Source organism: Streptomyces sp. NPDC059874 (assembly GCF_042731135.1).
In the GTDB taxonomy this organism is placed as follows: domain Bacteria; phylum Actinomycetota; class Actinomycetes; order Streptomycetales; family Streptomycetaceae; genus Streptomyces.
Window position 1 is genome coordinate 1 of sequence record NZ_JBHWJY010000012.1, and the last position, 56,283, is coordinate 56,283.

Annotated in this window: 51 protein-coding genes and 4 pseudogenes; 34 read left to right on the forward strand and 21 right to left on the reverse strand. The window is 70.2% G+C overall.

Annotated elements, in window-relative coordinates; translation table 11 throughout:
• Positions 1–203 precede the first annotated feature (203 nt).
• Both ACFV9H_RS09525 and ACFV9H_RS09530 read right to left on the reverse strand, forming a co-directional pair.
• On the reverse strand, positions 204–1,469 hold the full coding sequence (locus tag ACFV9H_RS09525) for an MFS transporter (RefSeq protein WP_385395952.1): 1,266 nt from the start codon (positions 1,467–1,469) through the stop codon (positions 204–206).
• Between the two features lie 17 nt (positions 1,470–1,486).
• Positions 1,487–2,026 carry an ArsR/SmtB family transcription factor gene (locus ACFV9H_RS09530; RefSeq protein WP_385395654.1) on the reverse strand — a complete coding sequence of 180 codons (540 nt, stop codon included), beginning with the start codon at positions 2,024–2,026 and terminating at the stop codon, positions 1,487–1,489.
• A 251-nt stretch (positions 2,027–2,277) separates the two neighbouring features.
• Between ACFV9H_RS09530 and ACFV9H_RS09535 the strand changes: the two genes are divergently transcribed.
• Positions 2,278–2,736, forward strand: coding sequence for a nuclear transport factor 2 family protein (locus ACFV9H_RS09535; protein WP_385395656.1), 459 nt, complete (start codon positions 2,278–2,280; stop codon positions 2,734–2,736).
• Positions 2,737–2,830: 94 nt separating this feature from the next.
• Here the strand turns inward: ACFV9H_RS09535 and ACFV9H_RS09540 are convergent, their stop codons facing one another.
• On the reverse strand, positions 2,831–3,661 hold the full coding sequence (locus ACFV9H_RS09540; protein ID WP_385395659.1) for an oxidoreductase: 831 nt from the start codon (positions 3,659–3,661) through the stop codon (positions 2,831–2,833).
• A gap of 109 nt (positions 3,662–3,770) precedes the next feature.
• On the opposite strand from ACFV9H_RS09540, the gene ACFV9H_RS09545 reads away from it, so the two are divergent.
• Both ACFV9H_RS09545 and ACFV9H_RS09550 read left to right on the forward strand, forming a co-directional pair.
• The gene (locus ACFV9H_RS09545) at positions 3,771–4,223 is read left to right on the forward strand and encodes a MerR family transcriptional regulator (RefSeq protein WP_385395662.1); all 453 of its coding nucleotides are present in this window, start codon (positions 3,771–3,773) and stop codon (positions 4,221–4,223) included.
• Positions 4,224–4,721: 498 nt separating this feature from the next.
• Positions 4,722–5,096, forward strand: a complete 375-nt coding sequence (locus ACFV9H_RS09550; protein WP_385395665.1) for a hypothetical protein — start codon at positions 4,722–4,724, stop codon at positions 5,094–5,096.
• Between the two features lie 190 nt (positions 5,097–5,286).
• Here ACFV9H_RS09550 and ACFV9H_RS09555 read toward each other — a convergent pair whose 3' ends face one another.
• From ACFV9H_RS09555 to ACFV9H_RS09570, 4 genes are all read right to left on the reverse strand, one after another.
• The gene (locus ACFV9H_RS09555) at positions 5,287–6,567 is read right to left on the reverse strand and encodes a serine hydrolase domain-containing protein (RefSeq protein ID WP_385395668.1); all 1,281 of its coding nucleotides are present in this window, start codon (positions 6,565–6,567) and stop codon (positions 5,287–5,289) included.
• Between the two features lie 335 nt (positions 6,568–6,902).
• The gene (locus ACFV9H_RS09560) at positions 6,903–8,075 is read right to left on the reverse strand and encodes a glycosyltransferase (RefSeq protein ID WP_385395671.1); all 1,173 of its coding nucleotides are present in this window, start codon (positions 8,073–8,075) and stop codon (positions 6,903–6,905) included.
• 150 nt (positions 8,076–8,225) lie between these two features.
• Positions 8,226–8,489 (reverse strand): hypothetical protein, encoded by a 264-nt coding sequence (locus ACFV9H_RS09565; RefSeq protein ID WP_385395673.1) that lies wholly within the window; start codon positions 8,487–8,489, stop codon positions 8,226–8,228.
• A complete protein-coding gene (locus ACFV9H_RS09570) occupies positions 8,486–8,791 on the reverse strand; it encodes a DUF6247 family protein (protein WP_385395675.1) in 306 nt (101 codons plus the stop codon). Before ACFV9H_RS09570 ends, ACFV9H_RS09565 begins: the two co-directional genes overlap by 4 nt.
• A 397-nt stretch (positions 8,792–9,188) precedes the next feature.
• Here ACFV9H_RS09570 and ACFV9H_RS09575 point away from each other — a divergent pair, with 397 nt between their 5' ends.
• Positions 9,189–9,806 carry a hypothetical protein gene (locus tag ACFV9H_RS09575; protein ID WP_385395677.1) on the forward strand — a complete coding sequence of 206 codons (618 nt, stop codon included), beginning with the start codon at positions 9,189–9,191 and terminating at the stop codon, positions 9,804–9,806.
• A gap of 168 nt (positions 9,807–9,974) precedes the next feature.
• On the opposite strand, the gene ACFV9H_RS09580 is transcribed toward ACFV9H_RS09575, so the two are convergent.
• Positions 9,975–10,136 (reverse strand): hypothetical protein, encoded by a 162-nt coding sequence (locus ACFV9H_RS09580; RefSeq protein ID WP_385395679.1) that lies wholly within the window; start codon positions 10,134–10,136, stop codon positions 9,975–9,977.
• Positions 10,137–10,547: 411 nt separating this feature from the next.
• Between ACFV9H_RS09580 and ACFV9H_RS09585 the strand changes: the two are divergent.
• A pseudogene (locus tag ACFV9H_RS09585) lies at positions 10,548–10,724 on the forward strand (PQQ-dependent sugar dehydrogenase); the annotation flags it as partial.
• An 81-nt stretch (positions 10,725–10,805) separates the two neighbouring features.
• Here the strand turns inward: ACFV9H_RS09585 and ACFV9H_RS09590 are convergent.
• A pseudogene (locus ACFV9H_RS09590) lies at positions 10,806–11,066 on the reverse strand (methyltransferase domain-containing protein); the annotation flags it as partial.
• Positions 11,067–11,194: 128 nt separating this feature from the next.
• On the opposite strand from ACFV9H_RS09590, the gene ACFV9H_RS09595 reads away from it, so the two are divergent.
• Positions 11,195–12,028, forward strand: coding sequence for an NAD(P)H-binding protein (locus ACFV9H_RS09595; RefSeq protein WP_385395682.1), 834 nt, complete (start codon positions 11,195–11,197; stop codon positions 12,026–12,028).
• 101 nt (positions 12,029–12,129) lie between these two features.
• Here ACFV9H_RS09595 and ACFV9H_RS09600 read toward each other — a convergent pair whose 3' ends face one another.
• The gene (locus tag ACFV9H_RS09600; RefSeq protein ID WP_385395685.1) at positions 12,130–12,501 is read right to left on the reverse strand and encodes a hypothetical protein; all 372 of its coding nucleotides are present in this window, start codon (positions 12,499–12,501) and stop codon (positions 12,130–12,132) included.
• 262 nt (positions 12,502–12,763) lie between these two features.
• On the opposite strand from ACFV9H_RS09600, the gene ACFV9H_RS09605 reads away from it, so the two are divergent.
• The 17 genes and pseudogenes from ACFV9H_RS09605 (at position 12,764) to ACFV9H_RS09685 (ending at position 28,857) form a co-directional block, all read left to right on the forward strand.
• Complete coding sequence (locus ACFV9H_RS09605; RefSeq protein WP_385395687.1) at positions 12,764–13,864, forward strand: LLM class flavin-dependent oxidoreductase; 1,101 nt, start codon at positions 12,764–12,766, stop codon at positions 13,862–13,864.
• Entirely contained in the window at positions 13,861–14,502 is a 642-nt protein-coding gene (locus ACFV9H_RS09610; RefSeq protein WP_385395689.1) for a CE1759 family FMN reductase, read from the forward strand. The genes ACFV9H_RS09605 and ACFV9H_RS09610 overlap by 4 nt, the downstream gene beginning before the upstream one ends.
• 26 nt (positions 14,503–14,528) lie before the next feature.
• A complete protein-coding gene (locus tag ACFV9H_RS09615; RefSeq protein WP_385395692.1) occupies positions 14,529–14,768 on the forward strand; it encodes a hypothetical protein in 240 nt (79 codons plus the stop codon).
• Positions 14,769–14,956: 188 nt separating this feature from the next.
• Entirely contained in the window at positions 14,957–15,169 is a 213-nt protein-coding gene (locus tag ACFV9H_RS09620) for a hypothetical protein (RefSeq protein ID WP_385395694.1), read from the forward strand.
• Positions 15,166–15,507 (forward strand): hypothetical protein, encoded by a 342-nt coding sequence (locus tag ACFV9H_RS09625; RefSeq protein WP_385395696.1) that lies wholly within the window; start codon positions 15,166–15,168, stop codon positions 15,505–15,507. The genes ACFV9H_RS09620 and ACFV9H_RS09625 overlap by 4 nt, the downstream gene beginning before the upstream one ends.
• A 916-nt stretch (positions 15,508–16,423) precedes the next feature.
• Complete coding sequence (locus ACFV9H_RS09630) at positions 16,424–16,570, forward strand: DUF6461 domain-containing protein (protein WP_385395698.1); 147 nt, start codon at positions 16,424–16,426, stop codon at positions 16,568–16,570.
• A 429-nt stretch (positions 16,571–16,999) separates the two neighbouring features.
• Positions 17,000–17,455, forward strand: a complete 456-nt coding sequence (locus ACFV9H_RS09635) for a transglycosylase SLT domain-containing protein (protein WP_385395700.1) — start codon at positions 17,000–17,002, stop codon at positions 17,453–17,455.
• A gap of 162 nt (positions 17,456–17,617) precedes the next feature.
• Positions 17,618–18,370 carry a DUF72 domain-containing protein gene (locus ACFV9H_RS09640; protein ID WP_385395702.1) on the forward strand — a complete coding sequence of 251 codons (753 nt, stop codon included), beginning with the start codon at positions 17,618–17,620 and terminating at the stop codon, positions 18,368–18,370.
• Positions 18,371–18,379: 9 nt separating this feature from the next.
• A pseudogene (locus ACFV9H_RS09645) lies at positions 18,380–18,608 on the forward strand (alpha/beta hydrolase); the annotation flags it as partial.
• A gap of 445 nt (positions 18,609–19,053) precedes the next feature.
• Positions 19,054–19,293, forward strand: a complete 240-nt coding sequence (locus tag ACFV9H_RS09650) for a hypothetical protein (protein WP_385395705.1) — start codon at positions 19,054–19,056, stop codon at positions 19,291–19,293.
• Positions 19,294–19,408: 115 nt separating this feature from the next.
• Complete coding sequence (locus ACFV9H_RS09655; protein ID WP_385395707.1) at positions 19,409–20,215, forward strand: HlyD family efflux transporter periplasmic adaptor subunit; 807 nt, start codon at positions 19,409–19,411, stop codon at positions 20,213–20,215.
• Positions 20,212–22,491: an NHLP family bacteriocin export ABC transporter peptidase/permease/ATPase subunit gene (locus ACFV9H_RS09660; protein ID WP_385395709.1), complete on the forward strand. Its 2,280-nt coding sequence runs from the start codon at positions 20,212–20,214 to the stop codon at positions 22,489–22,491. Before ACFV9H_RS09655 ends, ACFV9H_RS09660 begins: the two co-directional genes overlap by 4 nt.
• Before the next feature lies 1 nt (position 22,492).
• Positions 22,493–25,381, forward strand: a complete 2,889-nt coding sequence (locus ACFV9H_RS09665; protein WP_385395711.1) for an NHLP bacteriocin export ABC transporter permease/ATPase subunit — start codon at positions 22,493–22,495, stop codon at positions 25,379–25,381.
• Positions 25,382–25,454: 73 nt separating this feature from the next.
• Positions 25,455–26,729 carry a globin domain-containing protein gene (locus ACFV9H_RS09670; RefSeq protein ID WP_385395714.1) on the forward strand — a complete coding sequence of 425 codons (1,275 nt, stop codon included), beginning with the start codon at positions 25,455–25,457 and terminating at the stop codon, positions 26,727–26,729.
• 38 nt (positions 26,730–26,767) lie between these two features.
• Entirely contained in the window at positions 26,768–27,406 is a 639-nt protein-coding gene (locus ACFV9H_RS09675; RefSeq protein ID WP_385395716.1) for a pyridoxamine 5'-phosphate oxidase family protein, read from the forward strand.
• Positions 27,407–27,752: 346 nt separating this feature from the next.
• Positions 27,753–27,968 (forward strand): annotated as a pseudogene (locus ACFV9H_RS09680) (HEAT repeat domain-containing protein); the annotation flags it as partial.
• Between the two features lie 40 nt (positions 27,969–28,008).
• The gene (locus ACFV9H_RS09685) at positions 28,009–28,857 is read left to right on the forward strand and encodes a hypothetical protein (protein WP_385395961.1); all 849 of its coding nucleotides are present in this window, start codon (positions 28,009–28,011) and stop codon (positions 28,855–28,857) included.
• 27 nt (positions 28,858–28,884) lie between these two features.
• Here ACFV9H_RS09685 and ACFV9H_RS09690 read toward each other — a convergent pair whose 3' ends face one another.
• Entirely contained in the window at positions 28,885–29,925 is a 1,041-nt protein-coding gene (locus ACFV9H_RS09690) for a hypothetical protein (protein ID WP_385395718.1), read from the reverse strand.
• 224 nt (positions 29,926–30,149) lie between these two features.
• On the opposite strand from ACFV9H_RS09690, the gene ACFV9H_RS09695 reads away from it, so the two are divergent.
• Together ACFV9H_RS09695 and ACFV9H_RS09700 are read left to right on the forward strand one after the other, a co-directional pair.
• Entirely contained in the window at positions 30,150–36,434 is a 6,285-nt protein-coding gene (locus tag ACFV9H_RS09695) for a DNRLRE domain-containing protein (RefSeq protein WP_385395720.1), read from the forward strand.
• Complete coding sequence (locus tag ACFV9H_RS09700; RefSeq protein WP_385395723.1) at positions 36,425–36,766, forward strand: hypothetical protein; 342 nt, start codon at positions 36,425–36,427, stop codon at positions 36,764–36,766. The genes ACFV9H_RS09695 and ACFV9H_RS09700 overlap by 10 nt, the downstream gene beginning before the upstream one ends.
• 143 nt (positions 36,767–36,909) lie before the next feature.
• Here ACFV9H_RS09700 and ACFV9H_RS09705 read toward each other — a convergent pair whose 3' ends face one another.
• The 3 genes from ACFV9H_RS09705 to ACFV9H_RS09715 form a co-directional block, all read right to left on the reverse strand.
• Positions 36,910–37,395 (reverse strand): hypothetical protein, encoded by a 486-nt coding sequence (locus tag ACFV9H_RS09705; RefSeq protein ID WP_385395726.1) that lies wholly within the window; start codon positions 37,393–37,395, stop codon positions 36,910–36,912.
• Positions 37,396–37,430: 35 nt separating this feature from the next.
• Entirely contained in the window at positions 37,431–37,799 is a 369-nt protein-coding gene (locus tag ACFV9H_RS09710) for a hypothetical protein (RefSeq protein WP_385395728.1), read from the reverse strand.
• Between the two features lie 318 nt (positions 37,800–38,117).
• A complete protein-coding gene (locus tag ACFV9H_RS09715) occupies positions 38,118–38,702 on the reverse strand; it encodes a nucleotidyltransferase domain-containing protein (RefSeq protein ID WP_385395730.1) in 585 nt (194 codons plus the stop codon).
• A 342-nt stretch (positions 38,703–39,044) separates the two neighbouring features.
• Here ACFV9H_RS09715 and ACFV9H_RS09720 point away from each other — a divergent pair, with 342 nt between their 5' ends.
• Entirely contained in the window at positions 39,045–39,371 is a 327-nt protein-coding gene (locus tag ACFV9H_RS09720) for a GYD domain-containing protein (protein WP_385395732.1), read from the forward strand.
• A 265-nt stretch (positions 39,372–39,636) separates the two neighbouring features.
• Positions 39,637–39,978: a HopJ type III effector protein gene (locus tag ACFV9H_RS09725; RefSeq protein ID WP_385395734.1), complete on the forward strand. Its 342-nt coding sequence runs from the start codon at positions 39,637–39,639 to the stop codon at positions 39,976–39,978.
• Positions 39,979–40,500: 522 nt separating this feature from the next.
• Here ACFV9H_RS09725 and ACFV9H_RS09730 read toward each other — a convergent pair.
• Positions 40,501–41,730, reverse strand: coding sequence for an MFS transporter (locus ACFV9H_RS09730; RefSeq protein ID WP_385395736.1), 1,230 nt, complete (start codon positions 41,728–41,730; stop codon positions 40,501–40,503).
• A 337-nt stretch (positions 41,731–42,067) separates the two neighbouring features.
• Between ACFV9H_RS09730 and ACFV9H_RS09735 the strand changes: the two genes are divergently transcribed.
• The gene (locus ACFV9H_RS09735; protein ID WP_385395739.1) at positions 42,068–42,973 is read left to right on the forward strand and encodes a phytanoyl-CoA dioxygenase family protein; all 906 of its coding nucleotides are present in this window, start codon (positions 42,068–42,070) and stop codon (positions 42,971–42,973) included.
• 115 nt (positions 42,974–43,088) lie between these two features.
• The gene (locus ACFV9H_RS09740; RefSeq protein ID WP_385395741.1) at positions 43,089–44,060 is read left to right on the forward strand and encodes an acetylxylan esterase; all 972 of its coding nucleotides are present in this window, start codon (positions 43,089–43,091) and stop codon (positions 44,058–44,060) included.
• Between the two features lie 275 nt (positions 44,061–44,335).
• On the opposite strand, the gene ACFV9H_RS09745 is transcribed toward ACFV9H_RS09740, so the two are convergent.
• A complete protein-coding gene (locus tag ACFV9H_RS09745; RefSeq protein ID WP_385395744.1) occupies positions 44,336–44,941 on the reverse strand; it encodes a hypothetical protein in 606 nt (201 codons plus the stop codon).
• 352 nt (positions 44,942–45,293) lie between these two features.
• Here ACFV9H_RS09745 and ACFV9H_RS09750 point away from each other — a divergent pair, with 352 nt between their 5' ends.
• Positions 45,294–45,668, forward strand: a complete 375-nt coding sequence (locus ACFV9H_RS09750) for a hypothetical protein (RefSeq protein ID WP_385395747.1) — start codon at positions 45,294–45,296, stop codon at positions 45,666–45,668.
• Positions 45,669–45,744: 76 nt separating this feature from the next.
• Here the strand turns inward: ACFV9H_RS09750 and gap are convergent, their stop codons facing one another.
• Together gap and ACFV9H_RS09760 are read right to left on the reverse strand one after the other, a co-directional pair.
• The gene (gene gap / locus ACFV9H_RS09755; RefSeq protein WP_385395749.1) at positions 45,745–46,743 is read right to left on the reverse strand and encodes a type I glyceraldehyde-3-phosphate dehydrogenase; all 999 of its coding nucleotides are present in this window, start codon (positions 46,741–46,743) and stop codon (positions 45,745–45,747) included.
• A 117-nt stretch (positions 46,744–46,860) separates the two neighbouring features.
• Positions 46,861–47,817, reverse strand: coding sequence for a GlxA family transcriptional regulator (locus ACFV9H_RS09760; RefSeq protein ID WP_385395752.1), 957 nt, complete (start codon positions 47,815–47,817; stop codon positions 46,861–46,863).
• 988 nt (positions 47,818–48,805) lie between these two features.
• Between ACFV9H_RS09760 and ACFV9H_RS09765 the strand changes: the two genes are divergently transcribed.
• A complete protein-coding gene (locus ACFV9H_RS09765) occupies positions 48,806–49,072 on the forward strand; it encodes a protealysin inhibitor emfourin (RefSeq protein ID WP_385395755.1) in 267 nt (88 codons plus the stop codon).
• Between the two features lie 946 nt (positions 49,073–50,018).
• Here ACFV9H_RS09765 and ACFV9H_RS09770 read toward each other — a convergent pair.
• Positions 50,019–50,522, reverse strand: a complete 504-nt coding sequence (locus ACFV9H_RS09770; protein ID WP_385395954.1) for a MarR family winged helix-turn-helix transcriptional regulator — start codon at positions 50,520–50,522, stop codon at positions 50,019–50,021.
• Between the two features lie 232 nt (positions 50,523–50,754).
• On the opposite strand from ACFV9H_RS09770, the gene ACFV9H_RS09775 reads away from it, so the two are divergent.
• Positions 50,755–51,885: an NADH:flavin oxidoreductase gene (locus ACFV9H_RS09775; RefSeq protein WP_385395757.1), complete on the forward strand. Its 1,131-nt coding sequence runs from the start codon at positions 50,755–50,757 to the stop codon at positions 51,883–51,885.
• 331 nt (positions 51,886–52,216) lie between these two features.
• Positions 52,217–52,696 (forward strand): DedA family protein, encoded by a 480-nt coding sequence (locus ACFV9H_RS09780; RefSeq protein ID WP_385395760.1) that lies wholly within the window; start codon positions 52,217–52,219, stop codon positions 52,694–52,696.
• Positions 52,697–53,462: 766 nt separating this feature from the next.
• Here ACFV9H_RS09780 and ACFV9H_RS09785 read toward each other — a convergent pair.
• Complete coding sequence (locus tag ACFV9H_RS09785) at positions 53,463–53,729, reverse strand: hypothetical protein (protein ID WP_385395763.1); 267 nt, start codon at positions 53,727–53,729, stop codon at positions 53,463–53,465.
• A 752-nt stretch (positions 53,730–54,481) separates the two neighbouring features.
• Between ACFV9H_RS09785 and ACFV9H_RS09790 the strand changes: the two genes are divergently transcribed.
• The gene (locus ACFV9H_RS09790) at positions 54,482–54,952 is read left to right on the forward strand and encodes a DIP1984 family protein (protein WP_385395765.1); all 471 of its coding nucleotides are present in this window, start codon (positions 54,482–54,484) and stop codon (positions 54,950–54,952) included.
• Between the two features lie 772 nt (positions 54,953–55,724).
• Here the strand turns inward: ACFV9H_RS09790 and ACFV9H_RS09795 are convergent.
• Complete coding sequence (locus ACFV9H_RS09795) at positions 55,725–56,135, reverse strand: hypothetical protein (RefSeq protein ID WP_385395768.1); 411 nt, start codon at positions 56,133–56,135, stop codon at positions 55,725–55,727.
• Positions 56,136–56,283 lie beyond the last annotated feature (148 nt).

Genomic DNA, 56,283 nt, shown 5'->3' on the forward strand with positions numbered 1-56,283 from the left:
CCACCCCCCAGGCCATGCGTTCGACAGGGGGAGAAAGTCATGCCAACTCCGGAGGCCGGACGCCCCATTGCGGGGCCACCAAGAAGGTAATGGGGGGGGCGGCACCCGGCCGCCGATGAGCGGGCCGAAGCCCGCCGCGACGCCGCCGACGAGGGTCAGCGCGATGCTGCCCTGGGTGATGAGCGAGGCGGTGGCGCGGAGCCTTAAATGGCACCTTCCCGAACGGGATCCGAGGATTTCGGGTGATCTGGATCATCGGCCTGACCGGCGGCTCGCAGCGCCGCCTCAACCCGGCGGTTGCTGGTCATGGTCGACGTGACGGCGGTCATGGTGAGGAGGAGGCCGGCGGCGGTGTAGAGCGGGGTGCGCACGTCGTAGGTGGTGGCCAGCCAGCCGCCGAGGAGGGCGCCGAACGGGGCGGCGCACATGCCGAGCATGCGGGAGGTGGAGGCGACCCGGCCCATCAGATGGGCGGGGACGATCGTCTGCCGGAGGGAGGGGGCGAGCACCATCGTGGCACCCACGCCCGCTCCGCAGACGGCGAGGGCGAGGCCGGCGACGTACGGGTTCGGAGCGGCGGCAAGGCCCAGGATGGCGAGGCCCTCGACTGCGGCCGTGCAGGTGAGCGCGGCGCCGGTGCCGAGTCGTCGGCCGAGGAAGGAGGCGATGCCCGCGCCGAGCAGACCGCCGGTGGCCTCCGCCGTGAGGAGCAGCCCGAAGCCGAAGGTGTCGATGCCGAGCCGGTCGTGGGCGAAGAGGGCGAGGACGGTCTCCATGGCGACGAAGGCGATGTTCCCGACCGCCGGACGCAGCGCGAGTCCGAGCAGCAACCGATCCCGGAATACGTACGAGGCGCCGGCCCGCGCCTGCCGCAGCAGCGACTCACGGGCCTGCGGTACGGGCCGGGGTACGGCAGGCAGCGACCGTACGAGCAGTGCGGAGAGCGCGAACGAGACCGCGTCGGCGAGCAGCGGAACCGCCCGCCCGAGCGCGAGCAGGGCACTGCCGGCGGGGGGTCCGGCGAAGCCGGAGGCGGCGGTCTGGGTGCCGCGCAGGCGGGAGTTGGCGCGCTCCAGGAGCGCGGGGTCGCGGCCGAGCAGATCCGGCAGATAGGCCGTGGCGGCCGTGTCGAAGAAGAGTCCGCCGAGGCTGAGCAGGAACGCGACGGCCGCGAGCAGGGGAATGCTCAGCACGTCGAGCGCGGCCGCTGCCGCCGGTATCGCGAGCAGCACCGCGCGGGCCGCGTCCGTGACCCACATCGTGCGCCGACGGTCCCAGCGGTCCACCAGCGCACCGCCGAGCACCCCGAAGAGCAGCCACGGCAGCGTTCCGGCGGCCGTGACGACGGCGAGCGCCATCGGATCCCGCGTCAACGTCAGCGCGAGCAGCGGCAACGCGGCATGCATGACCCCGTCACCGAGCGAGGACACCGTCTGCGCGGTCCACAGCCGTCCGAATCCGGACGGCAACTTCCCAATGTCTGTGGTCACTTGGCGCTCCCTTCGGCCTGCACGCGCCGCGCCGGGTGGAACAGTGCGAAGACGAGTGACGCGTCCGGCAGCGACGGGTCGGACAGTTCCCGGTACTCGTCGGCCAGTGCCTGCAGCCGCGCCCCCAGCTCCGCGAACTGCTCATCGGTGAGCCGCAGATGCGCCATCCGCACGTGCCGCTCGCCATCCGCCGGCGCTGCCTCCAGATCCGCCACCGCGTGCCGCATCAGCACATCCGGGCCTCCCTCGCCCGGATCCGGCAGCACGATCGCCCGCGCGGCCATCGCGTAGTACCGCTCGGTGACCCCGCGGACCTTCCGCGTTCGTACCACCTTCACCAGGCCGGCCCGTTCGAGGAGGCGTACGTGGTAGCTGGAACTCCCCTTCGCGAGGCCCACTCGCTCGGCGATCTGCGTGATCGTCGCGGGCTCGAAGCGGAGCACGGCCATGATCCGGTGACGCGTGAGATTGGAAACGGCGCGTAGCTGCTCGTCAGTGGTGACGTGGAACGTCTCGGGAAGATCATCGGTAGGCATGCCCCCAATGGTCAACACTTCTTGACCATTGGGCAAGGGGTTTTTGGTTCGGGCTTCCGGAATCGGCCGTTCACGAGCCCTTGAGTCGTCGGCACAGGACACGACGCATCGATGGCGGAGACGTCTCGCGGAGCGATCGAGCGCCTGCTCATTACCCCCGGGGTAATCGACCGCTCTCTCTTCCACCGGCAGGATCGAACGCATCGTCCGGCACCCGCCGGGATCACGACCGCAGCCGCGAGGAGAGCGCCATGTCCGCCGAGTCACCCGCCACCACGGCGAGTTCAGTCCCCACCGCGAGTTCCGTCGCCGAGGCCACCCGTGCCGTCGTGCACGAGTTCCTCGCCGCCCGGATGGCCGGGGACACCGGGCGGCTCGTCGGGCTCTTCGCCGACGAGGTCGACTGGCTGCTTGCCGAGAACCCCACCGTCCCGTGGATCCGCCCGCGGTCCACCGCCGCCGAATGCGCAGCCCAGTTCGCGGAGCTGATGGAGCACACCGTCCCCGAGGACGCGCACGCCTCCGTCGACACCTTCCTCGTCGACGGCACCGACGCCGTCCTGATGGGGCACCTGTCGGGGACCGTACGCGCGACGGGAAGGTCGTTCGAGGGCCCGTTCGCTGTGCACCTCACCGTCGAGGGCGGTCGGATCACCCGACACCACCTCTACGAGAACAGCCTGTCGATCGCCGAGGCCTGCGCCCCGTGAGGGCGCAGGCGGCCCTCCCCGCGTGGCGAACTCACGGGGGAGTGCGTGCGGGATCCGCGCGTTCGAACCGACGGTCCAACAGGCAGACGGCTTCTCAGGTTCCGGTGGAGAGTGCCACGTGGCGCCATTGGTCAAGTTCACGGCGCACCAGATCCAGCTTCGCCTCGACGCGCTCGATCGCGTCCGCGCCCAGCTGCAGGCGCAGCGGCGGCTCGGCGACCTCCGTGATGTCGGCGATGGCTTTCGCCGCCTTCACCGGATCGCCCGGCTGGCGGCCGTCGTTGCCGGCCAGTGCCTCGCGCACCGGCCCCGCGCCGGCGGCGTAGTCAGTGATGGAGGCCGGCTCGACCCGCATGCTCAGTTTGCTGAGGAAGTCAGTTCGAAACCCGCCCGGCTCCACGATCGTGACGCGGACACCGAGCGGGGCCAGCTCGCCGTGCAGCGCCTCGGAGATCCCCTCGACCGCGAACTTCGACGCGCCGTACAAACCCACCGCCGGCGCCGTGGCGAAGCCCCCCACGGAGCCGATGTTCAGGACGTGCCCGGAGCGCTGGGCGCGCAACGTCGGCAGAGTCGCCCGCAACGTGTTGAGCACGCCGAAGACGTTGACGTCGAACAGGTCCCGGACCGCTTTGTCGGAGGTCTCCTCGATCGCGCCCACGAGGCCGTAACCGGCGTTGTTGGCCACGATGTCGATCCGCCCGAATCTTGCCAGGCCGGCCTCCACCGCGGCTATCAACTGCTCTGGTTCGGTCACGTCCGCGTCCACCGCCAGCAGTCTTCCGTCCGGCTCTTGCGGGTACGCCCGGAGCACCGCTGACGCATCCCTCGCTGTGGCGATCACGCTGTGACCTCGGTCCAGCGCCTCCCGGGTGATTTCCGCCCCGAGCCCACGCGATGCCCCGGTGACAAACCAAACGCTCATGTTCTCCCCTGTTCCGATGGCCCGATGGCCCGATGGCCCGATGGGCCGACACCGCAACGCTAGAACCTAGAGTCGGGTCTAGATCAACAACTGTGTGGGAGGGACGCTCATGGACCTGAGCATCGGTGAGGTGGCACAACGCAGTGGGCTGAGCGTGCACGCGCTGCGCTTCTACGAGCGGGAGGGCCTGTTCGCCAACCCGGTGCGCCGCCTGTCCAACGGCCGCCGGATCTACCACGAAGAGGACCTGGAGTGGCTGGCCATCTGTACGAAGCTACGCTCCTCCGGCATGTCCCTGGCGATGATCCGGCAGTACATCGAGCTGGTCCGTCAGGGCCCGGGCAACGAGCACGAACGACTTGACCTGCTGCGCCGACACGAAAACCACGTGGAGACGCAGATCCGCGAGCTTCAGGACGCCCTGGACGTGATGCGGCACAAGGTGCGCATCTACGAGGACCATGTCGCCCGCGGTGAAGCCGACCGGCTGTGGAACCCGTCCCACCCGGATGCCGAACGGGCCGGCACTCACCAGGAGTGCCGTCCGCCGGAGGGCACGTGATCGTCCGATCGCGACCTGTGTGGCGTCGGCCGTTCGGCCAGGGCCACAGCCCACACGCGCAGCCTGTCCGAACAACACACACCTACGCCTTCTGTTGGGTCTCCCGGAAGATCAGAGCTGCACCGAGGGCTGCTTCGGCCGGAACGAAGATCTCCCCTCGGGCCGTCTCGCGCACGGGAAGTCCGTTCTTTGCAAGCAGCGCGCGCACCAGAGGGATGTCGGGGACGGCAACTGTGCAGGCGACGAGCGCCGGGAGTGTGGGCGGATCCTCACCCGGCAGCAAATCCGAGAGGTCGGCCTTGGTCAGGAGCGTGACCGGCCCCTCTGCGGAGATCGGCCGGCCCAGATACCGCTCGTAGCGCTCGCGAACCAGGGGGAGTTGGACACGAAGCCCGGTGACCTTGATGTTCCCGAGTCCGTGGGGAACATCGCAGATGGCAGCTGGTTTGATTGCCTTCGGTCAAGTCTGTCGTTTGTCAGTCGGAGGGGGACGCGGCGATGGCTGTGGTGGGGGCATGGGCGTTCGGGCTGGTCAACTGCATCCTGTATCAAGCGATGTACCGGGAGGGCGGCGCGGCGCTCGACGAGGAGCTGGTGCGCCGGTACGCGACGGCCATGCAGGTCGAACCGTTCTACGACCGGCCGATTGCCGAGCAGGTGGCGGCGCTGCGGGCGGTGCTGGCCACGGACACACCGTTGGCGAGCACGTTCGACCCGTACGACGGTCAAGAGCCATTCGGCGAAGCCGAGTTCCGCGCCTTCCTGTCCCGGCTGGCCGACGAGCTTGAATCCCACAGCCCCTGGCCGCTCGCCGCGAAGCGCCGCGGCGGCCGGCTGCGCCGATTCCTCCCCCGACGCCAAGCCCCGTCCTAGACGTCAACGTCGTCGTCGCCGTCCACGGCCTCGGCCCCTGCGACGCCGCGTCGCCGAGCGCGCAGACCGGGGGGCCCGCAGCGGCAAGGACCCCGCGGAGTCCGTGGCCCGCGCCGCCAGGTCCCCGGCGACGTGGGCAAGCGCACGGCGGCGGCCGCGGCCGCGGTGCCCGCGGGCCGCCGCCGGTGGATCAGCGCGCGTTGTGCTCCGGCAGGTCGGCCTCGGCCGGGGTCGCGACCGCGGAGGACGGGGCGTTCAGGACGGACGAGAAGCCGCGCGCGGTCGCCACAGCGGGCTTCTTGCCGCAGAACGCCGCTTCGAGGGTCCCGCCCAGGGCCGTGTTCGCCTGCCCCCGATTCGACGTGTTGGCCATGGCGGTCAGGCTGCGCTTGCCGTCGCGGGTGGTGAACGCGTAGGTGTAGAAGCCCTGCACGGTGCCCGTGTGCCCGTACACGGACGTGCCGCAGGAGAGGTCGTAGCGGCGCAGGCCCAGACCGTAGAAGCGGGTGTTGGTCGTGTCCGTCGGGGTCATCGTCAGCATCGCGTCCAACTGAGCGGTCGGCAGCAGCCGACCGCTCAGCAGCGCGGACATGAAGGTACTGAGGTCGGCCGGGTTCGAAATCATCGCGCCGGCGGACTGAGCCCAGGAAACCGTCTGCTCGGTGGAGTCGACCAGGGGTGCGCCGGCCTCGTCCGGGGTGAGGTAGCCGTGGACGTGCAGCCCCTTGATCTCCCTCCCGGGGTGTACGTACGAGGTGTTGCGCAGTCCGAGGCGCTTGATGATGCGGCGGTCGTACTCCTTGGCGATCGGGTGCCCGGTCACCTTCTCGATGAGCATGCCGACGACGACGAAATTGGCGTTCGAGTACTTGTATGACACGCCGGGCTCCGTCGTGCGCGGCTCGCCGAGCGAGAGCTTGACCAGCTCCTCGTAGCCGAACACCTTGTTGCGCACCGCCTCGAAGCCGGGCACGGTGTCGGCGAACATGGCGTCTGTGTAATCCGCCAGCCCGCTGCGGTGGGTGAGCAGGTGGCGCACGGTGATCCGGTCGTCGGGCAGCAGCCCGGGCAGGTAGTGGTTGACCGAGGTGTCCAGCTCGATCTTCTTCTCGGCGACGAGTTGCAGCAGCACGACGGTCGAGAACGTCTTGGTGACGCTGCCGATCCGGAAACGGGCCTTGGTGTCCATGGCGGCGCCGGTGGTCTTGTCGCGCACGCCCACCGTCTTGCCCTGCACGCCGTCCGGGCCGGTGAAACGGGCCATCGCGCCGGGGGCCCCGGCCGCGGTCGTGTTCGTCAACGCCTGGACCAGGGCCTCGAGGTCGGGCGCCGGCAGGGCCGGCGCCGAGGTCCGTGCGACACCCGGGGGGCCGCCGGCGCGCAGGCCGGGCGAGGCGTGGGCGGTGGTGGCCGGCCCCACCCCGGCGATCACGGCAAGCAGGGCGGCGCTGACGGCCATACGTCGGTTCATGGGCAGGAGCACGTGTCTTCCTCGACTCACTCGGTCCCGGACAACAAGGGTCCGCAGCCGCCGAGTCATCGGGGAAGATGGCTGGTTGGCAGCCGGAACGATCAAGAGCTTAGACCGTGTCCCCCGTGATGAGGCGGTAGTTGGGCCGGTCATGGGGAGGAGGAACACGCCCCCGTGAGTCTGCCCATCCAAGACAAGTGGGCAGGAGCGCCCGCGCCCCCGGGACGCACGCGACCCGCTCGGCAAGAACCCGCAGGCCTACACCGAGGTCGTCGAACCCGGTCGAGCGTGCGTGCTGCCGTCGCGCTCCTCAGGTACCCCCTGCGGGGGACGGGTCAGCCGGACGCGGCGGACAGGAGCACGTCCACGAGCCGGTCCGCGGCGTCCGGCCTCCCGTACGCACGAGCCCGCTCCGCCATCGCCGTCCGCCGGGCAGGATCGGTCAGGAGCGGGCCGATGGCGTTCTGCAGGGTCTGCGGGGTGACCTCGCCGAGCAGCGCGACTGCCGCCCCGGCGTCGGACAGGTGCTGGGCGTTGTGCGCCTGCTCGTTCCCGGCCGAGGTGGCGAGCGGTACGAACACGGCGGGCTTGCCCAGCGCGGTCAACTCGGCCAGGGTGCCGGCCCCACTGCGGGACAACACGACATCGGCCAGCGCCAGGACGTCGGGCAGCTCCGCCCCGACGAATCCGGTCAGGTGGTACCGGCCGGCGAGGGCCGGGCCCAGACCGGCGGCGGCGACACGCAGCTCGTCCACGTTCGCCGGGCCGCACTGGTGAATCACGTTCGCGTGGCCCAGGAGCCACGGGAGGACGTCCCGGACGACGCCGTTGATCTGCTGGGCACCCTGCGCCCCGCCGGTGACGTAGACCGTGGGCAGGCGCCGGTCGAACCCGGTGAGGTCCAGCGCGTGCACGGCCTTGTCGCCGTGACCGGTCAGGACCTCCGGGCGGACCGGGTTGCCCGTGACGACCGCGCGCTCCCGCACCTCGGCCGGCAGCAGCGCCAGCGAGGACTCCGAGGACACCGCGATCCGCGTGGCCGAACTCGCCAGCTTCCGGTTGGCGAGCCCCAACCGAACGGTCTGCTCGTGCAGGACGAGCGGCCGCCGGCACAGCCGCGCCGCAAGACCGGCGGGGACCGCGACGTACCCGCCCGTCGCGAGCACGACGTCCGGCTGGAACTCGGACACGATCGCCCGCGCCTGGGCCACACCGAGCGGCACCCGCGCCATGTCCTTCACGTTCGCTGCGGACAGCATCTTGAGCGGGTTCGCCGAGCGGCGGATCTTCCCCGTGGCGACCGTCTTGAACGCGATGCCCTCCGCCGGAGCGACACGCGCTTCCAGCCCATCGGCCGTCCCGATCCACAGGACGTCCAACGTTCTGCCCGAGGCCGCGAGACGGCCCTGCAGGGTACGGACCGCCGTCAGGGCCGGGTAGGTGTGACCGCCGGTCCCTCCGCCCGTCACGAGCAGTCGGAAGGAACGCGGGAGCGAGGAAACGTCCATGCGGGCAACCGTACTGCCTGCGGGAACCACGAGCCGTTCCGGGTCAGGCCCTGCCTGTCCGACGTCGACCGTGTCGTCAGCGGAGCTTGCCACCCCGACGGCATCACGGGTGGACAACACCCCCGTCGGCCAGGGCGCGGGCAGGGGTGGCTATCCGAGCCAGACGACGTCCAGGACGGACAGGTGGCGCAGGGGTCGGTTGATCCAGTAGATGACGGACAGCCGGCCGACGGAGGCGATGCGGACGTCCTCGCCCTCGGGGTCGCCGGTGTCCCATTGGCGGAAGCCCCACGGCCCGGCGGCCGCGGTGTCCAGGACGTCCCACACGGTCTCTTCGGCGTGATCGGGCAGGGCGGTCACGACCTTCGCGGCCTGCGGGGAGAGGCGGACCGCGTACGGCGGCTGTTCGGTCACCGGTGCCTTCTGCGGATCTGCTCCGGTTCCACGAACCCGGAGTCGTCGCGGCCGGAGGTGGCGAACGCGTCGACTGTCGGGGCGGAGACGAGGCGGGCCTGCCAGTCCTGGAGGACCTCGTACAGCGTGGCGAGGGAGTACGTCCGGCGGGACTCCTCCAGTGCGGCCGTCCACTCCTGTTCGAAGGCCGGCACCCATCGTGGGGCGCGGTGGTCGGCGTGCAGCTGCGCGAGCAGTTCGGCCGGGGCGCCGGGTGCGGGCGCGTACGTCGGGACGGGTGTGTGCTCGGGCTGGGCGCTCATGGGCTCCTCCTGCAGGCTCTCACCGCTACGGTAGCCGCCGCCACGGCGGCCGAGAGAGGACTTCGGCGTTCATACGTCTTCACCGGGCAGCGGGCAGTGTCTGGTTCGTGCCCTCTACGAACGACTGGACCGCCTCGCTGAGCTCGCGCGGCAAAGTCCGCCCGCAACGGCTGACCCCCGGCCCCGCCTGATCGTCGAGCGATCCAGGAGCCGTGCAGGAGCGCATCGAGGCGGCCGACCTACGGGTCCCCGGGATCACGAACGGTGCGTCGGCGGCCGGCCGCGGCAGACACTTCCTGATCTGCTCCAGACGCCGCCAGGCCTGGGCTCGGTCGCGGCTCAGGGCCTGGTGAGCAGGGGTTTGCGACTTGATGGTGGTGATGCCACAGTGGCGCACGTGCATGCACCCCGACGCGTCATACCGATGGTCTTCGCTCTGCTGACGGTCATGGCCGGTTGCTCGTCAGCTGGGCGCGGAGACCCGCAAGCGGTGTCCTCGGCCCCGACGCAGCCTTGCCAGTCGCCCTCGCCCCCGGCAGGCCCCGCCAAGAGCGACCCTCCCCAACTCAGCCTGCCCGTTGCCGAGCAGGTGACGACGCTCGGCAACGCGCTGACCATCAAGGGCCAGGCTCCCGGGGAGCAGGTGACCGTGGCGTTCCTGGAGGTCGTGGACCCCGCATGCGGGGTGGGAGGCGACTCTCGGCTCGACTCCGGGATGAAGTACGTGGGGCTGAAGCTCCGGCTGGTCAACTCCGGCCAGACGCAGTACGAGGACGCTCCGAGCAACTGTGTCTGGGGCTGGACGGATACCGGCCGGCAGGTGGGCTCGTACGTGTTCCCCACGATTTCCGCAGGGCCTGCCATCGCACCGAACGTCGAGCTCGAGCTCGCGCCAGGGCAGAGCGCCACGGGCTACGTGGTCATGGAGATTCCGGAGGATGCCCATCTCGCCCGGATCGAATTCACCCCGGACAGCAAGTTTTCAGGCGCGACCGGCGAGTGGAAGCTCGGCTGAGGCGGCGCTCACCTGCTCCGGGGAGTCTGTAACACGCCGACCGACCGCGGGTCGGTCGGCGGGAAGCGATCTCCAGTCGGCGTCTCGCACGCCCGGTCAGTCCCGCTCCGGCGGAAACCCGATGGTGGAGATCGGCCGCTTTACGGCCGGCTGGAGAACGCGCCGGGCTCAGCCGGCCGGTGCTGTCAGCGCCACCTCCGGCACCTTGTCCGCACCGTCGGGCTGCCCGCCGTTGCGGTCGGTGTTGGTCGTGGCCGGCCACAATGCGTTCTTACCGGGAACCTTCTCGACGGTGCGCAGCCGGCCGTACACGTCCTTGAAGTGCGCCACCGGGGTACCCAGCGTGGTCCCGCTGACGGGAACGCGCCACAGGCGCTTGCCGCGCAGCCCGCGCCGAACGCCTTCGGCCTCGAACTCGCCGGGGGCGGGGTCGCCGGTGATCGCGTAGGCCTGACACCGGCATCCGTCGAAGTCCTTCGCGCTGCGGACATCTGCGGCACGGTGCCTGCATCCAGTCGGTGCCGCGATACCGGTTGAAGCAGTCGGAGCGCTCCCAGATCCAGGCGAGCGTCCGGTCGCCGACATTCGGCGCGTTGAGCCCGGGCAGTGTCGCGGCCGCGGGTCGGCATGAAGGCCGCCCGGTTGCTCAGGGCCCAGCCGTAGAAGCACGCTACGAAGTCCGGCGTCGACGGGTCCCGCCGGCGGGGCGGCATCGAGACCTACCCCGCTGGTGACAGCTGTGTGTGCAGCCCCGCCGAGTCGGCGGCTTCGTTCGGCACCTACGTCTACTCCTACGGCCACCGCAATCCGCAGGGGCTGACCTGGGACGGGCAGGGCCACCTGTGGGCGTCCGAGACCGGTCCGACCGACGTGGATGAGCTCAACCTCATCGAACCTGGCAAGAACTACGGCCGGCCCACCTGCTCAGGTCCCTGCACCACCGAGGGCATGACGAACCCCCAGGCGTTCTGGCCGCGATCTTCCCGTTCCCGTGGGGCTCCGCCGGACGGCCTCACGGCCGGCGCGGGCGGCGGCGCGGGGGCTGAGGTCGGTCCCGGTGACATGGTGCCCGCGCAGCGCCAGGCCGATGGCCTGCGTGCCGATGCCGCAGGAGCAGTCGAGCACCGTCGCGCGATCCAGGCCGATCAGGGCATCCAAGGCCTCCCCCTGCCGGCGGATGCTCGCGTCCCAGTCCGAGTAGATCAGGTGGTAGTCGTCCGCGAGCTCATCGTAGAAGTGCGCCACAGGCATCTCAGGCATGGCCCGAGACTACTGACGCCCCGGAGGATCGCCAGCCTCCAACCGGCTTCCGCTTGACCTGAAGTGTGATTGAGCTTCTAGCGTGTTCTCCAGCCAGTTGATCACCTGACGGCGGGAGAAAAGCGCTCATGATCCTCGTAACCGGTGCCACCGGAAACATAGGCAGTGCACTGCTGAAGGAGCTGCACGCATGCGGTGCCGGGCCGCTGAGGGGGCTCACCCGTAATACCGCGCAGGCGACCTTCCCTGACGGGGTCGAGGCCATGGAGGGCGACTTCGCGGAGCCGGCGTCGTTGAAGCCCGCGCTGGAGGGGGTGCGTTCGCTCTTTCTTGTGTCGCGTTTGGGTTCGGACGCCGACATCCTCGAAGCCGCTCGGCAGGCGGGTGTGGAGCACGTGGTGCTGGTGTCGTCGATTACCGTCCAGACCCATCCGCACTTGGGCCCCGCCGGCGAGAACCTGGCGGTGGAGCGGCTGCTCAAGGAAAGCGGCATGGCCTGGACGATCCTGCGACCGACGCAGTTCGCCTCGAACGCCCTGATGTGGGCGGCTTCCATCCGCAAGCACGAGACCGTACGCGCGCCGTACGCGGACACCGCACTGCCGACCATCCACCCCGCGGACATCGCGTCGGTGGCACGGGTGGCGCTGACCGAGCCCGGCCATCAGGGGCGCACGTACGCCCTGACCGGCCCAGAGCCGGTGACCGCTCGGCAGCAGACCGAGACGATCGCGGCAGCGCTGGGTCGGGAGGTGCCCTTCGCCGAGATCAGCCGCCGGCAGGCCCGCGCACTGATGGCCGCGGTCTTCGGGGAGGAGGCCGCAGACGCGGTGCTCGACGTCACAGGGGGAGATGTCAACGACGAACTGCTGACGGTGCGTGACACGGTTTCACAGGTCACCGGAACCCCGGCCCGGCCGTTCCGGCAGTGGGCTTCAGAGAACGCCGCCGCCTTCCAGTGAATCGCCTGGGCCTCAGTGCGTTTTCGTCGGCTCTGTCGCGGGTGTGGACGGTCACGTGATTCCCCAGCTGCTCGTGGTGGGAACGCCTGGTGTGTCCCGGGTCAGTCGGCCGCACGCCGGCCGGCGCCGAGGAAGTGTGTGACGGAGGAGTCGAGGAGGTTGCCGAATTCTTCCGGGGTGGTGATCCGCGGGCATTCGGTGGTGACCTCGTTGTCGGTCAGTGCGTCGAGGTCTGCCCAGCCGCCCCGGTACAGGACGAGGCGCACTTCGGTCCAACCGTCGGCGCCCAGGATGCATAGGCCGATCGAATCCGGCACGGCGACCAGGACCCGGTCGGTCTCCAACCGCTGAGGCCAGAGAGCGGCCTCGTCCCGCCAGGTGATCGGGCGGGGGCTGAGTCCGGACGCGGTCCAGGCGGGAAGGCGCGCGGTGATCTCGGCGGCAGCTTGGTCGAGGTCGATGACGTGGTCCATGGAGCGATCTTCGCTTGGTGGAGCTCCACCGCGAAGTGCCGGCCGTGTCCTCGTGGCAGCCGTCACGGGTGAGGCACACGGTCAACGGCCACAAGATCTGTGCCAGAGCCCGTTCCGCTGTCGTCCATGTTGGCCCGCAAGCGCTCGCCGGGGATGAGGTCCCTGCCGACGACGAAGGCTCCGCGTCGCATCGGGAATACCTCAGGCCCGTCTCCGGTTCGAGAGTATGGTTGAATCCTAAACAATCTCGGGAAGGGGAGTCATGCAGTTCGGGATCTTCACAGTCGGTGACGTCACGGTTGATCCGACGACCGGGCGCGCGCCCAGCGAGCACGAGCGCATCAAGGCGATGCTCGCCATCGCGCAGAAGGCAGAGGAGGTCGGCCTCGACGTCTTCGCCACCGGCGAGCACCACAACCCGCCGTTCGTCCCCTCTTCGCCGACGACGATGCTCGGCTACATCGCCGCGCGCACCGAGTCGCTGATCCTCTCCACGTCGACGACGCTGATCACCACGAACGACCCGGTGAAGATCGCCGAGGACTTCGCGATGCTCCAGCACGTCGCGGACGGCCGTGTCGACGTCATGATGGGCCGCGGCAACACCGGTCCGGTCTACCCCTGGTTCGGCAAGGACATCCGCGACGGCATCGACCTCGCCGTCGAGAACTACGCGCTGCTGCGCCGGCTGTGGGACGAGGACGTCGTCACCTGGAAGGGTAAGTTCCGCACCCCGCTGCAGTCCTTCACGTCCACCCCACGCCCGTTGGACGGCGTCGCGCCGTTCGTGTGGCACGGCTCCATCCGCTCGCCCGAGATCGCCGAACAGGCCGCCTACTACGGCGACGGCTTCTTCCACAACAACATCTTCTGGCCGTCCGACCACACCAAGCAGATGGTGAACCTGTACCGGCAGCGCTACGCCCACTACGGGCACGGCACCCCCGAGCAGGCCATCGTCGGACTCGGTGGCCAGGTGTTCATGCGCAAGAACTCGCAGGACGCTGTGCGCGAGTTCCGTCCGTACTTCGACAACGCCCCGGTGTACGGCCACGGCCCCTCCCTGGAGGAATTCACCTCCCAGACGCCGCTGACCGTCGGCTCGCCGCAGCAGGTCATCGAGCGAACCCTGTCCTTCCGGGACTACGCCGGCGACTACCAGCGCCAGCTCTTCCTGATGGACCACGCAGGCCTGCCCCTGAAGACCGTCCTGGAGCAGCTCGACCTGCTCGGCGAGGAGGTCGTGCCGGTGCTGCGCAAGGAATTCGCGAACCTGCGCCCGGCCGGCGTGCCGGACGCACCGACGCACTCCGCCCGCGTGGCGGCGGCCCAGGGCACCACGAAGCAGGAGACACGGGCATGAAGCTCATCGTCGTCTCAGCCGGGCTGAGCTCGCCCTCCTCGACCCGCCTGCTCGCCGACCGCCTCACGGCAGCGACGCTCGGCCACGTGGACGCCGAGCCTGAAGTGATCGAACTGAGGGAACTGGCGACGGAGATCGCCCAGCACTTCGTCACCGGTTTCCCGCCCGCCCGACTGGCCGCCGCGCTCGACGCGGTGGCGGCCGCGGACGGCCTGATCGCCGTGACGCCGGTTTTCGCCGCGTCGTACAGCGGCCTGTTCAAGTCGTTCTTCGACGTCATCGACAAGGACGCCCTCACCGGGAAACCGGTCCTCATCGGTGCGACCGGCGGCACAGCCCGGCACTCTCTGGTCACCGAACACGCTCTGCGGCCCCTGTTCACTTACCTGCGTGCGCTCGTCCTGCCAACCGCCGTGTACGCGGCCTCGGAGGACTGGGGCGAGTCGGGGCTGGCGCAGCGGATCGCCCGTGCGGGAGCGGAGCTGGCGCGCCACATGGCACCCGCCGCCCCGAACGTCGACACCGCCGCCGCGATCGCACCCCGTTCGCTGACGGGGGCGATCACGTCGGTCGATCCGGCGGACGGCCTCGAGGTGGTGCCGTTCGAACAGCGGCTGGCTGCGCTGAGGGCCCGGTAGCCCGGCCGCTCATGGGAAGGCCGGCCGTGCCGATCGCTCCGCACGCGCTCCGGCAGCGGGCCGCCACCGCGGCGGCCGGCCGGTCCCGCGACGACTCCACCGGGCACAGCCAAGCGGCGAGCCACCCGGCCGGCGGGCCGTTCCTGGTCCTCGTCGCCGTACGCCTGGAACCCACACGCAGCCGGGTCTCCTTGCGATGCCGCTTGATCCGATCGGCCTGCCGGCCGTACGCCGCCCACGCCTTCGCCGGCACCTTCACCTGCTGAGCCACGCAGTCCACCGCGGCGGCCGGAACTTGCCGGCCGACCCCGGGAACCGGGCCGCCACCGCGAAGAACTTCGGGCCTGCTGAAGCGCGGGTCGCGTTGGCCCTGCCCGGAACCTCCGGGCGCAGGTGTCTTACGGAACCTCAGATTTGACTCAAATCCCTTATATGTAACGGAAGTTGCTCATTAGTGTTGTCTTCGAGGCTACGGACATCCTCGCAGAGGTCCTGGAGGTGGAGGGGTGACTACGAGAAGGCGCTCCACGTCAAGTTCGAGGCCGACAGGGCCGGCGGGGAATGGTTCGACCTGACCCCGGTCGAAGACCCGGCCGACATCGTCTTCAAGGCAGTCGAGGAACTCCGCCGGCCCGACCAGCAGCGCACCGCACAGGAGGCACCATGACGGATTACCGCGCGCATGCACTCGCTGTCTTTCGCGACACGCGCAACATTGACACCAGGGGGATCATCGCCGCGATTCTCCACCTCGCCGAGAGCGTCAACGACCGGTCCGAGGCCACGGCCGACACAGCGGCCCCGCCGGCCTGGCAGCATGCCGCCCTCACGTGGTTCAAGGACAGAGCACACACACATCAGCAGCCCGGCACCCTCACGCAGTGGCTCAACAGCTACGGCTTCAATGTCGACGTCGACACCGTTACCGCTCACCTGTGGGAACTGACCAGGGAAGGAATCCTTGAAGCCGGCACCAACGACTACCTGACGTTCATGGCCAGGTAGAGGCACAGCCCGCTTGTCCGGGACGCCGGTCAGCCGATCGGGGGCGGCATGCGACGATCCCCACACCGTGAACAGCCCGGTGATGCCGGGGCGCACGCCGACTTCCCCTTCCCCGAGCCGACCGGCGGTACGGACACCCGCAGTTGACCGGCATGAAGTAGTCGCCTGGCTCGTCGCCCACGAAATACCTGGCGGTTTTCCCGCCGCGGATCGGTCGCATGACGGCCGGGGTCCATCAGGTCGTCGCCGACCGACGATGCCCGAGGGCCGCCTGGTCCGCGTCGCGATCCCGGCCTCGCCGGCCTGGCCGGACATCGCGGCCGCGATGGGCAGCCGCGACTCCAGGGGGATCGACGTCGCCCGGATCCCCGCTCCCGTGCCGGGTGCCGCTCCGCCGTGGTGCTTGCCGCGCCGCCGGTGCGGGAGTCCGTCGATCCGTGGGCGCCGCCCGCGAGGGGGAAAGCGGGCCTCCTGGTCGACCCCGCAAGTGGCCGCTGTTGGCTGCCCGCAAGCAGAAGATCGACGAGAGCGACGGCGCCAAGGCCGCCGGCCGGCACCTGAACCGCCTGGCCATCGACACCTCCTGGAAGGAGGGTCCGGGCTCCGCCCGGGTGGGCCGCCTCGTGGAGGCGACCCTCCATTCCTTGACGGTGCCACCGTCGGCGCCCCTTCCCGGGTACGGGTCTCCCCGGCAGCGGCCCGCACCCGCCCCACCACCACGCCCACGGGGGCAGCGCCCGGTCAGAATGTTGCCCGGTGGCACCGCGAGCAGGGGCGGGTCGCTTCCCGAACCGGCGGAGATCGTTTCCCGCCCCGTCGGCCGGCCTTCTCCGCTGTCAGACCCGCGGGCGAGGATGGGCGGCATGACGAAGACCGGAGCGGACTACGCGTGGTTCGAGGACGACTGGCTGCTCCCTTGCAGGGCATAGCCGAAGTCGTCGACGCCGCCTTCGCCCGGTACGACCTTGAGGATGGTGCCCGCCAGTTGATCGGCATGACGACTGTCGGCGCCTGGACGCTGCTCATCGAGCCAAACGGCTACCTCGGGGTCACCGAAGAATGAGTCCTGCCGGCCTCCGCCGGGGCGAGCTGGGTCTCCCACTTCGTCAACGTCAACGCCTTCGATGCGCCCGTCTCCTTCGATTCCAGGGTCCGAGGCGGGCTCGACCACGCCCCCGAAAGGGGTACGGACGGCGACAGAGGGTGAGATTCGGGGCCTGCGGCGGTGAGCCGTCCCACAGGACCCAGGTCACATACGAACCGGGCTAGTAGTCCTTTACCGCCCCCTGTGCACCCCCTTTGCGCCGCCCGTCAGCTGCGGAAACCGCGACCCGGGCCCGAGGGGGTCGTTCCGCCCCGGCTGCGAGGGCCGCTAGTAAGCGGGCTCGTTGCCAGGGGGTGGGTGCGTCTGTAGAACTGGATGAGTCGCAGGGCGGCAGGGTGTTTCACCCGCCGCCGACGAACCCCTCTCCTTCGCGTGAGTGGCTCACGCATGTCTTCGGCATGCCCGCGACCGCCCTTGTCGCCTTCGGAAGGTCAATCCGTGTCCAACGCCGTCATCCGCCGCATCGCCGCCTCGAAGAAGACCCTCGCGGGTACCGTCCTCGCCCTGGGCGTCGCCGGTTCCATGCTTGCCGCGGTTCCCGCGCAGGCCGCCCCGATGAGCGCCAAGGCGATCGCGCAGCAGATGATCAAGGACCCGGCCCAGTTCGCCGCCTTCGACAAGATCATCTCGCACGAGAGCGGCTGGGACTACACCGCGACCAACGCTTCCTCCGGCGCGTACGGCCTGGTCCAGGCCCTGCCGGCGTCGAAGATGGCCTCCGCGGGCGCGGACTGGAAGACCAACCCGGCCACCCAGATCAAGTGGGGCCTGGACTACATGAACGAGCGCTACGGCAGCCCGGTCGAGGCCTGGAACTTCTGGTCCGCCAACCACTGGTACTGAGCCACCAACACCAGCAGCAGACGCACGAAAACGCTCGGCAGGGACCTCCCCGCCGGGCGTCTTTGCGTATGCGGTCCGGACGTACCGGGTCGGCGCAGCGAACCGGCCTCACCGGCAGGCCCGGGCGGGTGTGGACGGACCGCCCAGGGGCAGGCGAACGGTATGGCCGTGATTGTCGGCACCTCCGGGTGGCAGTACCAGGACTGGTCGGGCGTCTTCTACCCCCCGGACCGGCCGCAGCGCCTGTGGCTGGAAGAGTACGCGCTGCATTTCCGGACCGTGGAAAGCAACAACGCCTTCTATCGCCTGCCGTCGCCCGAAACGTTCGCCCAGTGGCGCGAGCGCACTCCGCCCGGCTTCCTGATGGCCGTGAAGGCGAGCCGATTCCTCACCCACATCAAGCGCCTGCGCGACCCGGCCGAACCGGTCCACAGGCTCATGGCGCACGCCGCCTCCCTCGCGGACCGGCTCGGCCCGGTCCTGCTGCAACTCCCGCCCACGCTGCGCGGCGACCCGGAGGCGCTCGACCGCTGCCTTGCCTGCTTCCCCGCCGGTGTTCGTGTTGCCGTCGAGCCCCGTCACGAGTCGTGGTGGAGCCCGGAGGTGCGATCGGTGCTGACCGAACGCGGCGCGGCCCTGTGCTGGGCGGACCGGGGATCGCGGCCCGTGACACCGCTCTGGCGCACCGCCGCCTGGGGCTACGTCCGCTTCCACGAGGGCCGCGCCCACCCCTGGCCGCGGTACGGCAGGACCGCCCTGCGTAGTTGGGCGGAACGGATCGCCGACACCTGGCCCGGCGACGCTGACGTGTTCGCCTACTTCAACAACGATGCCGGCGGAGCGGCCGTGACCGACGCACAGGCGTTCATCCGGCTCGTGGGAGCACCGCGGCCGGCTCGTCACCCCCACCCGTGACGGCAGCCCCGGTGCTCTGCGGCGTACGGCTACCCGTTGGCCACCATCGACGCCTCCGGGTGCGGTGACCGTCCCCGTTCCGCCGCCGACGAGCAGGCTCGCGCCGAGCTCCGCCGGGCGATGCAGGCCGGGGAGCCGGTCGATGGCGGTCCCGGATTGGCCGACCACCCCGGACGCCCTCCTTGCGCTGCCCGAGATCGGCGGCCGGGTCGGGTACTCGGGGTGTACCACCCTCGGCACCTGAACTTCCCCGACCTGCTCGTTGGCCCGCCGGCTCCAGGCGCGGGCGGAGCGCACTCGGTGTGATGAGTCGGTTACGCCACGCGTCTTCGGGAGACCTCCACATCGTGTGCGCGACGGGGTGATCGGTCCTCACAGTTTCTCAAGATGGCCGACTTTTCTCGTGTCGTTCGTGTGTGTTTGTCCTTTAGGTTCCATGAGGACGGCGGGTCGCCCGTATCTGTTACTCGATCTTGCGGAGAAGTTGCCGCTATTCGGTGAATGAAGCTGCACACCGGTCGTTCGACGTGTCCGTCTCTCCCTGAAGGGTGGTCAACCGGATTGGCTGGGCGGCCCGTTCGCGTGCTTTCATCTTGCCCGCCGCACCCCTTGCAGGAATGGTGGCCGAGTTTCTGGCTGCCGGGGTGCCGCACAATCCCCCCGACAAATGAAAGGTGCGCATCATGCGTAACGACATCGAGACCCGTGAGATCGCCGACGACGAGCTGGACGCTGTTTCCGGCGGCATCATCAGCGTGTCCGGCGGCCTGGCCGGCGCCGTGAGCAGCGATGTCAGCGACGTGGTGGGTCTCGTGGGCTCCCTCAACACCGTCCAGGCCGCGACCGGTCTCGTTTCCAATGTCCCTGGCCTGGTCTCCGGCATCACCGGCGTTTCGGTGAACACCGGTCGCGCCGGTCTCTGATCGGGATGACCCCATGAACCCGGAGCATCCCCCACGGCTCCGGGTTCATGGGTGCCCGCGTCGCCCGCGTTTCCCGCATGTCCGACCGAAACGAATGCAGTTGAAGGAATAGTCCGTGCAGTTTCGCCAAAAGGCTCTTTCCAAGCTGCAATCGCCCGAGGAACTCGATCTGCCCGTACGCTTCGCGCGCCCGCAGGGGCGGCTCGTACTGGCCGTCACCGTCCTCGTCATGGCCGCCGCGAGCTTCTGGGCCCTCACCGGCACCGTGTCCTCCCGGCTGACCGCACCCGGCATCCTCACCCACGCCGAAGGCAGTTACGTGCTGCAGAGTCCGGTCGCGGGACAGGTGACCGGCGTCCTCGCCGAGGAGGGCCGGCTTCTGCCCGCGGGCGCGCCCCTGCTCACCGTCCGTACCGACCAGGGTGACCGGACCGTACGCGCGGTGGCCGGAGGCCGGTTGACGACACTGGTCGCCAAAGTCGGTTCGGTCGTGACGACCGGCGCGGATGTGGCGACGGTCGAACGTGTGGAGAGCCTGGACGACCCCCTGGTGGCCATGCTGTACGTGCCGGGCGGCGCAGGCTCGACGATCCCGGTGGGCGCCCCGGTCGACCTGAGCGTCCAGTCGGTTCCCCAGCACCGGTTCGGCGTGCTCCGCGGCCGCGTCACAGCGGTCGGCCGCGCGCCCCAGACACAAGCGCAGATCAGCGGTTTCCTCGGCGACAGCGGGCTCGCCGGACAGTTCTCCCGGCACGGCAACCCGGTCGCGGTGCTCGTGGAGTTGGAGCGCTCCTCCGCCACCAAGTCCGGCTACCAGTGGTCCTCCGCCGACGGACCCCCGTACGCCGTCGACTCGATGACGCCGGTCACCGGAGCCGTCCACCTCGCCGCGCAGCGCCCCGTCGATTGGCTGCTGCCGTGACCGCGCCGCAGACGAGGGCACCGCTGCCGGCACCCCCACTGCCCCCCGCCGGGCGCAGGCGCCACCGCCCCGAGCCCAAGGGCGGCACGCGCCGCAGGCCCGCCCCCGCCCCCAAGGGCAGGACGCCCCGGACCGTACGCACCCCCACCGTGCTGCAGATGGAGGCGGTGGAGTGCGGGGCCGCCGCCCTGGCCATGGTGCTCGGCCACTACCGCCGCTTCGTCCCCCTCGAGGAGCTGCGCATCGCCTGCGGCGTCTCCCGCGACGGCTCGCGCGCCGGCAACCTGCTCAAGGCCGCCCGCGGTTACGGGCTGAAAGCCAAGGGCATGCAGATGGACCTGGCCGCGCTCGCCGAGGTGAGCGCCCCGGCCATCCTCTTCTGGGAGTTCAACCACTACGTCGTTTACGACGGCACGGGTCGCCGGCTCGGCCGCAAGGGCGTGTACGTCAACGACCCGGGCCATGGTCGTCGGTTCGTTCCCATGGACGACTTCGACAGCAGCTTCACCGGTGTCGTGCTCACCTTCGAGCCCGGCGACGGCTTCCGCCGCGGCGGCCGCAAACCGGGCGTCCTGGGCGCCCTGCCGGCCCGCCTGCGCGGCACCTCGGGCACCATGGCCGCCGCCGTGATCTCCAGCCTGCTGCTGGTGGCGGTAGGTGCGGCGGTGCCGGCACTGAGCCGCACGTACATCGACCTGTTCCTCATCGGGGAGCAGACGTCCCTGTTGGGCGTGCTGTTCGCGGCGATGGCCGTCACCCTGGTGCTCACCGCGACGCTCACCGCGCTGCAGCAGGCCAATCTGCTGCGCGGGCGGATCATCTCCTCCACCCTGGGCAGTGCCCGCTTCCTGCGGCACCTGCTCAGACTTCCGGTCACGTTCTACTCCCAGCGCAACCCCGCCGACCTGGTCCAGCGTCTCCAGTCCAACGACGCCGTCGCCGAGACCCTCGCGCGTGACCTGGCCGCCGCGGGCGTGGACGCCGCGGTGGTCGTGCTCTACGCGGTGCTGCTGTGGACGTACGACCCACAACTCACCCTCGTCGGCGTGGCTGTGGCGCTGCTCAACGTCGCGGCCATGCGGATCGTGATCCGCCTGCGGGCCACCGGCACGCAGAAGTTGCGGGCCGAAAGCGCCAGGCTGACGAACACGTCCTACAGCGGTCTCCAGCTCATCGAGACGATGAAGGCCACGGGCGGCGAGAACGGCTTCTTCCGCCGCTGGGCCGGACAGCACGCGGTCACGCTCGACGTGCAGCAGCGGCTCGGTGTGCCCAGCGCCTGGCTGGCGATCGTCGCGCCCACCCTGGCGGCGCTCAACAGCGCGCTGATCCTGATGATCGGCGGCCTGCGGGCCGTGGAAGGACACCTCTCCATCGGTCTCCTCGTCGCCTTCCAGGCCCTGGTGACCAGCTTCACCGCGCCCATCTCCCGGCTGGGCGGCGTCGCCGGACGGATCCAGGACTTCGCGGCCGACGTGGCCCGCCTCAAGGACGTCGAGAACTTTCCCGTCGACCCTGTCCACTCGCGGCACGAGCCCGCCGCCGGCACCCGCCGCCTCAAGGGTCATGTGCAGCTGGACCACGTCACCTTCGGCTACAGCCCGCTGGACGCCCCGCTGCTCAAGGACTTCTCGCTCTCGGTCGGCCCCGGACAGCAGGTCGCGCTCGTCGGAGGCTCCGGCAGCGGGAAGTCCACCGTCTCCCGGCTGATCTCCGGCCTCTACACCCCCTGGGAAGGGGCCATCCGCATCGACGGGATGCGGTTGGAGGACATCCCGCGCAGCACGCTGGCCGCCTCCGTTTCCTTCGTCGACCAGGACGTCTTCCTCTTCGAAGGAACCGTCCGCGACAACGTCACGTTGTGGGACCCCTCCATCCCGGACGACGCGGTCGTCGCCGCGCTGGAGGACGCCGCCGTCCACGACGTGGTCGCCCGTCGTCCCGGTGGCATCCACAGCCGTGTCGAGCAGGACGGCCGCAACTTCTCCGGGGGCCAGCGCCAGCGCCTGGAGATCGCCAGGGCGCTGGTGCGCCGCCCCAGCGTCATGGTCCTCGACGAGGTGACCAGCGCCCTGGACGCGGTGACCGAGCAGGTCATCATCGACAACCTACGCCGCCGCGGATGCGCTTGCGTGGTCATCGCCCACCGGCTGAGCACCGTGCGCGACAGCGACGAGATCGTGGTGCTCGACCGGGGCACGGTCGTGGAACGCGGGCGGCACGAGCACCTGGCCGCCTCTCAGGGCCCTTACGCCGAACTGGTCAGGGAGCACTGAAGTGACGTACCCGCACTACGCCACGGCTCTCCCCGCAGACCCGGGACGGGCCCCGGGCCAGGACGCCGACGCGGTCGTCGCCGCCCTGGGCGGGCTCGGTTCGCCGGTCGACTGCACCGGCCTGCGCAGCCTGTCGCTGGAGGGCCCGCTCGTGCTGTGGCTCGTCGTGTTCGGCGCGTTGGACCTCTTCGCCGTCGATGTCGCGCAGGCCGGGCACTGGCATTTCCTGGGCCGGCTGGAGCCGGGCACCCTGCTGCTGGGCCCGGCCGAGGGACCCGAGCACAGCCTGGTCGGCCGGCCCCTGCAGGGGTGCCGGCTGCGCCGCATCGAGCTGCGGGAGCTGCCCGGCCCGGAGTTCGGCGCCCAGTACGACGCCCCCCTCCAGCAGTGGTGGGCCGACCAAGCGGCGTACGGCGCCCCCGCGGCGCAACCGAGCCCTCTCGACGACGCCTTCGCGCGCGGCATCGGCCGCGGCCTGCGCGTGCTCTACCAGGCACCGCTGGACGGCCGCGCCACCACAAGGCAGAGCGGAGCCGACGACGACATCCTGTGGATGCAGATCCCCCCTGGCGCCGTCCAGTACGGAGCCGCGTACGAGACGGAGGCGGTGGGCACCCTCCTCGTCGACGGGGCGATGTGGCAGGGCATGGTCGACCAGCAGTACCGGCTGCTGTACGCCCTGGACCGCTGGATCGAGCAGCTCGAACGCGCCCACGAGGACCGTACGGCGGCCGGCATCGAGGCCGGTCAGGCCGCCCGTACCCAGGCGGACCGGGTGCTGCTGGCCGCCATCGACCGCTCCGGCGGCCGTGCCCACCGGGGCGCGGACGCCGACGCCACCTTCGCCGTGTGCCGCCTGGTCGCCCACGACGCCCGGATCACGCTGTCCGAACCGGGCGAGACGAGTACCCCTTCCGAGCGGACGGACCCCGTCGAGCGCATCGCGCTCGCCTCTCGGATCCGCACCCGCACGGTCAGGCTCAGCGGGCCCTGGTGGCGGGAGAACAGCGGCCCCCTGGTGGGCCGGCGCGAGAAGGACGGGACGCCGGTCGCCCTGCTGTGGCGGCGTGGCGGCTACGAGGCGGTCGACCCCGCCACCGGCATGCGGCAGCGCATCGGCAGAGCCGACGCGGCCGCCTACGAACCGCGCGCCGTCATGTTCTACCGACCGCTCCCCGACGGGCGCGTCGGCATGCCGGCGCTGATCCGCTTCAGCGTCCGCGGAACCCTCCCCGAACTGCGCAGCATCGTCCTCGGCGGGCTGGTCGCGGTGGCCCTGGGCGCTCTGGTGCCCATGGCCACCGGCCAGGTGCTCGGCCGGTACGTACCCCGCGCGGAGAACGACCTCATCGTCCAGACCGCCCTGGCACTCATCGCGACCGCCGTCGTCTCGGCCGCCTTCATGCTGCTGCAGAACACCTCCATCCTGCGCATGGAGGGCCGCATCGAGGCCACCCTGCAACCTGCGGTGTGGGACCGGCTGCTGCGCCTGCCGACGAAGTTCTTCACCGGCCGCTCCACCGGTGAACTGGCCAGTGCGGCCATGGGCATCAGCGCCATCCGCCGGGTGCTGTCCGGCATCGGATCGGTCTGCGTACAGGCGAGCGCGGTGGGCACGGTGAACCTCGTGCTGCTGCTCGTCTACAGCGTCCCGCTGGCGATGACCGCCCTCGCCATGCTGGCCGTCATCGCGGCGGTCTTCCTCGGCCTGGGGCTGTGGCAGCTGCGGTACCAGCGTCGCCTGATCAAGCTCGGCAACCAGCTCAACAACCAGGCCTTCCAGACCCTGCGCGGGCTGCCCAAGCTGCGCGTCGCAGCGGCTGAGAGCTTCGCCTACGCAGCCTGGGCCAGGGAGTTCGCCCGTACCCGCGAGCTGCAGCAGCGCATCGGCCGTCTGCAGAACGTCATTACGGTGCTGGGCGCGGTCTACCTGCCGCTGTGCACGCTGGTGATGTTCGTGCTGCTGGCCGGCCCGGCCCGTGGCGCCATGTCCGCTGCCGAGTTCCTCACTTTCAGCACCGCCCTGACGATGCTGCTGTCCTCGGTCACGCAGCTGACGGGCGCACTGATCTCGGCCGCCGCGGTGCTGCCGATGTTCGAGCAGGTCAAGCCGATCCTGCGGGAGCTCCCCGAGGTGGCCCGCTCCGGCAAGCGACCGGGCGATCTGACCGGGGTCGTCGAGGCCAAGAACCTGTCCTACCGCTACGGCGAAGACGGCCCCCTGGTCCTGGACGACATCAACTTCCACATCCGGCAGGGCGAGTTCGTCGCGGTGGTCGGGGCCAGCGGCTGCGGCAAGTCGACACTGCTGCGGCTGCTCATCGGATTCGACAAGCCGTCCGAGGGCAGCGTGCTGTACGACGGCCAGGACCTGGCGGCGCTCGATCAGGCGGCCGTGCGCCGCCAGTGCGGCGTCGTCCTGCAGAACGCCCAGCCCTTCACCGGCTCGATCCTCGACTGCATCCGCGGTTCCGGGGTGTTCTCGCTGGAGGAGGCGTGGGAAGCCGCAGCGATGGCGGGGCTGGCCGAGGACATCAAAGCCATGCCGATGGGCATGCACACCATGCTGTCCGACGGCGGCGGCACCATCTCCGGCGGGCAGCGCCAGCGGCTGATGATCGCCCAGGCTCTCATCCGCAAGCCGCGCGTCCTCTTCTTCGACGAGGCCACCAGCGCGCTGGACAACGAAGCCCAGCGCGTGGTGATGGGATCCACCCGCTCCCTGCGCGCCACCCGCATCGTGATCGCGCACCGGCTGTCCACGATCACGGACGCCGACCGGGTCATCGTGATGTCGGACGGCCGGATCGTCCAGCAGGGCCCCCCAGCCGCTCTGCTCGCAGACACGGCAGGTCTCTTCCACGACCTGGTCCGTCGCCAGCTGCGATGACCCGCCGATCGTCGAACCGGTCGGGCCCGGCCGAGGCAACCGAAAAGCACGTGTCACGACTTCTGGAGGACTCATGACCGCCCCGTTCTTGAGGTTCCGGATCGGTTGCCCGAGCAGCGCCTCCGCCCTCCCGTCTCCCGAGGACCCGGTACCCGTCCCGGCCGTGGACACCGCAGAGACCGCAGAGAACGCAGAGCCGAAGCCCGTCGAAGCCCCTTTGTCGGATCACGAGGCAGACCTCATCAGGGCGTCCCTGTCGGTGGTCGAGCCGCTGGCGGGGGAGATGACGGTCTACTTCTACGCCATCCTGTTCGCCCGCCATCCAGCGGTCCGTCCGATGTTCCCGCCGGGGATGGACGCCCAGCGCGGTCGCCTCCTGCGTGCGCTGTTGCGCATCGTGGACCTGGTCGACGACCCCGAAAGCCTGGTCCGTTTCTGCGGACACCTCGGCCGGGACCACCGGAAGTTCGGCACCCTCGCCGCGCACTTCCCCGCCGTGGGCGAATGCCTCCTCGCGTCTCTGGCCCGCTACGCCGGCCCCGCGTGGACCGAGGACATCGCCGCCGCCTGGACGAAGGCGTACGGCGCGGTCGCCCAGGTCATGATCGGCGCGGCCGAGGAGGACGAAGCGGTACGGCCCGCCGTGTGGCCCGCCACGATCGTGCACCAGGTCCCGCGCGGACACGGCATCGCCGAGATCACCGTACGTCCCCACCTGCCCTACGAGTACGCCGCCGGACAGTACGTGAGCGTCGAGACCCCGTGGTGGCCCAAGCAGTGGCGCTACTACTCGGCCGCCAACGCACCCCGTGAGGACGGCACGCTCACCTTCCACGTGCGCGCGGTGTCCGGCGGCTCGGTCAGCGACGCGCTGGTGCACCGGGCGACAGTGGGCGACGTGATCCGGCTGGGGGCCCCGATGGGCGACATGGTGCTGGACGCGGCCGTCCACCGCGAACTGCTCCTCGTCGCCGGCGGCACCGGTCTCGCCCCGATCCGCGCACTCGTCGAAGAGGTCGCCCGGAGAGGGGGACGCCATCAAGTGGACCTGTTCCTCGGCGCCCGCACCGGCGCGGAGCTGTACGGGGTCGACGACATGCTCCGGATGGCTCAGCGGCACCACTGGCTGACCATCAGGGGCGCGGTCTCCCACGAGTACATCCCCGGAATCCGGGGATCCCTGCCGCAGGTCCTGGCCGAGTACGGGCCGTGGTACCAGCACGACGTCTTCCTCAGCGGCCCGGTCGAGATGGTCGTCTCCGCCGGCGAGACGCTCACGCGGGGTGGCACCCTGCCCGAACGCATCCATCACGATCCGTTCGAAACTCCCGTCCTGTTCACCCGATGAGCCGCTCCCTCCCGCTCCGCCCTGCCAGGAGAACCCTCGTGACCTCGCCTCCGCCGTCTTTCGGATCAGCAGGTGAACACCATCTGCAGCAGCACCTGGGCACCGCCGACCGTGCCGCCCGGTTCTACGATCAACAGGTACGTTCCTGCCTCACACCCGCGATGCGCGAGTTCATCGGGCGCCAGGCAATGGTCTTCCTGGCCACCGCCGACTCCCACGGGGAGTGCGACGCCAGCTTCCGGGCCGGCCCGCCCGGATTCGTCCACGTGATCGACGACCGGACTCTCGCCTACCCCGAATTCCGCGGGAACGGCGTACTCGCCAGCGCCGGCAACATCACCGAGAACCCCCACCTCGGCATGCTCTTCGTGGACTTCACGCACCATCACGTGGGGCTTCACGTCAACGGCGTGGCCCATGTCTACCGCGACGGGGAACTACGCCACATCCACCCCGGCCTGCCCGCGGACATCGCGCCCGGGCGCAGTCCCGAGATATGGGTCCGTCTCACCGTCGAGGAGGCCTACATCCACTGTTCCAAGTTCATACCGCACCTGGAACCAGCCCAACGTCCCGACCGCCACGACGCATCCCGCCCCAAGGACCCGGACTACTTCACCGGGCCCCAGCCCCGGCCCCGGCCTCAGTCGGCAGCCACTGGGCGCGGGCCCTGGTGAGGCCTGGCCTGCGCACCCGGGTGCGCAGGCGTTGCCATCGGAGGCCCTGTCGGTGGTGCTGGATATGGTGCGCGCCATGGACAGGGATCAGTTGGTCGGGGAGCTCACGGGTTCGTGGGATGCGACGCGTGAGGTGCGGGACGCGTTGGTGGAGCGTGGTGTTGAGGTTGTGGGGCCGGTGCTTGAGGTGCTCTGCGATGAGCGGTCGCCGGTGCAGTGGACGGTCCCTTCGGACGTGCTGTGCCGCATCGGGCAGCCCGCACTTCGGCCTCTGGCCGAGGCCATCGCGTCATCGGATTCGCCTGAGGTCGTGCGCAGGGCCGGCTACTCGTTCGGCCGGCTTCAGATGGACGATCCGGCGGTCTACCTTCCCTTCCTCACCCACCCGCATCCGAGGGTCCGCGCCGATGCGCTCTTCGCTTTCCAGCGCCTGGGCGAGGCCGCGCAGGCTTTCGCGGACCGGCTGATGCCCTTGCTGGGCGATGCGGATACGGAGGTCAGGCAGCGGGCCGTCTGGGCATTCGAGGCGATCGGCGTCACGGCGGTTCCGGCGTTGCGGCGCCTTCGACGGTCGCCTGCTCCGGGTCGGCGGCTTCGGAGCGGTGTCCTGGAAGCGCTCGCGGCCATTGGGGGGGCCGGCTGCCCTGGACGAGCTCGACCGGGACGCGGTGCGCCGGCTGACCCGGATCAAGCAGCTCGACGAGGTGCCGGAGGGTATGCATCTGTGCGGTTCCTGGTACGCGGTGCCCACAACCGACCAGGGCGCGGTCCTGGAGGCCTTCGACCTGGGCGTGGGGGAGCCGGTCACCGTGCGGACGGGCGCCGCCGCCTGGAACCACGATCACCACAACCGGAGCGGCCTCGGTCATGACGGGTGCGCCCGGGTGTTCGTCAGCCCCGTGCTCGACGGCTTCACGCTCGTGTTCGGCGGTTCCTCCCAGGACACGCACCGCATCGAGGACGCCGGCGACAACGGCCTCGACGAGGCAATGGAACGTGTGGTGCGCGAGAAATGTACGGAACTGAGCCGCCGGTTCGGGGCCGCGCAGTGGTACGGGATGAGTTGCGGGGACGGCTGGACTGCCTGGTGCATCGCCGAGAACGGTGAGGTGGTCCGCTTCTACGACGCGTTCGACGCGGAAGAGTCCGGCGACGACGGACCCGGACACCCGGCGGAAGCCGGCTACTTGCTCCCGCACGAGCACGGCTTCCCGGACGACGCCTTCGACGGGGTGAACCCTTCGGACTCCGAGGCGTTCAGGGCCCGGTATGACCGGGTGAAGGAAGAGCTCGACATCCCCGACACCTGCTACGCCGTCGACATAGCCGAGCGGCTGTCAGTCGACCCTGGATCGATGGGAGCCACCACATCCGTCAGCGGCCATGGCCTCCTTGCCCTGACGGCGTGCGGCCGAGTACACGGACACCCCGCTGGTGCGCTTCCTGTCTGACAGTGCCGTTCGCCAGGCGGTCAGCTGCTACTCGTTCGTGTTGGAGAAGCTCACCCTCACCGCGACCACGGCACCCGAGGCGTCCATGTCGGCGAACACGGGGAAGTAGCCGTCGCCCCGGCTGGTCATCGCGCAGAGCAATCGGGCGTTGCCGATGTCCACGGTTCCGGCCTCGACTTCAGAGGCGCGAACCTGTCGCATGATCTGCCAGTGATGGGAATGGGGGCGGAAGTCGACCATCATGCGCCGCCCGGTCTCCTCTTTCCAGATCTGCAGTGCGCGAGCCTTCTCCCAGGCCTCTGCCACGGCCAGCCCGGTCCACCCGCGGACACGGGCCTCGCCGGGTTCGCCCAATTCCGGTGCCGAAAACCTCGCGGCGGCTTCCTCTGCGGCGGCGCCCCAGAACGCGACGTCGGCCAGGCCGTCCACCGGCTCGTCGTGCTGCCAGGCGTTCAGGGCGTCGGCATCGCCGAAGAGCACGCGGGCCCAGTCGACGCCGATGTCACCCAGGCGCACGGACTTCTCCGCTTTGGTTCCGCGCATCCGAACCGCCATCTCGGACCAGAGCGGGCCAAGGCCGTCGCCGTAGTCGACCCGTGTAGCCAGCACCGGCAGATGGCGATCGGTGGGTACGCCTCCCACCGCGACGACGGGGGCCCCGAACATCAGGAAACAGCCGCCGCCTTCAGCGGCAGTGCGGCGCGCCCGTTGGGCATGTGGTTCGCGGTGCGGCAACGCCGCCAGACGGGCGTCCAACCCGGTGGCCCGGCAGTGCTCTTCGAACATCGTCTCAAGCCGAGCTGCCCGTGAGGCGGGGATGTCGTGGAGCATGGCACCTGGCTGCCGGCCGAAGGTACGGGCCGCCGCCGAGGCGTCTGGGCCGACCACGGCGAAGTCGACCGAGTTGAGTACTTCGGCAGCCATCGCCGGATCGTCGACACCGAGCAGAGCAGGATCGATCTCCGCCGGCGACCGCTCTCCGCTCCACACCCCCAGGTGGCCGCCGTCAACGACGACCAGGGTGCCCGAGGGGCAGCTGATCTCTCCGAGCATGACGATCTCTTCCATGGCGCGCGAGTCTACGGCGGTCCCTCGGTCCGGCAACGGACAGGACCGGGTCGAGAAACCCGCGGTAGCCCATCTCCCCGGCAAGTGACGCAGATCACATCGCTTTGCGGAATCTTGCGGTCCGCTTTAGCTCAACTTGGCGCGGTTATGCGCGTTCCCTCCCTCGTTATGTTCGGTTTCGCACCACACGAGTGGTGTGAAGGTAACGGTAGAACCGAGGAATCATGACGATTCACATACCTGCGCCGGAGGAGCGCGGACGGCCTTGGTCCGGAGCGAGTCTGCGCTACGTGGCAGGCGGCGTCGCCTTGGCTTTGGCTGTGACGCTCTTCGACGGCACGAGCTCCGCATTGGCGGCGCCCCACAGGCCCGTGGCCGCCGAGAAGCCCGCTGTCACCCAGGCTGCCGACGTGGCTTCGGCCGCCGTGGCGGCCCGCCTGTCGGGCAAGCCCGTAGAGGCCCTGTCCGAGCGCACGGAGACCGCCACGACGTGGGTGAACAAGGACGGTTCGCTCACCACGGAACTGGCCGCCGGCCCCATCCGCTTCCAGGACGCGACGACCGGCGGCTGGCGTGACGTCGATGTCGAACTGGCCGCCCTGCCCGACGGCGCCGTCGCGTCGAAAGCCCACCCGCGAGGCCTGAAGCTGTCGGGCAAGTCGGGCACCAAGGCCGACTCGCTCCGGGCCGCCCAGTCCGCCCCGGCCGCCGACCTGGTGACGCTGGGCCAGGGCGATGAGCAGATCACGCTGCAGTGGCGTGGCGGCCTGCCGGCCCCGCAGCTGGACGGCACGCGCGCCACGTACGCCGATGCCGTGCCCGGTGCGGATGTCGTGGTTGAGGCGACCCGTACCGGTTTCGAGCAGTTCGTCGAGGTCAAAGCCAAGCCAGAGGCGGGCTTCTCGTACACGCTGCCGCTGAAGACCAAGGGGTTGAAGGTCGAGCAGCAGGCGGACGGCAGCTTGCTCTTCACGGACAAGAAGTCCAAGCAGAGCGCCACGATGCCGGCCCCGGTGATGTGGGACGCGACGGTCGACCCGGTCTCGGGTGAGCACACCCGACGGGCCAAGGTGGCCATGAAGGCCGTGAAGACCGGGCAGGGCGTGGATCTGGTCATCACACCGGATGCGGGCTTCCTGGCCGACGCGCAGACGAAGTACCCCGTCACGGTGGACCCCTCGACCTCGTCGCTGGGCAACCTCTTCGACACGTACGTCCAGCAGGGCGAGACGGTCGACTGGTCGGCCGACACCGAGCTGGACCTCGGCAATCCGGGTACGAAGAACGCCGACGGCACCTTCCGCACGGCGCGTTCCTTCATCACGTGGAACACGGCTCCGGTCGCGGACGCGCTGATCTCCAGTGCCACCCTGTCGCTGTGGAACTTCCACTCGGGCAACACCGACTGCACCGCGCAGCCGTGGGAGGTGTGGACGGCGAACAACGCCTCGACCTCCTCGCGGTGGACGAACCAGCCGGCGATGGTGACCAAGATGGCCACCTCCACGGAGACCAAGGGCAACTCCGCGTGCACCGCTGACGGGTGGATCAACGCGAACGTCACCGGCCTGGTGCAGCACTGGGCGAACAACAAGTGGTCCTACTCGGGCATGGGCCTGCGCGCCACCTCGGAGACCACGTCGCTGCAGTGGAAGCGGGTCAACTCCGCCAACGCCGCATCCAACGTTCCCAAGCTGACCGTCACCTACAACTACCGGCCGCGCACCGGCACCAAGCAGCAGGCGGGTGCCCCGTTCTTCTCCTACGGCGGTGCCTACGTCGTCAACAGCGTCACGCCGACGCTGCGCGACACGTTCGTCGACGCCAACGGCGACAAGGTCCAGGGCGCGTTCCAGATCTTCGACAACGCCACCAATGCCCAGGTCGGCGACGTCCTGCGCTCGGCATTCGTCCCCTCGGGCCAGGTCGCCTCGGTGACCGTCCCGGCCGGGGTCCTCACGAACGGAAAGACGTACCGGTTCCGTACGTCTCCGTACGACGGCACGCACTACAACCTGGGCTGGTCGGCCGAGAAGACCTTCACGGTCGACACCTCCGCCCCCTCCGCCCCCACCGGCATCACCTCGACGGACTACCCGTCCAACGCCTGGGTCAAGGGCGCCGGCCAGCCCGGCACGTTCAACGTCACCCCGCCCGCCACCGACCACAACTGGCTCGAGTGGTCCCTCGACGGCGTCACCTGGACCAAGGTCGCCACCGGCGGCGCCGGCGGCGTCAAGGCCATCTCCGTCACCCCGCCCAAGGACGGCACCCATACCCTCCAGGTGAGGGCCGTGGACAAGGCCGACAACAAGTCCGAGCCGATCCAGTACACCCTCCACGCCGGGCCCGGCGGCTTCGTCCAGCCCAGTGAGGGCGAGCGGACCGCGCGGCGCCTCACCCTTGCCGCGGAGGCCGACGGCACCAAGTACGACAAGGTGTCCTTCTCCTGGCGCCGCTCGGAGGCCGACGCCTGGGTGACCATCCCGGCCGGCCACGTGACGTCCGGCGGGACCCCGCTGACCGCATGGCCCGTCGGTATGACCGACGGCAAGAACAGCGCACTGGTCTGGAACGTCACCGACACCGTCGATCCCGACGGCAGCGTCCAGATCAAGGCCGACTTCACCGGGCCCGGCGGCACCGGTGCGACCCAGCCCCTGACCGTGGTCGTCGACCGCAACGCCTCCGGTGCAGCGGCCGACGAGGTGGGCCCGGGTTCGGTGAACCTGCTCACCGGTGACTACACGCTCTCGTCCACCGATGCGTCCGCGTTCGGCCTGTCGGTCTCCCGGACCGCGTCCTCCCGTACGCCCGACAAGGGCGCCAATCAGCAGGGCCAGGCGCCCATCTTCGGCAAGGAGTGGGTCTCCGGCACCGTGGCGGAAGCCCTCTCCTCCGACTACTCCCACGTCCGCCGCACCTCCGACACGGCGGTCGCGGTCGTCGACTCCGAGGGCGACGAGGTGTTCTTCACCGCGAACGCGGCGAAGAACGGGTGGATCCCCGAGCCCGGCGCGGAAGGACTCACCCTCACCGGCAGTGTCACCGGGTCATTCACCCTGAGCGACACGGAAGGCACGGTCACCGAGTTCACCAAGCCCGACCCTGCCGTGGAGACGTGGCAGGTCTCGTCCGCTCTGCTGGACGGTCTGGCCGGCTCCACCACCACGGTGGTGTCCGAGACCGTGACCGTGGGCACCACGAAGCTGGCCCGCCCCAAGCGGATCATCGCGCCCACCTCCGCCGCGAGCGCCGCCACCTGCACCGCGACCCCCTCGACCAAGGGCTGTCGGGCGCTGGAGTTCGCCTACGCGTCGACCACCACCGCCACGGATCTCGTGTTCGGTGACTTCGCCGGGCAGGTGAAGGAAGTCCGCCTGTGGTCCACCGATCCCGGTGCCGCCACCGCCACGTCCAAGGTCGTGACCTCGTACGCGTACGACAAGGACGGCCGCCTGCGCCAGTCGTCGAACCCGCAGATCACCCCTGCTCTGTCCACCCAGTACGGCTACGACGCCGCAGGGCGGGTCACAAGCGTGACCCCGGCCGGTGAACTGCCCTGGTCCTTCACCTACGGCAAGGCCGGCAATGCCGCCACCGCCGGTGACGGCATGCTGCTCAAGGCATCGCGCTCCGGCCTCAAGCAGGGCACGACGGACGTCGAGGAGGGCACCGCCACCACCTCGGTCGCCTACGACGTCCCGCTGGCCGGTACCAACGCCCCGTACGCGATGGGCGCGGCCGATGTGAGGGCGTGGGGTCAGACCGACGCGCCCACCGATGCGGCAGCGGTGTTCCCCGCCGATTCCGTACCCGCCTCGCACGATGGGGCGGCGTTGACCGCCTCCTCCTACGCGCGCGCCGACGTCACCTACATGGGTGTCTCGGGACGCACGGTCAACGCGGCCACCCCCGGCGGGCACATCTCCACCACGGAGTACGACCGGTTCGGCAACTCCGTGCGTGAGCTGTCGGCCGCCAACCGGGCCGTCGCCCTCGGGCTGAGCGCCGACGACCGGGCCACGCAGGCCGATCTCGGCATCGCCTCCCTGCCCACGGCCGAGCGCGCGGGCCTCCTGGCCACCACCTCGGTCTACGACGCGGCAGGCGCCCGAGAGCTGGAGGAGTTCGGCCCGCTGCGCCGGATCGACCTCACCGCCGACCTGAAGTCGGGCACCACCACCCTGGTCCCGGCAGGAACCTCTGTGACGGCCCGTAGCTGGACGGTCAACGAGTACGACGCGGGTCGCCCCACCGACGGCACCGCGAAGGTCAGGGACCAGATCACCAAGGTCACCGCCGGGGCGCAGGTGCGCGAGCACCCGACGGTCCACGGCGAGACACGGGCGAGCCAGACCGTGTTCGACTGGGCCAAGGGCCTGCCCACCCAGACGATCAAGGACCCGGGCGGCCTCGCGATCACCGAGACCACCGAGTACGACTCCCAGGGCCGCGTGATCAAGCAGATCAAGCCCGGTGCCACCGGCACCGACGCGGGCACCCGAGTCACCACGTACTGGTCCGCTACAGGAACCGGCACCTGCCAGGGCCGCCCGGAGTGGGCCGACGAGGTCTGTTCCACGGGCCCGGCCGGCGCCATCACCGGCGGCGGCTCCAACCCAGCGCAGCTGCCGACCAGCACCACCGAGTACAACTGGTGGGGCAGCCCCGCGAAGATCACCGAGACGGCGAACGGCGTCACCCGTACCACGACGACCACCTTCGACGGCGCGGGGCGGCCCACGGCGGTCGCCATCAGCGGTGGAGTCGGTCAGCCGGTCCCACAGTCCACCACCGAGTACGACCCGGCCACCGGCCGGGCGATCAAGTCGGTCTCGCCGACCGGTGGCACGATCACCAAGGCGTACGACAAGCTCGGCCGCCAAATCTCCTACACCGACGCCGACGGCGGCACGACCACGACCGAGTACGACCTGCTCGGCCGCGTGGTCAAGACCGGCGACAACGTCCCGTCATCGGTCACCTACACCTACGACCACACCATCGAACCGCGCGGCCTGGCCACGAAGCTCACCGACTCCATCGCCGGTGCCTTCCAAGCCACGTACGACGCGGACGGCTCGGTCAGGAGTGAGAAGCTGCCCGGCGGCTACACCCTCAGCACCATCGAGGACACCACCGGCAGCCCGCTCAAGCGCACCTACACGCGCGACAGCGACGGCACCATCGTCTATTCGGACACAGTCGACGAGTCCATCCACGGCCAGGTCACGACCCACGCCGGCTGGTCCGACCAGAACTACGGTTACGACGCCACCGGCCGCCTCACATCGGTCGAGGACAGCGCGGACACGATCTGCACCAAGCGGACCTACACCTTCGACAACCGCACCAACCGCAAGACTCTCGCCTCCGCCGCCGGTTCGGCCGGGGCGGACTGCCCGACCACCGGAGGTACCACCACCAGCCACACCTACGACTCCGCCGACCGCCTCGTCGACACCGGCTACGTCTACGATGCGCTGGGCCGCACCACCGCCGTGCCGGGCAGCACCTTCGGCTACTACACCAACGATCTGGTGTACCAGCAGACCGCGAACGGCCTGCGCCAGACCTGGCAGCTGGACGCCGCTCAGCGTTTCCGCTCGTGGAAGACCGAGAGCGGCGGCGGCAGCACCTGGACCCAGACGGGATCCAAGCTCAACCACTACGACAGCGACGGCGACAATCCGCGCTGGATCGTCGAGGACACCGCCTCCGGGACGCTGACCCGCAACGTGGAGTCCGCGAGCGGCGACCTTGCCGCCCTCACCGGCAAGACCGGTGACACCGTCCTCCAGCTCACCACGATCCACGGCGACATCGCGCTCCAGCTGCCGCTGGACACGTCGCAGGCGCCCGTGGCCCTCGACAGCGACGAGTACGGCAACCCGCGCACCGGCCAGGCGGCCACCCGGTACAACTGGCTCGGCGCCAAGCAGCGGTCCACCGAGACCCTCACCGGTCTCACCCTCATGGGCGTGCGGCTCTACAACCCGACGAGCGGCCGCTTCCTTTCGATCGACCCCGTCTACGGCGGCGGCGACAACCTGTACGGATATCCGGGCGACCCCGTCAACCAGTACGACCTGGACGGCAAGGCCTGGTACCACAGCGTCGGCCGCTGGGCGTGGCGCAACAAATGGGACATCGCCCTCACGGCGGTAAGCTTCGTCCCGGGCGTCGGCGCCCTCGCGTGGGGCTACCGCGCCTATCGAGTGGTCCGGGCCTTCAACGCGGGCAGAAACTCCATCCGGGCCACGCGAGCGACGAGTTGGCTCGCCGGCAAGTCGCACGTGGGCTGGCGCGGGGTCACCCGCGCACGTACCCGCAACGGCAAGGCGCGCTGGTACAACAAGGGCAACAACCACTGGCGCTCCGCCGCGTGGAAGAGGAACCAGGGCGGATACGTGTCCAACCTCGAGCGTTACCAGAGGGGACACCACCTGCACCGCAACCTGCACATCAAGCACAGGAAGCCCAGGAGGTGGGCACCGTGGTGGTAACACCGGAGGAGAGCAGGATCGGCAGGGCGACCCGGGGGCCGCTGGCCGGCTGTGTCGTACTGCTGGAGCCCTACAGCGAAGGGGCCTGGCTTCTCTACTGGGTCGACCCGCGCATTGCCGAACCAGACCGGGAACTCGGCAAGGACGTCGGAGACCGGCTGATCCCCACACCGGAGGATCTTCCCGCCGTGCTCGATGAAGAGCTGGCCGTCGTCTGGTCGGACGAGCGGGAAGCGGAAAGCCTGCGCCGAGAGTTCTTCTCCCACGAGGAGCCCATTTCGGACTCGCTGCTGCACCGCCTGTTCGGGCGCGGCCGCAAGACCGGAAAGTAGTACCGAGTCCCCCCTGGGTCTGGATTCCTGGAATCCAGACCCAGGGGTCTTTTCGTCTACGACGCCCGCGGCAGGGGGCGGTGACGAGGATGTGGTCACCCACCGCCCGATCGCTCCCGCCGGGCTCCTTTCCTCACTGTGTGTCAGGCCTTCCGGCGGGCCGTCTTGTAGAGCTCGACGGTCAGCGCCGCGACCTCCTCCTGCGAGGCGCCCTTGCCGCCGGTCATCGGCTGCGCCAAGTCGACGACGTTGGCGCCACCGAGGGTGGAGTAGTCGGACCAGGCGCAGACCGGGAACTGGAAGTCCGCGGCACCGCTCTTCGGAGCCCCGTCACCCTTGCCACGGGTGACCTTCACGTCCTGGCACTTCATCAGAGCACCCTCGAAGCCGGCGGGCTTCACGGTCCTGGCGCTTCCGATCCGTTGCATCTCGAGCCCTCGCGACTTCCCGTCGCCCTTGAGGCCCTTCTTGACGACGTTGGCGAAGTAGTTGTCGAGTGCCATGGCGGGGTCGGCGATCTGGCCGTAGAGGCCATCGAAGCTCAGCCGCCTGCCGCCGACCTTCGCCGGGTCGCCGAGGTCAGTGCTGTCCGCATTGTAAATTCCGGACACCGCCCGGGCGTTGTTCACCCCGAGGCCCTCGGCGTCCTTCTTCTGCTCGGAGTTCAGCTCGCCGGGCGCGCTGCCGGACCCGACTTCTTGTAGACGTCGACCGATTCCGGGGCGACGAGCCGGTAGCCCTTGGTGCTGTCAGAGATTCCGCTGTTGCTCACGCTGTCACCGCCGCCGCCGCCGCCACCGCCGCCGCCGCCGCCCGCGCCGGCGCCGAGCCCGAAGTACGCGCCGCCCGCGATCACCGCGAGTGCGACGATCACTCCGATGGTGATCAGGCCCGTCTTGTTCTTCGGAGCCGGCTTCGGGGGCGGGAAGACATCCGGGGCGCCTCCGTACGAGGGCTGCCGACTGTAAGGGTTCACTTGCCGGGGCTCGCCCTGCGGCTGCCGGCCGTACGGTCCGGGCTGGTTGTGGCTCATGCGCGCTGTCCCCTGCGCGTACGGGTCCACAGTCGGTGGTGTGCAACTTCCAGCGGGAGCGCTGCCGCGCCGAGGGAGGCGAGGTGTAGGGGCGTCATGGGGAACCCTTCGTCGAGGAGGCTTGCGGCGCGGTGTCCTGCCGCGAGCCGGACATCCCGATGTTGGAGTCCGGAACCGCCCGGCCAACAGGCCAAGCGACCGGCCACTGGTGGCCGGGCGTCGATGGCCCGGCGTCCGTGCCGGTACCGAGGCCAACCGCCGTCATGTTCCCGCGGTCACGGGGCGCCGGCCGAAGGGGACGACCGGCGCCCGAGTACCTCACTCAGACCGGTTGCCCCGCGCGCGGAGGGCCGCCTCCAGCCGGGCGATGTCCTCGGCGTCCTTGGTCCGTCGAGGCCGGGAGGGATCCCAGACGGGCATCATCTGTTTGATCTCGATCTGGGCCTGCGGACTGGCGATCGCACATTGCAGACCACCGATACGGCCCGGCCCGGCATCGAGCATTCCCTTGGGCCAGGGCGCACCGGCCCATGGGCCCCCGGCGACCACCACACGGCCGGCCGCATCCCGGTCCAGAAGCGTAAAGCTGCTCTCCAGCCCGTCCTTGGAGAAATCGAGCTGCAGGTCGGGCGGCGGTCCCGGGACGGGTTGATGGCCGTTCAGCAGCAAGCCTTCCGCCAGGGTCCCGGCATCGTCCGCCCAGGCGAACCAGTCGATGTCCTCATGGTCTCGAGTGATCTCGCCAAGGAAGAAATCCATGGCCCATCCACCGCGAAGCCACACCGAAACCCCACGAGCTCCGGCAACCTGCACGGCCTCAGCGATCAGGCGGAGCTGTTGATCAGCACGTCCCATGTCCACAGCCGGGCAGGTTACGCGGCAACGTCTGGCCCAGCACGTCATTTGTCTCCCACAGGGCGGGCTCCCGGTCCGATGTACGGGACGGACCGCGGTTGCGTCGCGGGGTGCTGCGCTGACGGTGGCTGTCGCCGGATCCGACGGGCAAGCCGTTGCACTTCGCGTCCCACTCGGCCGGGGGGCCTACGCGGCATGATCCTTTCGGATGGTCATACCCGTGATCTTCACGGTCAAGAGAGCCCCAGGAAGGAGGCGACACCGTTGAGCGGACGATCAACAGACTCAAAGGGCGGTCATCGTCCCCGGCCGATTGGGCGAACCACGATCCACCCCGGCCATTCCCCCACCCGGCGCGGGCATCCATCGGTGAAACGAAAGGAAGACACGATGCCGCTCTATCTATCGAGGTTCAGCTACACGCCGGAGACTTGGGCAAGGCTGATCGGCCACCCCGAGGACCGCGCAAAGGCCGCTCAGGCGTACATCGAATCCGTCGGCGGAAAGCTCCACGGCTTCTGGTACGCCTTCGGCACGCACGACGGCTACAACCTCTGGGAGGCTCCGGACAACGTGTCCATGGCCGCGGTTGCGCTGGCGATCAGCGGAGGTGGCGCGCTCAGCTCGTTCGAGACCACCGTTCTCCTGAGCGTCGACGAAACGCTGGCTGCCCTGCGCAGGGCGGAGCAAATCCAGTATCGGCCTCCTGGCGCGTAGCGGCCCGCGAGCAGGGCCTGCCGCCTCGGTTGGCCCGTGCCGGGGCGACGACATCCACGACACCCCCGAACTGACCCCACTGACCAAGCACCTCACGTGCGCCTTCAATCTCCATCCCGCAACGTCCTGCAGACGCACCTCGTGACCTGCGGAGATGCCGCTCGTTCGGACGTGTCGCGCGATTCTTACCGGCTGGCCGCAAGGGGGTATTGTCGTCCGGTCACGGACGGCAATCGGAACGTCTGTTCAACCCAGGGGAACCAACATGACTGATCTGAACTCGCTGCGGGCAAGCCTTGCGTCAGGTGAGCACGAGTTCGCCGACACCTTGGCCTTCGTCGCCGCGCATTACGAGTATCAGCCGCAGGCGTTCCGCAACGGGGAACTGGAAAATGCCGCAGGTGAGAACGAGGGTTCCTGCAAGACGCTGGGCCTGGCCCTGCTCGAAGGGCTGAGCGACGAAGAGGCGCTGTTGGCTTTCGGTGAGCACTATCGCAGTGTGCTGGCGACGCCGAACGACACTGATCACGCCAACATTCGCAACCTCATGGCCCATGGCCTGGAGGGCGTGAGCTTCGCAGGGCAACCGTTGGCCCGCAAGAGCTGAACGGCGAAACCCGGGCGAGCACCCAAGGTCACGAGCACCACCCGGCCCTGTAGCCCCCGTAGGGTCGCCCGTATGTGGGAAGAACCGGACGCGGTCGGCTGGGCGTCGCTGAAGCACAACTACGGTCCGCCTCCGACGTTCCGGGGCTGCTGCGCCGATACGCCGGACCGGATCCGGCGGACGCCGGGACGGCCGCGAACGAGCTGCACAACCTGCTGTTCCATCAGGGCGGTTGGATATGTTCGGCGGCCCCTGCCGCCCTGCCCTTCCTGTTGCGCCTGGCCGCCGATCCGCGGGTGCCGGCCCGCCACGACGCGCTGACCTTGGTGACCGACCTCGCGGTGGAAGCCGTGCAGGTGGAGGAACGATTCCTGGATCCGGGCTGGCCGGCGGCGCGGGAGCGGGCCCTGCCCGAGGCCCTGGTCCTGCTGGACGACCCCGAGCCACCACCGGCGCGCCGCGGCCCTCCTGTGTTGCGGCGTCGGCAGGCCGAGTCGGACCCGGCCACCCGCCTCGACCTGGTCAGGTGGGGGAGCGGAAGTCACGCCCCTCACGGTCCCGCACGAGCGCGGCGAGCACGGCCGCCGCGAGCGCGGCGACGGTGGCGGTGAACACGGTCCCGGCTGTGGTCAGGCCGTACGCCTCCACCAGGACACCGACGCCGACGGCGGGCGCGGCGAGCATCGCGTACAGGATCACGAAGAAGGCAGAGAACGCCTCGCCGCGCCGTTCGGGGGCAACCGATGTGGCGATGAGCGTGACACCGTCCCGGACGGCGACGCCGGTGGCCAGCCCAGTGAGCACAGAGGCGGCGATCAGGGGCACGAGGAGCTTTCCGAGCAAGGCGGTGGCGATGAGCGCCGCCGCCACGACCAGCCCGCAGCACGCCACCGGGAGCGCGGCACGCGCACCGAGGCCGCTCACCAGGAGCTGGCCGGCTCCGGTACCCAGGAACGCGAACGCCACCACCACCCCCGCGACGGCAAGGTTGCGCACCCGGACCTCGGCGAGGAAGAGACCGCTCACCGAGGCGAACACCCCGAGGACGGCGAAGCCGGAGCCCGAGACCAGCGCGGAACGCAGAAAGGCGCCCCGGACGGCGGCGGGGACACGCAGCCGCTGGACACCCAGGGACCCCCGGCCGGTGGGCACGACGGTCTCCGGGACGGCGACGAGACCGATCAGCGCGACCACGGCGAGGGCGCCCTGGACGCCCCACAGGATCCGCAGCGGCGCCGGCGCGTACTGGGCCGTCACGCCGCTGAGCACGGTGCCGCAGGCGAGCCCACCCATGTTCGCGGCGAGGGCGAGGATCCCCGCCCCGGCCCGGCGCGCCGCGGGGGCGAGCTCGGTGAGTCCCGCAGTGGCCGCTGCCGTGATCAAAGCCGCGGACAGCCCCGACAGGACACGGCCCACCAGGAGCGCCGTCAGGCCCTCGGCGAGGAGGAACATCACGGCGGCGGCGACGGACATCAGCAGCGCCGCGGCCTGCACCGGGCGTCGGCCGATCTGGTCGGACAGCCTGCCCAGGACGAGGAGTCCACCGACGACGCCGCACGCGTAGACCGCGAACACGACGGTGGCCGCGAACGAGGAGAACCCGAACGTGCGCTCGTACAGCGGATAGAGCGGGGTCGGCACGGTGGTACCGACCATCGTGATCCAGAAGGCGTACGCGACGGCCGCGGTGGCCAGGCGTCTTCGGCGGTCCGAAAGCCGGACGGCCCGGGCACCGGCGTCGATGGAGGTCATCGCCGTCCATTGTCGTCGTACGGCCTCGTACGGCCTCGCACGATCGGGGCGCGTTCCCGGCACGACTCCAGAGAGATTCACCTGTCCGGACCAACGCGGCTGCCCGCGGGGAGCGGCGGCTCCACCGCGCCGCGCACGGGCCGGCACAGGGCCCAGGGCCGCTCCGCGTGCCGACTCCCGGGAGGCGGCGCCGCTGTCGCCGGAACCAGGATCGAGGGTGCGCACCCGGCGCCGCGCACGGACGCCGGTGCACCTTCCGCCGTACGGGAACCGGCGAACCCCAGGCAGCCACACGACACGACCCTTGCACCCCACCACGGACCGAGAGGACACATCCATGGCGGCTTTCTCCCTGACCCGGGCCGAACGAGCGCTACTGCCATCGGCCGACGACGTCCGCTTCTATCAGGAGCACGGCTGGTACCTCTCCGGGCAGCTGCTCTCCGACGACGAACTCGCCGAGGTCGACCAAGCCAACGAACGCTTCTACGCAGGCCACCGGGACCGCACACTGCCGAAGAAGCCGCCCCCGGAGGAGTACTGGGAACCCCAGCACGGGGACGTGCTCCGCCACAACGACGCCATCTGCTACGAGAACCTCACGGCGCGGCGCATCCTGTGCAAGCCCCTCGTCGCCGCGGTGGCCGCCCGTCTGATGGGCACCGACCAGGTACGGCTGTGGACCAGCACGCTCATACGCAAGCCGCCGCAGCCGGACGAGCCGACCAATGTCGTGCCCTGGCACACCGACCGCCACCACTGGCAGATGTGCACGTCCGACCGTCTGCTCACCGCTTTCATCCCACTGCACGCATGCGACGAGAGCTTCGGCACCCTTACCGTGATCGACGGCAGCCACCGGTGGGAGGAACTCCCTCTCCCGGACAGCAGCACCCTCCACTTCGCCCAGCGCGACGCCGGCGAACTGGACGGCCTGCTCCACGCGACCGCCCGCCACAACGGCACCCGCGTAAAGGCCATCCCGGTCGCCATCGGCAAGGGTCAGATCAGCTTCCACCACTGCCGCACGTACCACGGCAGCGGGCCCAACGTCAGCGGCGCACCCCGCCGGGTGGTCACCGTCCGCTTCCAGGACCGGCACAACCGATGGCGCCCCTACCCCTTGGGCGACGGCCGTCTGGCCACGCACAACATGAACGAGCTGGTCGGCCGCACGGCCGAGGGCCATCCCGACTACGCGGACCCGGAGTTCTGCCCGGTGCTCTACGAGGACCGGCCCTGACGCCGCCACGATCAGTCCCGTGCGTTGCCCGTGCGGCCCTGAGCCGGACGGGCAACGCACGGGCAAGGCACGGGCAACCATTCAACGACGACCGACCACGAAACGGGGACGCACCGTGGCGCTGTTCGACCTTCCCGCCGAAGAACTGAAGACCTACCGGCCCGATCGCGACGAACCAGAGGACTTCGACCGGTTCTGGGCCGACACACTGGCAGCCGCAGCGACGGCACCCGTCGACGCCACCTTCACGCCGCACGCGACCGCCCTCCGGCTCGTCGAGGTCTACGACGCCTCCTTCACCGGCTGGGGCGGCCAGCGAGTCGCCGCCTGGCTGCTCCTGCCGGCGAACACCCCAGGCCCCCTGCCATGCGTCGTCGAGTACGTGGGCTACAACGCAGGCCGCGGACTACCCCACGAATGGTTGCTGTGGGCCACCGCCGGATACGCCCACTTCGTGATGGACAACCGGGGCCAAGGGTCCGGGTGGCGCACGGGGGACACCCCCGACAACGGCGCAGGCGGCGAACCCTCCCACCCCGGATTCATGACACAGGGCGTCCTCGACCCCGAGGACTACTACTACCGCCGCCTGTACACCGACGCCGTCCGAGCCGTCACCGCGGCCCGCAGCGCCCCGCGGGTCGACCCCTCCAGAGTGATCGTGGCCGGGAGCAGCCAGGGCGGGGGACTGGCCCTCGTCGCCGGCGCCCTCGTCCCCGATGTCGCGGCCGTGATGGCGGACGTACCGTTCCTGTGCCACTTCAGCCGCGGCGCCGAGGTCACCGACGAAGCCCCGTTCCGCGAGATCGCCGCCTACTGCCGTGCCCACCGCGACAAAGTGGACCGGGTGTTTCGGACCCTGGCCTACTTCGACTGCGTCAACTTCGCGGCACGCTCCAGGGCACCGGGCCTGTTTTCGGTTGCCCTCATGGACCAGATCACCCCACCCTCCACCGTGTACGCCGCCCACAACCACTACACCGGGCACAAGGAGATCCATGTCTATCCCTACAACGCGCACGAGGGAGGAGGCCCCCACCACCAGGCAACCCAGCTCGCCTTCCTCGGGAAGGTGCTGGATGCCTGAGGCGTCCGGTGGGATCGGCTCGATGGCGTTGTGGAACAGGCCCTCGAAGCGGTGGCCGCGTCAGGGTGCCGTCGTGCACCCGGCGAGTCGGTGGACGCGGAGCAAGGCGCGCGCGGCGCTGCGGAGCGCGGTGCCGCCGGGGCCGCATGGCAGCAGTTCACGGGGGAGGGTCTGTGCCCCCGAGGCCGAGGTAGAGCAGCGGCACTGCCGCGATGACGCTTGACGAGGTCCCCGCCGTCGTGACTGCACTCCGAGGCGGATATCAAAGGCCGCCATCAGGCGCGCAGGCCGGCCTGCCTGAGCGCCGCCCGGGACAGGTCTTCGATGACGTGCTCGTCTCCCCGGCGCCAGGCATCGGCGAGGCCCCCTGGCGGAACGGAGACCGCGGCGAGGTGACCAATGGGCCCGGTCAGGGCACGCAGGGCAAGCAGATCGGCGCCGCCGGGAGAGTCGAGAAGGCCCCGGATCAAAGCACTGCGCCGGATCCAGCGCACGCGTGGAGGAAGCCAGAGTGCCAGCACCAGCGCCACCGAGGTGACGATCAGGGCGAACGCGGTGAGGTCGGCCGCACGGCCAACCACGTCCTGCACGGACTGCCCGGCATCGGAGAGCCCGTTGCCGGCTTCGGCGGCGGACTGGAGCGGCTTCTTGAGGATGCCCCCGACCAGCGGAACGTTCGAGGCCGCATCCCCCGCATCGCCGAGGCCGGAGGCAAGACTGCCGCCCGCGTCCTCCACCTTCCGTCCCGGCTCGGCCAGCACCATGATCCCGTCGTGGACGGCCAGCGCGAACCACACTGCGGCCGCCACCAGGACCACGGCGATGAGATCAGCGAGAATCTGCCGGCAACGACGTGCTCGAGTCTGGGCGTAAAGGCGCATCTGCGTGCTCCTGTTGCGGCGACATCAAAGGACAAGACCGGTCTGCGGCGGGGTGAGGCGGACAGCTGTGACAGCAAGCCACGGCACACCACCCGACCGTACGCTGCACCTGCCCAGTCCAGGCGACTTCACCTGGCGATGGCACTGGCACTTTCACACCTGACGGGGACCGCACCACCGCGACCTGCGGCACACCGGTTTCCAGATGGCCGGATCCCGGCGGCGCCGGCAGGTCCACCCGGCTCCTCGGGGCAGAGGCTGCTGTTCGGATCGCGGCGGCGGGGCCGGTGGGTGCGGGACGCGGTCGGCCCATGGGGACGTCACAGGACTTCAGGCCGGCCGGGTCGAGGCCTTGGTCAAGGAGATACGAGGCGGCACCCCGGACGGGGAGGGCCTGGCACGGCCGGCCGCCGAACAGTACGGGGTCGATCCACCCGTCGAGTGCCAAGTGCGCCCCGTGGCCGCCGGGGTATCGGCAGGCGCGATCGGGGACGCCCTTGCACTGGTGGGGAAGGCCGACCGGCTCGTCGGCCGGGCGATGGAGAGGTTCTCCGACTTCGAGCAGACCGCCGGCGTCGAGGTGGCTTACCCCGGCGACCTGCGGGAGATCCAGGGAGCTTTTCTGAACGGTGGGGACCCGGTGAACTTCAGCGGACCGTGGAGGAGTTGTGGCGGGACCCGGCGCGGCGGATGCTCGCCCCCGGCGGATTCGCCGTCAGCGCTCTGACGGTCCTCCTCAGCCTGCACCTGCCCGGCCGCATGCGCTGAGGGGGACCCTCCGAGCCCCTCCGAGCCCCTCTGAGTCAGCCGGCGGCGAGGAGCGTGAGCGTGTCGATCACGCGGTTCGAGAAACCCCACTCATTGTCGTACCAGGCGACCACCTTGACGTGGCGGCCGTCGACGCGGGTCAGCTCCGAATCGAAGATCGACGAGGCGGGGTTGCCCGTGATGTCGGAGGAGACGAGCGGGTCTTCGGAGTATTCCAGCACCCCGGCCAGCGGTCCTTGCGCCGCAGTGCGGTAGGCCTCCAGCACCTCCTCGCGCGTCACGTCGCGCGCGACGGTGGTGTTGAGCTCGACGATCGAGCCCACCGGGACCGGCACGCGGATCGAGTCGCCCGACAGCTTGCCCGCGAGGTTCGGCAGCACGAGGCCGATCGCCTTGGCGGCGCCCGTCGAGGTCGGCACGATGTTGACGGCCGCGGCGCGGGCGCGCCTGGCGTCGCGGTGCGGGCCGTCCTGCAGGTTCTGCTCCTGCGTATAGGCGTGCACCGTGGTCATGAAGCCGTGCTCGATGCCCGCGAGGTCGTCGAGTACGGAGGCCAGCGGGGCCAGCGCGTTGGTCGTGCACGAGGCGTTCGAGACGATCGTGTGCGCGGCCGGGTCGTACGCGTCGGTGTTGACCCCGTACGCGAGTGTGACATCGGCGCCGTCGGACGGCGCGCTCACGAGCACCTTCCGCGCGCCCGCCTTGATGTGGCCGTGCGCGGCCTCGGCCGAAGTGAAGCGGCCGGTCGCCTCCAGCACGATGTCGACGCCGAGCTCGGCCCACGGCAGCTGACCGGGTTCGCGCTCGGCCAGCACCGTGATGCGGCGGCCGTCGACGATGAGGGCGTTCCCGTCGACGGTCACCGGGCGACCGAGCCGGCCGGCCGTGGTGTCGTAGGCGAGCAGCCGCGCGAGGGTGGCGGGCTCGGTGAGGTCGTTGACGGCTACGACTTCGAGGTCGCTGTCGCGTTCGAGCAGCGCGCGCAGCACGTTGCGTCCGATGCGGCCGAATCCGTTGATGGCGATGCGAGTCATGAGCGATGTCCCTTTCGTTCGCCATCAGGTTCGCGCCCGCCACCCGCCCGCGACAGCGGCGAGATCGCCATGGTTCGCAAGGATCCCGCCAGACGGCCCATCGCCCGCCGATTTCTCCTATTCGCCCCGGGTGAAGGTGCGCCGGTAGTCGGTCGGGGTGGTCCCGAGGATGCGGTGGAAGTGCAGCCGCAGATTCGACCCGGTACCGAGACCGACATCGGCGGCGATCTGCTCGACGCTCCGCTCCGAACGCTCCAGCAGCTCCCGGGCCACGTCGATCCGGGCACGCATGACCCACTGCATCGGCGTATACCCGGTGTCCTCGGCGAAGCGCCGCGAGAACGTGCGCGGCGAGACCCCCGCGTGGGCGGCAAGCGCTTCCAGGGTGAGGGGCTCGTCGAGCCGATGCAGGGCCCACTCGCGGGTTGCGGCGAACCGCTCGCCGAGCGGCTCGGGCACGCTGCGGGGCACGTACTGGGCTTGGCCGCCGCTGCGGTACGGGGCCGCGACCAGCCGCCGGGCCGCGTGGTTCGAGGCGGCCACGCCGAGGTCGCGCCGCAGGATGTGTAGGCACAGGTCGATGCCGGAGGCGGCGCCGGCCGACGTCAGCACGCTGCCCTCGTCGACGAACAGGACGTTCTCGTCGAGCCGGACGCGCGGATGTCTGGCGGTGAACGCCCGGGCGTAGTGCCAGTGCGTCGTGGCGCGCTTGCCGTCGAGCAGGCCGGTGGCGGCGAGCGCGAACGCGCCGGTCGAGATGGCGGCGAGCCGCGCGCCCCGCCCGTGGGCGGCGACCAGCGCGTCGAGCACGGCCTTCGGCGGGTCGTCGCGATCGGGAAAACGGTAGCCGGGGACGAAGACGATGTCGGCCCACGCCAGCGCCTCGAGCCCGTGGATCACGTGGTACGACAGCCCGTCGCCCCCGGTCACGAGCCCGGGCGCGGCACCGCACACCCGCACCTCGTACGGCATGCTGGCGCGGGTCGTGAACACCTGCGCGGGGATGCCGACATCAAGGGGCTTGGCGCCCTCGAGGACGAGAACGGCGACACGGTGGAGACGGGAGGGCGGCACGGGCACGAGGGTACGCGGCGCGAGGACGGGCGTCGGGAAAGGGGCCGCCGCTCCGCCTGCGGACGACGAATGTCCGGCCCCGACCCCGGGCGGGCCGCGGGGGATTCATGACGAGGCGTGGCGCCGCCACCCGGTCGTCCCCCGCCGCTCCCCGGCCTCGCCTCGTTCCGCGGTCGCGGCGCAGAAGTCCGGGCGGTGGACCACACGCCGGCCGCCCCACGGACGGGCTCCGCGCTGGCAGGGCCGCTCGCAGGCGGGGCAGCCAGGGGGGCGGTGAACCTGCGGCCGGCTCCGGCTCCGGCTCCGGCTCCGGCTCCGGCTCCGGCTCGGGCAGGTCCAGCAGTACGCGCTCGACGGCCAGGAGCACCCCAGCCGGAACACCAACCCCGGTCCGCCGTCCTCACCTGCACCGGGCCCGCGCCGCCGGGGCGCGACACCACGCCGCCCTTCCCCCGTCGGCACCACCACATCACCCCACTGCCCCGCGGGTCGGCCCGGGGCGCCGCGACCCGGCCGGGGAACCCGCGAGGTGGCCGCAGTGATCGCGTTTCCCCGCCGGCCCGGAGGCCTCCTGTGTCACCGGAGCCGTCTGTGCCGTCTGCGACGGGATGCTCCGCATGGGCCCCAAGGCCGGCTCTCACCTGACACGCACCGACTGGAGGCAGCCTTTAATCCTCCCTTCCTGAAAAGAGGGGTGGCGGGGCGACGCGGGCGGAGTTCTTGGCCCACGGTCGACTTGCAGCCGGCGGAGCGGCGAGCTGGAGGAGGTGGGCGGCCACTTGCCGCGCCTGGATGCGCTGGTGGCCTCCGGTTTGATCGCCGACTGGGGTCAGGAGGCCGCTTTCGGTCATTTCGCGCCGATGTGACGTGGAACTGTGCGTGCGCGGTTAGCGGGGGCAGGCGAAGGATGTCCACAGCCATGCGCCGCCTTCCGGCTCATCCGGCCGAACGATCGAACAGGCGGCGGTCTGTCCAAGGAGGTTCCACCATGCTGATCACCGTGACACGCACCGGAGGGTTCGCGGGCGGGGAGCTGACTGCTTCCCTGGAGACGGAATGCCGCGCCGATGGCGCCGAGTTGGAGCGGATGGCCGAGCGCGCGCTCAGCAGCGAGGGCTCCGCAGGTCGGGGTCCCGTGCCGGACGGCTTCAGCTACATCGTCCAGGTCGACGGCAAGCTGATGGAGTTGCAGGATCCGCACCTCACCGAAGACCAGCGGAAGCTGATCGAAGCCGTCCTGGCCGAAGCCGTCTGAGCGGCCCGCACGCCCGGCCGTGAATTCGGGGTGCCGGCCCGGCCAGGACCGGTACGGCACCGCCCCGGCCCCGGAAGAGGTGGAAGATGTTGTCGATCTCGTCGTCCACGACCAGCAACTTCCTTTCGCGTCGCTACGCGTAGCCCTGGCCGAGCTGGAGCATCGGGAACGACTGTGCGCTATTCCTCGGCTTGTGGCTGAGGCAGCCGCCCATTGCGCGGGTTGCTGGAGGAAACCTGCTCGCGCCGGCGCCGGCGGTGTCATCCTGTGGTCGCCCGCCGGCTCAACCCGGCGGAGGACGCCGAGCGCCCACCCCGAACGCGAAGATCGACAACGTCGGATCTCGCCGGGGAGGGCACACACGACCGCGCATGCCAGGGACACAGCAGCAACGGCAGCCGAGATGTCAATCGGCGCGCCGGCCGCAAACCCGTCGAGCCCGTTCCCCGCTGGGCGGGCCGGGTGGCCCATGCCATCCCGCTGTGTGTTGATGACGACGCCCGGCGTCCGTGGCCCTCGCCCTCTCGCGGAACCCGCCCGGGAACGAGCCCTGCATCACCTTCCGGACATCCCCGCCGAGCCCACAACGCTGCCAGGTCGGACGGACACCCGCACCTCTCCGCCCGGCGTGCGCCGGCCCAAGCCGCGTGTGGCCGTCGCGGCGGCGCACGCCGGGGCCGCGTTGGCGGGTCAGACTCGCCGGCGTCGCCGGACTCGCACCAGTCCCACAGGACTCGGCCGCATCAGCCGCAACTTGAGCCGACCACACCGCCACCTCCGTCGGCTCCTTTGGGCATCTGTCCGCCCAGATCGCCGCCCGCTTCTTCCCCACACCGAAGACAATGCTCAGAATCGGCTGACTAGTCGACCGGGGCCCGGCCGCTCGCCGGGTCCGGGCGCCGTCCCGATGGGCCGGCGTTTCCACGGGGCGGGCCGCGGAATGTTCCTACGGGGCGGGAGTCGCGGGTGCCCGCGGAGCAGGAGTCGGGGATTCGTGCGGGACCGGTCGGTGGCATGCGGCGCGGGTGTCGTCTTCCTCCGTGCGCGGCCAGTACCGTCCTTCGAGGGCCTCGGCGCTGCGGTTGAGCCGGACCAGGACGTCCTCCAGCTCCCGTATTTCCTCAGGGGACCAGTCGGCGACCACCCGGGCCAGGCAGGACCGGTTGACCTCACGGTCTTCGGCGAGCCGGCGCCCGCCTTCAACGGTGATGGACAGCTTGCGGGCCATGCCGCCGTCCGGGTCCGCGACGCGCTCGGCCAGTCCGCAGCGCAGCAGCGCGGCCGTCTGGCGGTTCACGGTCGAGGTGTCGAGCCCGAAGGCTTCCGCCAACTGTCCGATGGACATGGGGCCTTGTGTGTCGATCCGGCTGAGCAGTAGGTACGCCGACCGCTCCAGGCGTTCGGGGTCGCGCTCGCGCCGGGCAAGCACCTGGTGCCGCGAGAGCAGCATCAGCTCCCGCTCCAGTTTCTCCAGCACTGTGCCTCCCGCTCCTTCCGGCGTTCCATTGTCGCGGACCCGTGAACCCGGGGACCGGCGGCCCCTGCGCGGCTCCTGCGCGGCTCGGCATGGGGGCGGCGCCGCGCGACGGCCGGAGACTGCAATATGCATCATACATAGCATGTGTACTATGCACTTCTCGTTGTCACCCTGACGAGCCACAGCCTCAACCCGGAGGACCCGCATGACCGTCACCACGTCCACCGCCTCCCGCGCGGCCGAGATCCTGTCCCGGCCCGTCAAGCTGAACGGCCTGACCGTCCCCAACCGCATCGCGATGGCGCCGATGACGCGCATGTTCTCCCCCGGCGGCGTGCCCGGCGAGGACGTCCAGGGGTACTACGCCAGCCGGGCCGCCGCGGGCGTGGGCTTGATCGTCACCGAGGGCACCTACGTCGGTCACGACTCCGCCGGGCAGAGCGACCGGGTGCCGCGGTTCCACGGCGAGGACCAGCTGGCGGGGTGGGCGAAGGTCGCCGCGGCCGTGCACGAGGCGGGCGGCACGATCGTGCCTCAGCTGTGGCACATAGGCATGGTGCGCAAGCAGGGCGAGGCGCCCTATGCCGATGCCCCCGCCATCGGGCCGTCCGGCATCCGCGTCGACGGCACCGAGGGGACCGGCAAGGCGATGACCCGCGCTGACCTCGACGACGTGATCGGCGCGTTCGCTGACGCCGCCGCGGAGGCCGAGCGGATCGGCTTCGACGGCGTCGAGCTGCACGGCGCCCACGGCTACCTGCTCGACCAGTTCCTGTGGGAGCGGACCAACCGCCGCACCGACGCCTACGGCGGCAACGCGGTGGCCCGTACGAAGTTCGCCGCGGAGATCGTGGCCGCGGTCCGCGAGCGCGTCCCGGCCGACTTCCCGGTGATCTTCCGCTACTCGCAGTGGAAGCAGGAGGCCTACGACGCACGGCTCGCGCAGACCCCGGAAGAACTGGAGGCGATCCTCGCCCCGCTGGCGGCAGCGGGCGTCGACGCGTTCCACGCCTCCACCCGGCGCTACTGGCTCCCGGAGTTCGAGGGCTCGGACCTGAACCTGGCCGGCTGGACCAAGAAGCTCACCGGCCGGCCGACCATCACCGTCGGCTCGGTCGGCCTCGACGGCGATTTCATCCGAGCCTTCGTCGGTGAGGGTGCGGCGCTCGGCGACATCGACAACCTCCTGGACCGCATGGAACGCGACGAGTTCGACATGGTCGCCGTCGGTCGGGCGCTGCTCCAGGACCCGCAGTGGGCGGCGAAGGTCCTCGGCAACCGCTTCGACGAGCTGAAGCCGTACGACGCGGCGGCGCTCAGGTCGCTCAGCCGGTAGCCGGTAGCCGGTAGCCGGTAGTGCACGGGCAGGGGTCCATGGGGCTGGTGAGCCGACCAGATTCACTGACCCTGCCTCTTAGTCCACCGGTAGCCCGGTGCCCTGTACCCCCCGCATGCATGTTCGGTTAGGCTGGCCTTGCCTGGCGTGCGAGCGTGCAGGTTCGGGTTCAGCGCCGCAGGTGGCATCCATGGGGCGGAAACGGGCAGAGGCAGGGCGCAAGTGAGAGACGGTGATGCGGGCTCCTGCGCGTCGTGCGCCTGCTGGGGTGGGACGCCCATACAGGTGACGGGCATCCCGGGTTTCGGCCCGGCGACCGGGACGAGGCGTCGTGGATAAGATCGCGCTCACAGCCGTATCCCTGTACGTCATCGTCCTGCTCCGCGCCGGAGGGACGTTCGCCGTGGGGTGGCTCACCGGAGCCGGTGCCCGGCGCAGCAGGTTCGCCGGGCGAATCTCCGGGGCGAAGTTCCGGCGCGCCGAACGGGCGATCCAGCGGTGGGGCGCGCCGGTGGTGGCCGTCTCCTTCTTGACCGTCGGTTTCCAGACCGCCGCCAACTTCCTCGCGGGCACCATGCGCATGCCGCTGCCGCGCTACCTCCCCGCCCTGTTCGTGGGCGGAGCGGCGTGGGCACTGATCTACGCGACAGTGGGGCTCGGGGTATTCGAAGTGCTGGGAAGGCTCTTCGCCGAGCGGACGGCCTTCGGGGTGGCCGCCGTGGCCGTTCTCCTCCTCGCGGTGTGCGGGGTGGTGGTGTACCGCAGAAGGGCGGCCCTGTCCTCCGAGGACGCCACGCCCGAGGAAGCGTGAGCCCGGCCCGCAAGAGCGGGTGCCGCGGCGCGCGAGATGGACACGCAGCCTCAGCTCTCCTTGGACGGGAGCATCGCCTGTGCGGCGGGGGAGAGCGGGGGCCCGTGCCCCCCGCCGGTGCTCGGGAGTCAAGGCCAGGTCCACGAGGCTGCGGACCGGCGCGTCGGTGCACAGCAGAGCGTCACACGGTTCGAAGAGGGCGTCGCTTCCGCAGACCAGGCACGAGTACAGCTCCGGCCGGAACCCTGTCACCGTCGCGAAATCGTCTCGGTTCCCCCAACTGGCCGGGCAGTCCGGCTACAAGAAGCGCCTGCGGGCCGCGAACACGCTGATCAGCAGGTACATCCGCGCGCTCGCCCAGCACACCGACCGGGCGGACTGCCGGTCGCCTGGGCCCTGGCCAACCCGAAAGCGGACGAACGTGAAGTGCCGGCGGACATGCTCACGGGTGCCTCCAAACACCTCGACGCCTTCATGGCCGGCTACGGCTGAAGCTGTTGCGGCCCAGCTACCGCAACCGGCAGCCACGGCCGGGCAAGCACCGGCCGAGGCCGATCCGGCAGCTGATCGAGTCGGTCAACGAGACGCTCAAAGGCCGGCCGCACCTCGAACGCCACGGAGCCAGGACCCCAGCCGAAGTCCTGGCCCGCGTCGGGCAACGGATCCTGGCCCTGAACGCGGGGCGCATCGTTCCGGCAGCCCGGTGCCCGGAGGACTGGTGTGACTCATACGCGTTGGAGTGGCATCCGGGCGGCGACCTCGCTGCTCATGTCATCTCGTCGCGGATCACGTTGCGGTGTTCCTCATAGACGAGCCGCGCATCATCGCTCGGGAGCGCCTTGGTGGCGAGGCCGCAGGCACACGTCACCACGGTGAGACCGGACAGGGTACTTCGCGTGTACCCCTCTGGGCTGGTCCAGGCTTCACCGGCCGGGCTCTCGTACCGGAGGTGGTGGCGGTACTGGGGCTTGCCGGTATGGCCCTGCTCACAACCGGCGCCGGCCTGGTCAACGGTGACGTGGTGCTCGCTCATGGCTCCAGTGTGGCCGCCGGCGACCGATCCGCCAGGCAGACCCGCTGCGCTCGGGCGCTGCTGTCGGCGGCACGCGGGTACGGCTGCCAGTGGGGCCGCCGGCATAAGACCCGGGGACGTCAGCGGCGACGGGCACTCCGACATTCAAGCCGTCGCCGAGGACCGGGCGGCACGAACGCGTTCCTGGGCACACCGAGACCCTCATGGCGGTAGGGCGATGCGGCAAGGACACCGTTCAGAAGGTGGCGCGCGGTGATGGGGATGCCTGGCTAGTTGGGGTCTGCTCGCTGGAGGATGTGCTGTTCCCGGACATCGATGTGCGCCTGGAGGTGGTGGAGTTCACCGCGGAGGTCCTGATCGTGGTGGCCGCCGTGTGCGGCCGACCGCCCAGATGCCCAGGGTGCCGCGCCCGAGCCCTGAGGGTCCACTTTGCCTACCGGGCCACGTGCCGGCGCGGACGTTCGTCGAGCAGGTCGACGGGCCCTGATGTACGGCTGGGCCTCTCGTTCCGCCGGCGCCGGCGTGTGGCTGCCTGCGGCACGCCGTAGCTCGACGCCGCCAGCCCGCCACTGGGCGGGGACTGTCCAGTACGGGGTGGGTGTACAGGTGCCTGGAAGGTCCGCCGCGCTCGATGCTGCCCACCCCTGACACCATCCAAAGAGCCGGGCCGGCCGTGGCGTGACGTAGGGTGATCGGCGCAGCGGTACGCAGTACCGCCCGACGAAGAGCACCAGGCGACGGGACCCATCACGATGAAGCTCGGCGAAGCACTGGCGGAACGCGCGGAGGCGGCTCGCCGCGTCGAACAGCTGCGGGCCCGCATCGTGGCCAACGCCCGCCACCAAGAGGGCGAGACCCCCGCCGAGGATCCGGCAGCGCTGCTCGCCGAGGTCACCGAGACTCTTGACGCCCTGGAGTCCCTGATCCGGCGCATCAACCGCACCAACGCCGCCGTCGACATGGGTGCCGACGGCACCCTCACCGACGCCCTCGCCCGCCGCGACACCCTGCGCCTGCGCCACTCCGTGCTCACCTCGGCTGCCGACGCCGCCGCCGGCAGCGGGGAACGCGGCTACGGCCGCCAGCTGCGTTCGGAGCTGATGGTGCTCCCCGCGCTGCCCGTGGCCGAGCTGCGCGCCCGCGCCGACGACGCCGCCCGCGAGATCCGCGAGATCGACGTACGCATCCAGCGCACCAACTGGGAGGCCGACCTCCTGGATTGAGACCCGCGATGTGGAGCAGGTAGTCGCTCCGGAGGCGTGCACAACCGAGGGCCGGCGGTTACCGGCCCGGCTGGCGCGCGGAGAGCAGCGCATCGGGTTCGACTCCCGAGACGACAGTGCAGCTCAGCAGCGTGACGAGTCACAGCGCATCGCGCACATTTCATCACCACGTGCAGATCCGGTCGTGACGAGGGCGGGTTCGGGGCATCCGCATCGCAGGACGGCGTCGGGACCGGGATCTCTCGGTCCCGACGCCGTGTCGTCCAAGTCGGTGAGGGGCCGTCTGAAAGAGCGATTCGTCCCAGCAGGATGTTTGGAAACTCGGGCGAAAGACGCTGGTCCGGGGGTTTGTGCCGCGTGAGGTTCGTGCCGCGCATGCGCAGAGGAAGGCAGTTGCGCGCATGGCCGCCCGAAGGGCCAAGGAGGAGTGATGGAAATGTTCGCAGGGAGAGCAGCGCGGCTGGTGGTCAGCAACGACGGCTAGGAGCCGCTCGATCTGATGCTGGAGCCCTGGGGTGACGTCCATCGGATCTTGCCGAACGAAACATGCGTCGTTGTCACTCATTCCTCTGCGGGAGATGGTTCTTGGCCCGGGACGCAGCTTGGGGACGAGCCGTTCCAGTTTGACCATCGGCCGCAGTCGATCACGGTGTGGGCCAACGGCCACTGCTTCCACCTCAGCGACAGGAGGGGCGACGAAATCGCCCCGTACGTCTACGGGGGGTGCCCTGCCCAGAAACCGGCCGCCTGAAGGAGTGCTTGACCTGGTGGATCAGCGGAAGTGGTCGTGAGCCGGCCGAAGGTCCGTTCCACGACCCAACGCCGGGGTGCCGCCGACGTTGTCGGAGACGCCGGCCGCGGTGACGAGGACTGCCGATGGTGTCGACCCCGAGGTGATGCTTGCGCCCCGCGATCTTCTTGCCCGCATCAATGCCCTGGCCGAGCCGTGGAGAGGGAGCTGCATCAGCGGCGCCGCCTCTGGGATTCGGCTGGTCACCTCGTCGATGCGTTTGCGCAGGCAGGCGCGGTGCTGGTGGCAAGTCTTCCCCACGGCGACGGCGAGACTTTGGAGCAGGTTCCAGCGGTCGGCGACTTCCACGGCGCCGGGATGCTCGCGCAGCCAGGCGGCGAAAGTCTCGGAGGTACGGTCGGGCAGCACGTCCACGACCTGGCCGGCCGCCACGTCGACCAGGATGGTTCCGTAGGTGCGGCTCTTGCGGAAGGTGGAGGCGGGCGGGTCCGGGATGCGGGCGCGGGAGTTGGCCGGGCGGCTGGGCCTGGAGTCGGTGCCGGCGAAGGTCGAGGGGGTGCGGTCGAGGGTGAAGCGGCTG

Coding starts and splice junctions, on each gene's coding strand:
- ACFV9H_RS09730 (WP_385395736.1), bottom strand. CDS start 41,730: ATGACCTCCATCGACGCCGGTGCCCGGGCCGTCCGGCTTTCGGACCGC.
- ACFV9H_RS09640 (WP_385395702.1), top strand. CDS start 17,618: ATGGCCGTGATTGTCGGCACCTCCGGGTGGCAGTACCAGGACTGGTCG.
- ACFV9H_RS09690 (WP_385395718.1), bottom strand. CDS start 29,925: ATGGAAGAGATCGTCATGCTCGGAGAGATCAGCTGCCCCTCGGGCACC.
- ACFV9H_RS09765 (WP_385395755.1), top strand. CDS start 48,806: ATGCTGATCACCGTGACACGCACCGGAGGGTTCGCGGGCGGGGAGCTG.
- ACFV9H_RS09710 (WP_385395728.1), bottom strand. CDS start 37,799: ATGAGCCACAACCAGCCCGGACCGTACGGCCGGCAGCCGCAGGGCGAG.
- ACFV9H_RS09635 (WP_385395700.1), top strand. CDS start 17,000: ATGTCTTCGGCATGCCCGCGACCGCCCTTGTCGCCTTCGGAAGGTCAA.
- ACFV9H_RS09650 (WP_385395705.1), top strand. CDS start 19,054: ATGCGTAACGACATCGAGACCCGTGAGATCGCCGACGACGAGCTGGAC.
- ACFV9H_RS09555 (WP_385395668.1), bottom strand. CDS start 6,567: ATGAACCGACGTATGGCCGTCAGCGCCGCCCTGCTTGCCGTGATCGCC.
- ACFV9H_RS09545 (WP_385395662.1), top strand. CDS start 3,771: ATGGACCTGAGCATCGGTGAGGTGGCACAACGCAGTGGGCTGAGCGTG.
- ACFV9H_RS09775 (WP_385395757.1), top strand. CDS start 50,755: ATGACCGTCACCACGTCCACCGCCTCCCGCGCGGCCGAGATCCTGTCC.
- ACFV9H_RS09595 (WP_385395682.1), top strand. CDS start 11,195: ATGATCCTCGTAACCGGTGCCACCGGAAACATAGGCAGTGCACTGCTG.
- ACFV9H_RS09785 (WP_385395763.1), bottom strand. CDS start 53,729: ATGAGCGAGCACCACGTCACCGTTGACCAGGCCGGCGCCGGTTGTGAG.
- ACFV9H_RS09605 (WP_385395687.1), top strand. CDS start 12,764: ATGCAGTTCGGGATCTTCACAGTCGGTGACGTCACGGTTGATCCGACG.
- ACFV9H_RS09560 (WP_385395671.1), bottom strand. CDS start 8,075: ATGGACGTTTCCTCGCTCCCGCGTTCCTTCCGACTGCTCGTGACGGGC.
- ACFV9H_RS09735 (WP_385395739.1), top strand. CDS start 42,068: ATGGCGGCTTTCTCCCTGACCCGGGCCGAACGAGCGCTACTGCCATCG.
- ACFV9H_RS09550 (WP_385395665.1), top strand. CDS start 4,722: ATGGCTGTGGTGGGGGCATGGGCGTTCGGGCTGGTCAACTGCATCCTG.
- ACFV9H_RS09745 (WP_385395744.1), bottom strand. CDS start 44,941: ATGCGCCTTTACGCCCAGACTCGAGCACGTCGTTGCCGGCAGATTCTC.
- ACFV9H_RS09790 (WP_385395765.1), top strand. CDS start 54,482: ATGAAGCTCGGCGAAGCACTGGCGGAACGCGCGGAGGCGGCTCGCCGC.
- ACFV9H_RS09535 (WP_385395656.1), top strand. CDS start 2,278: ATGTCCGCCGAGTCACCCGCCACCACGGCGAGTTCAGTCCCCACCGCG.
- ACFV9H_RS09625 (WP_385395696.1), top strand. CDS start 15,166: ATGACGGATTACCGCGCGCATGCACTCGCTGTCTTTCGCGACACGCGC.
- ACFV9H_RS09570 (WP_385395675.1), bottom strand. CDS start 8,791: ATGAGCGCCCAGCCCGAGCACACACCCGTCCCGACGTACGCGCCCGCA.
- ACFV9H_RS09600 (WP_385395685.1), bottom strand. CDS start 12,501: ATGGACCACGTCATCGACCTCGACCAAGCTGCCGCCGAGATCACCGCG.
- ACFV9H_RS09725 (WP_385395734.1), top strand. CDS start 39,637: ATGACTGATCTGAACTCGCTGCGGGCAAGCCTTGCGTCAGGTGAGCAC.
- ACFV9H_RS09695 (WP_385395720.1), top strand. CDS start 30,150: ATGACGATTCACATACCTGCGCCGGAGGAGCGCGGACGGCCTTGGTCC.
- gap (WP_385395749.1), bottom strand. CDS start 46,743: ATGACTCGCATCGCCATCAACGGATTCGGCCGCATCGGACGCAACGTG.
- ACFV9H_RS09770 (WP_385395954.1), bottom strand. CDS start 50,522: ATGCTGCTCTCGCGGCACCAGGTGCTTGCCCGGCGCGAGCGCGACCCC.
- ACFV9H_RS09720 (WP_385395732.1), top strand. CDS start 39,045: ATGCCGCTCTATCTATCGAGGTTCAGCTACACGCCGGAGACTTGGGCA.
- ACFV9H_RS09540 (WP_385395659.1), bottom strand. CDS start 3,661: ATGAGCGTTTGGTTTGTCACCGGGGCATCGCGTGGGCTCGGGGCGGAA.
- ACFV9H_RS09530 (WP_385395654.1), bottom strand. CDS start 2,026: ATGCCTACCGATGATCTTCCCGAGACGTTCCACGTCACCACTGACGAG.
- ACFV9H_RS09610 (WP_385395689.1), top strand. CDS start 13,861: ATGAAGCTCATCGTCGTCTCAGCCGGGCTGAGCTCGCCCTCCTCGACC.
- ACFV9H_RS09715 (WP_385395730.1), bottom strand. CDS start 38,702: ATGACGTGCTGGGCCAGACGTTGCCGCGTAACCTGCCCGGCTGTGGAC.
- ACFV9H_RS09670 (WP_385395714.1), top strand. CDS start 25,455: ATGACCGCCCCGTTCTTGAGGTTCCGGATCGGTTGCCCGAGCAGCGCC.